Below are 48,160 nucleotides of genomic sequence, written 5' to 3' on the forward strand. Positions count from 1 at the left end.
GGGGGCGTCCGCCGCGGGGGCCGGGGCCGCGGCGCGCGCCGTCACGCCCACCTGGGCCAGCGCCTCGGCCAGCGCCGCCTCGCTGCGCTGCTGGTACGCCTGCATGCCGGCCGCCAGGGCCGGCGTGCCGTACAGGAGCCGCTGGTAGGCGAGGACCGCCGGGTGGTCGCTGAGCCCGGTCACCGGGTCGTGCCGCTCCAGGCCGTCCAGCAGGTGCGCCAGCAGTGCGTCGAGGGGGTCCGCGCCGCGCGCCGCCCCCGCCCGCACCACGCGCGCCGCCTCGTCCTCGTGGTCCGCGAACCGGTGCAGGACCAGGTCCTCCTTCGTGGGGAAGTACCGGAACAGCGTCGGCTTCGAGATGTCGACCGCCGCCGCGATCTCCGCGACGGACACGCCGTCGAAGCCCCGCTCGGTGAACAGCGCGACGGCCGCGTCCGAGATCTCCTGGTGCCGCTTCCGCTTCTTGCGCTCGCGCAATCCGTCCTGCCCCATGCGGGGAAGGGTACGCAGCCCGGGACGCCCCGCCCCGGCGCGGCCCGGGCGCACGCACACGCGGCCGGGTCCGCGCCCGGGCCGGCGTGCTTCTCCGTGTGGCGCCCGCCGTACCGCACCAGCGCCGTACCGCACCACCGCCGGGCCGCCGGATACGGGGCCGCCCGGTCGCCGGACGCGGGGCCGCCCGGTCGCCGGACGACGTGCCGCGCGCCGTCGCGGGGTGCCCTCCGCGCGGCGGCGGAGTGCAGGTCGCGGCGTGTAACCTGAAGGCCTTGCGACTGCCCCGTGGGCCGTCGCGCGGCGGTGGGGCCCGCCGTACCAGAACCGCGGCATCCGCTGCCGCCAACGGTCCCTACTCGTGACCCGGCCCGTCCGTGGCGCCTTCGGCGCACCGGCGGAAGACACACGTGTAGGGAGACGTATGAGTTCCGACAATTCGCTGGCCCAGGCCCCCGAGCCCATGGACCCCGATGTCGGCCTTTCCCACGGCCGGCAGCGCCGTGAGCAGCGGCGCTCGCAGTACGGCCTGCTCGCGGTGATCGCGGCGGGCGGTGCGCTGGGGACGGTCGCCCGCTACGAGGCGTCGCTCATATGGCCCACACCAGTGGGGGCCTTCCCGCTGACGACGTTCGTCGTGAACGTCGTGGGCTGCCTGGTGATCGGCGTCTTCCTGGTCGCCGTCACCGAGATCTTCACCGCCCACCCCCTGCTGCGGCCCTTCTTCGGCACGGGCGTGCTCGGGGGGTTCACCACCTTCTCCACCTTCTGCGTGGACTTCAAGCGCCTCGCCGACAGCGGCCACCCGGCGACAGGGCTCGTCTACATCGTGGCGACCGTCGCGGCCGCCATGGCAGCGGTGACCGCCGGCGCCTGGACCACCCGCCGACTCCTGGCCCATCGGAGGGAATCATGACAGCGCGTACGCAGCAGGCGATGCGCCTGACCGTCCTGGTCGACGACACCGACACCTGGCACCACAGGCCGATCTGCAGCGAGATCGTGCACCGCGCCCACCGGGCGGGGCTGGCGGGCGCCTCGATCTTCCACGGGATGGAGGGCTTCGGGGGCCGGCAGGTCGTCCACACCGCGCGGCTGCTGTCCATGTCGGACGACCTCCCCGTCGCCGTGGTGCTCGTCGACGTCGAGGAGCGCATCCACGCCTTCCTGCCGCAGTTGGAGGAACTCGGCATCGAGGGTCTGATCACCCTGGAGCCCGTGCGGGTCGTCCACTTCGACGGGGCCAGAACTGGCGGGGCAGGCTCCGAGGGGGCGGGGACCGGCGGAGCAGGATCCGAGGGGGCGGGGACCGGCGGGGCGGGGTCCGGCGGGCCGGGGGAGGACGGGCGGTGATCGACCTGGTCCTGGTGATCGTGGGGGGCGCGGTGGGCGCGCCCCTGCGCTACCTCACCGACCGTGCGGTCCAGGCCCGGCACGACACCGTCTTCCCCTGGGGCACCTTCAGCGTCAACGTGGCCGGATCCTTCATCCTGGGCGTGCTCGCCGGCGCGACCATGTCCGGTGCCACCGGCCACCATCTGCAGGTGCTGCTGGGGACCGGCCTGTGCGGCGCCCTCACCACCTATTCGACGTTCTCCTTCGAGACGCTGCGTCTCGCGGAGAGCGGCGCGAGGTTCTTCGCCGCCGCCAATGTCGTCGCCTCCGTCGTGGCGGGACTCGGCGCCGTCTTCGTCGGCTTCACCCTCGCCCAGTCCCTGTAGCCGGGATGCGCCCGCCGCCCGCCGGCCGCTGCCCGCCGGCGCACCGGCGGGCAGCGCGGGCGCCGCGGGTCAGAACATGTCCGGGCACCACGGGCGGCGCGGCGTGTGGAAGAGCGCCTCCGCGCGGGCGAGGGCGCCCGGCCGTTCCTCCGTGAGCACGCCGAGCGCGGCGAGCCGGGTCGGGGTCTCGTCGCCCAGGTAGAGCGAGCCGAGCGCGCCCGCGCCCAGCACGAGGTCGGCGGCGCGGCTCGTCGGGGCGCACGAGGCGCCGTCGGGCGTCGACTCCAGGACGTACCTGCCGGACGCGACGCCCGCGTCGTCGCGCACGTCGAGGACGAGCGTGCCGGGCACCCCGTACGTCCGCGCCTCCAGGGCCCGGACGGTGTCGAGGACACGCACCCACAGGTAGTCCGCGGTACCGACGAGGCGGGCGGCGCGCGGGTCGGGCAGGTAGTACGGGAGCAGGTCGTCGGGCGAGCGCTGCCCCGCGGTGACCTCGACGACCCAGTCGAGGGAGCACAGGAAGCGCCACAGGGCGCCCTCCACCGCGGGCGACGTCGCGGTCAGCCGCCGCACGGAGACGATGTTCGCGGGCTGCTTGCCGTCGTTCCACTTGCCTTCGACCGTGTACGTGGCGAGGCCCTCGACCCGGCCCTCCGGGGAGCGGTACACCGCGTGGAACGGCTCCGTGAACGGGGTGCCCGACTCCTCGGCGCCCGTGTTGACGCGCCACCAGCGCTCGTCGCGGTCGATCGCGCCCGGCTGGAGGACCCGCCACCGGTCGTGGAACTCCGGGCCCTCCTTGCGCAGTTCGGCGCCGTCGATCAGCTCGATCCGGCCGCCCTCCTCGGGCGGCGTCCAGCGCCGCCGGTCGAGCCCGGTGCGCGGCACGTCGATCGTCCACCGCGCGGTGCGGCTGGCCCGCCCGAAGCCGAACCTGCCGTAGATGCCGTACTCGGCGGCGACGAGGTTCGCGACCACCTCGCCGCGGTCCCTGGCCTCGCCGAGGTCCGTGGTGATCATGCGGCGGAGGAGGCCCTGCCCGCGGTGGCTGGGCGTGACCGTGACGGCGGAGACCGCGTCGGCCGCGACGACCGCGCCGCCGGGGACGGTCAGCTCCTGGGAGAAGGAGCGGTACGTCGCGACGCACCGCCCCCCGTCGAACGCGCCCCAGGTGCGCCGGAGATCGGTCCCGGCCAGCCGGGCCGCGACCTCCTCGGGCTTGGGGGGTGCGGAGTTGAGGAAGCCCGTGTTCACGGCGCGCAGCCAGTCGGCGAACTCGGTCTCGGTGGTGGTACGAACCTCGGCGCTCATGGCGTCACGCTAGGCGCTGCACCCGGTGCCGCGCACCGACTTTGTTCGGCGGCGAACCGCAGGCGGGAGGCCTGGCGGCGGCCGGTGCGCACGGCCGCCGCCGCGCGCACCCGGAGTGCCCGGCACCGGCCCCCCACGCCCGGCAGCCGCCGGTTCCCGCGGCCCCCGGCGCCACCGGGCACGCCGCCCGGGTCGCTTTTTTGCGTGGGCGTCAGAACGTGGCCCGGACCCCGCCGACCTCCGCGCCGCCGCCCAGCACCGGCGACTTGGCGATCCGCTCCACCACGTCCGCCTTCACGCCGAGGAGTTCCAGCGCCCGCGCCATGACCGGGCCGACCGCGCGCGCGTTCCCGTCGTCGATCTTGAGGGCCAGCGCCCTGCCGTCCTCCAGCGCCACCGCCTGGACCGCCTCGGCGCCGGTCTTGGACAGCGTGCCCGGGAGGCCCGCCATCAGCCAGGTGTCGGCGCGCCGCGTGCCCGCCACGTACTCGGGGTGCGCGCGCATCGCGTCGGCCACCCGGCGCTCGGGCGTGCCCGGCTCCGCCAGCACGAAGTGGCGGAAGGCGCGTGCGAGGCCGGTGAGGCTGATGGCCATCAGCGGGGCGCCGCAGCCGTCGGTGCCGACCGCCGTGACGGGTTCGCCCGAGGTCTCCTCGATCACCGTCCGCACGAGCTTCTGCAGCGGGTGCTCGGGATCGAGGTACGAGGCCGTGGGCCAGCCGTTGTGGCGGCAGGCGCCGAGCATCGCCGTGTGCTTGCCCGAGCAGTTCATCGCGATCTTGCTGGGCTCCCGGCCGGCGGCCAGGTAGCGGCGGGCCTCCTCCTTGTCGACGGGGAGGTCCGGGGGCGTGCCCAGGTCGGCCTCGGTCAGCCCCTGCTCCGTGAGCATCGTCCGCACGAGATCCAGGTGGAAGTCCTCGCCGGAGTGGCTGGCCGCGGCCAGCGCCAGCCGCTCGCCGCTGAGGTCCAGACCGGCCCGCAGCACCGCCGCGGCCTGCATCGGCTTGTTGCTGGAGCGGGGGAAGACCGGCACGTCCGGGTCGCCGAGCGTGAACTCGACGCTGCCGTCGGCCGCGAGCAGCACCAGCGAGCCGCGGTGGTGGCCCTCCACGAACCCGGACCGTACGACCTCCGCGAGGACCGGCACAACGGACGCGGGGCCCCCGTGCGGTGCGTTCGGTGCGGACGGCGCCGGGGAGGGCGCGGGGGCTCCGGGTTCGTTGGTCATCTCGTCGGCCTTTCCACGTCGAGGCGCCTGCGGCAGGGCGCGGCCGAGGGCCTCGTGGGCCCGCGTCGGCCGCGTACCGCATGCGCCGGTACCGCTCAGGTGAGCAGGTCGTCCACCTGCGCTTCCCCCTCACGGTACCTGCGGGCGATCTCGGCGCTGCAGCCGTCCACCGTGCGTTGCAGCTGGTGGCGCCGCCGCGAGATCTGCTGCTCGTTGCGGACGAATCGGCGCATGGCCGCATGCAGTTCGTCGTCCGTGCGGGCGGCCAGGTCGGACAGTTCGACCTCGGCCAGCGTCTCGGCGGCCAGCCGGCGGCACTCGGCGCCCCGCGGGGTCGACAGCGTGACGTGCCGGGCCGAGGTGCGGTGCCGCGACGGGGCGTCGGAGAGGATCTCCGCCAGCCGCCCGACCATGGACGCGGTGGCGGGACCGCCGGGGTGCGCGCGGCCCGGCGTGAGGGGCTCGGCTCCGGTCGGGGTCCCCGCGTCGGCGGCGGCCTTGTCCACAGGCTGTGGACAGTCTTCCGCCGCCGCCGCGGGATCGGCGCCGGCCGCGGCTCCCGGGCCGTGCCCGCCGCGGCGCGACAACTCGTCCCGCAGGATGTCGATGCGGCCCTGGAGCAGCCGCCGCAGGTAGCTCAGGTCCGCCTCGTCGCGCTGCGAGTCCCGGCGCAGGGCGCGCAGTTCGGGCAGGAGCAGCCGGGTGAGGTCGTAGGGCCGCTGCCCCGGCAGCGCCGGCCCGGGGTCGGGACCGGGATCCGGGGCCGCCGTCTCCCCGGCCGCCAGGCCGGTGCCGCTCGTCGTGCGGGCGGCGGGCACGGCCGCCGGCCCGGGTGGCGCCCCGCCCGGCCCGGTCCGTCCGCTCCGCCCGGACCGTACGCCCCGCCCGGCGTCCCCGGCCTGCCCGGCCCGGTCGCCCCCTCCGGTCCGGTCGGCCTGCCCGGTCCGGTCGGCTCCAGATGTGCTCATTGCGCGTGCTGCCCCTCACTCAGCCCGGGGGAACCCCCATGCGAGACCCCCCGTCCCTCGACCGGTCACGTACCGTCGCCTCCTCGGCGCGGTGCGCGACCGCCTGTCTGCATGGTGCCATCCCTGCCACCGGCCGTGCGGGCGATCTGCACCCGTTCGGCCCCCGGTAGGTTGGTGCGCATGCGAGCGGTGGTGCAGCGGGTCGACGGTGCGAGCGTGTCCGTGGTGTCCGGGGTGTCCGGATCCGAGCCGGAGACGGTCGGGGAGATCACGGGTGAGGGACTGTGCGTGCTGGTGGGGGTGACCCACGACGACACGAAGGAGAAGGCGGCCCGGCTGGCCGCGAAGCTCTGGTCGATCCGCATGCTCGACGGCGAGAAGTCCTGCTCGGAGACGGACGCGCCGCTCCTGGTGATCTCGCAGTTCACCCTGTACGGCGACGCCCGCAAGGGGCGGCGCCCCACCTGGAACGCCGCCGCGCCCGGCCCCGTCGCCGAGCCGCTCGTCGACGAGGTCGTCTCGCGGCTGCGGGCCCTGGGTGCGACGGTGCACACGGGCAGCTTCGGCGCGCACATGCGGGTCTCGCTGACGAACGACGGCCCGTTCACGGTGCTGCTCGACATCTGAGCCCGGGACCGTACGTTCGGCCCCGGGGCCCTGCCCTCGTTGCCCTCGTTCCGACCTGTGCACTCCGGCTTCGGCCTGTCTCCCGGCCCACCCGGTCCGCCGGATCCGGGTCCGGTCGGCTCAGGGCTCGACGACGGTCTCCTGGGCCGCCGCGGTGTCCCCGGCCAGCAGCGGCGCGTCCACGGGCACGTTGCGCTTCACCAGGGCGAGGGCGATGGGCCCCAGCTCGTGGTGGCGGGCCGACGTCGTGACGAAGCCGACCTGCCGGCCCTCCGCCCCGTCCGGGCCCGGCGCCAGGCGCACGGGCGTCCCGTGCGGCGGCAGGTGCACCTCGCTGCCGTCGAGGTGCAGGAAGACGAGGCGGCGCGGGGGCTTGCCCAGGTTCTGGACGCGGGCGACGGTCTCCTGCCCGCGGTAGCAGCCCTTGTCGAGGTGGACGGCGCTGCCGATCCAGCCGACCTCGTGCGGGATGGTCCGGTGGTCGGTCTCGAAGCCCAGCCGCGGCCGGTGCTCCTCGACCCGCAGGGCCTCGTACGCGAGCACGCCCGCGAGGGGGCCGTGCGCCGCGGCGTACGACTCCAGGTCGCCGCGCGGCAGGAACACGTCCCGCCCGTACGGGGTCTCCCGGACGGCCGCGTCCGCGGGGGGTTCCGCGATGGAGCCCGCCGGCAGGTGCACCAGGGCGATGTCGGCGGTGCGGTCGGCGACCTCGACGCGGTAGAAGAACTTCATGGACTCCAGGTACGCGATCAACTCGCCCTGCGTACCGGGCTCCACGTGGATCCACGTCGTCGAGCCGTCGTCCACCAGGTACAGCGCGTGCTCGACGTGCCCGTGCGCGGACAGGACGAGCGCCTCCGTCGCGCGGTGCGCGGGCAGCTCGCTGACGTGCTGGCTCAGCAGCAGATGCAGCCAGGCGAGCCGGTCGCCGCCGGTGACGGTGACCACGCCGCGGTGCGACAGGTCCACCAGGCCGCTGCCGTCCGCGAGGGCGCGCTGCTCCCGGAACAGGTCGCCGTAGTGGGCGGCGACCTGCTCGTCGGCCCCCTCTCCGGCGACGGCGCCCGGCGTGGCGAGCAGCGGGCTCACGGGCGCCGGGGCCGCGCCACCGGGCGCCGCCGAGGCGTCGGGGGAGGGGGCGGAGGACGGGGAGGACTGGCTGCCGGAAGCGGCTGCGGCGGACGTCGAAGGCTCCATACGTTTCAGCGTACGACCCTCAGGGGGCGTGCCCGGCGCCGCGTGCCACCCGTGGACTCCCGCGCGGTGCGCCGGGACTCCCGCACGGCGCGCCGGACTCCCGCACGGCGCGCCGGACTCCCGCACGTTGCGTCCGGCGGCGGGCAGGGCGCCGCCGGTGATCAGGAGGCGCCGGTGCCGGCGTCCGCGGCGTCCGCGGCGGACCGGGTGCAGTCCTGGCACCGGCCGAAGATCGCGAAGTGCTTCATGTCGGTCGTGAAGCCGAAGCGGTCCTGGAGCGCGGCGGCGAAGTCCCCGGCGATCTCGACGTCGGTCTCGATCACGTTCTTGCAGTCGCGGCAGACCAGATGGATGTGGTGGTCGCGGCCCGCCAGGTGGTACTTGGGGGCGCCGTGCCCGATGTGGGCGTGCGAGACGAGCCCCAGCTCCTCCAGCAGCTCCAGCGTCCGGTACACGGTGGAGATGTTCACGCCGGACGCGGTCCTGCGCACCTCGCAGAGGATGTCCTCGGGCGTCGCGTGCTCCAGCGCGTCGACGGCCTCCAGCACGAGCTGCCGCTGTGGCGTCAGCCGGTAGCCGCGCCGGCGCAGGTCGCTCTTCCAGTCGGTGCTCACCACGCACCCAGTGTAGGCACCGCGGCGACGGACGGAACGCCCGCGGACGCGGCGGTGCTCTCCGCGAAGGACCGTGGATCCCGCCCGGGCAGGCACGGCCCCGGCCTCAGGGCCCGGTGGCCTGCGCGAAGAGTGCCGCGGGCCGGGGCGGAGAGCCGTGCCGGTGCCGCGCGGGCCCCTTGCGGGTGCCGTCCGGGAACGGGTGCGGAGCGCGCGGTTGACGAAGCGGGCGCCGGGCCTGCTCGACGAAGCGGAGGCGGGGCCCGCTCGAAGCAGCGGACGAGGGGCCTACTTGAAGAAGGTGATGCCGTCGTCAGGCAGGTCGCCCAGGTCCTTCGCCCAGTCCTCCACCTGCTCGGGGGTGACCGTGACGGAGGACGCGACCTTCTTCAGGTGCGCGGACATGTACGGGCGCAGCGGCACGTCCGGCGTGGACTTCTCGCCGACCCACATCAGGTCGCCCTTCACGTACCCGTACAGCCGCTTGCCGCCGCTGTACGGCCCGGAGGCGGCGGTGCGCGCGACGGCGTCCGTGGCCAGGTCGATCTGCGGCTTCTGGTCGGCGAGCTCCCCGTACCAGACCTCGACGATGCCCTGGTCGCGGACCATCACGACCTCGACCTTGCGGTCCTTGCCGATGCGCCAGAAACCGGACTCGGTCTCGATGGGGCGGGTCTTGTTGCCCTCGGTGTCGAGCGCCCACGTGTGCGAGACGTACTCGATGAAGTCCCTGCCGTCGTGCGTGAAGACGGCTTCCTGCCCGAAGTTGGCCTTCTCGTCGCCGGGGAAGTCGAAGACTCCGGCGCCTTCCCAGCGGCCGAGCAGAAAGGCCAGGGGGACCAGGTCCGGGTGGAGGTCGGACGGGATCTCGATCATGAGCGACTCAGCGTTCCTCGGGGGCGTGCGTGAACGTGCCGGTGGCCTGGGGCCGACGGCCTCAGCGCTGGCCCTGGTAGAGCTTCTTGACGGTGAGCGCGACGAAGGCGAGCACCGCGACGCAGACCAGGGCGAGCAGGGAGGTGAAGAAGTCCTCAAGCACGGGGTGCTCCTCGGATGAGCGGAACGACGAAGGTGGCGTGGGCCGACCCCCAGCCTAGTGGGTGGCGCCCGGCCGTTCCTCCCGAGGTCCCGCGGGAGCGGCGTCCGGGGGAGCGGCGTCCGGGGGAGGAACGGCCGGGCTCCGGGGGAGCGGCACCGGGGAGCGGCGTCCGGGGGAGCGGCGTCCGCGAGGGCACGCCTCCGCCGCGGCCCCGGTCCGGCCGTCGTCCCCCCTGCGCCGCCTCAGCCCAGCAGTTGCTGCTGGAGGATCACCGTCTGGTGGAACGGCACCTCCGGCGCGTCCGCGCCCTTGCGCCGCTCCACGACGAGGGCCAGGGTGTCCCCGGCCTCGATGTAGGCCATCCGGGCGTGCGTGCCGGTGTACGGCGGCTCCTGCCGGTAGACGTCCGTGCGGGTGCCGCTGATCGTGATGTTGCCCGGCCAGCGCTCGTCGAGCGCGGTCGTGGTGACCCCGTCGGGTGCGAGTCCGGCGTCCAGCCCGGGGCCCAGCTCGTCCTGGAGGAACGCCAGCATGTTCCCGGCGGACTGGAACTGCGCCGCGTAGATCTGCAGCGACGTCCCGTCGGGCGCGGTCCAGCCGCGGGCGGCGACGTGCCGCAGTCCGTCGTCCGCCAGGTGCTCCAGCAGCGTCGAGCGTTCCTCGGACGGGTACTGGGCGGCGAAGCGGTCCGCGGGGACCCAGCCGCCGTCCAGGGACCGGTCCCCGGTGACGCCCGCGGGGGCCGGCAGGACGAGGCGGCGCAGATCGGCGAAGTGGATCTCGCCGGGGTTGTCCGCCGTTCCCGTCCACGAGCCGAAGGGCCGCGGCTTCCCCGCGGGCAGGGCGGGCAGCGACAGCGCGGGGAAGTCCCAGCGCCCGTCGGAGCGCGTCGCGAGGCCCGGCACCCGGTCGCGCGGGACGGACGTGACCCCGTACGCGGTCCCGGCACCGAGCCCGAGGAACACGGCCGCGGCCACGCCCCAGCGCACGGCGCGCCGCCAGCCGCGGGGGGCCCATGGGCCGGGGGTGTTCCCGGGGCCCGCGGCGGCCACGGAGTCGTCCGGGGCCATGGAGGCCGCGGCGCCCGGGGGTGCCGCCGGGACGGCCGGGGCCGGCGTGGCCGCTGAGGTGACCGGGTCCGGCGGGGTGGCCGGGTCCGCCGGGGTGGCCGAGGCCGCCGGGGTGGCCGGGTCCGGCGGAGTCGCGGCAGCCACCGGCTCCCGTCCGTCGGGCGCGCTCGGGGTCGTGCCTTCCGTGCTCATGCGGCCTTCCCGGTGGTGGAGAGTCGATCGAGTTGCTGGGCGAACAGGGAGGCGGCGCCCGAGGGGTCGCTGTCGCCCGGCGCGACGTCGACGAGGCTGACGGTCAGGTCGCCGTGGAGGGACGTGCAGAAGACCCGCAGGAGCCCGCTGTCCTCGAAGTTGTCGCCCGAGTCGCCCGAGTCGCCGAAGTCGCCCGAGTCGCCCGCGTCGTCGGAGGATGCGTCGCCCGGACCCGTTTCGCGCGCGCTCGCGCAGACCGCTCCGCTCGGGTGGTGGGGGATCTTGACGTGGTCGTCCCCCGCCTCCTCCGCGAAGAGCCGGTCCGCCGAGGAGGCGGTGCGCGCCGCGGTGGTGTTCGCGTACTGGACGATCCGCATCTGCAGGATGCCGCCGTAGAGGTCGTTGTACGAGCGCAGCGCCATCGACTCGATGCCCGTGTCGTCGACCCGGGCGCCGCGGCCACCACCGGGCAGGGACGCGGTGATGTGGTCGAGGTAGGCCGTGGCCTGGCGCTTGTTCAGGACGGCGTCGTTGCCCAGGCCGGGGATGTCGGGGCCGAGGACCCAGTCGCCGGGCACCGGCAGGAGCGCCTTGGCCAGCGGGGAGTCGTCGCGCCCGCCGCCGGTCCCGGCGGCGGGGTCGGGGGCGCCCGCCTTCGTGGGGGCCTTCCACACGACGGTGGGCACCGTGCGGTCCGCGTGGGACGCGACATGCCCGGCGTAGCCCGCGGCGCCGCCCGCCAGGGCGAGAACCAGCACGCCCGGCAGCACCGTCCGCCACAGGGACACCGTGCCCCGCGGCCGTCCCACTTCGGATCCTTGCGAGCCCGCGCCTTCGGGTCTCTCCGCTCCGGCGCCCCGGGCGGGCTCGTCGTTCACAGCCGTCACAACCGCTCCATCTGTTCGGTGGCCAGCGCCTGGACGTCCGCGGTGCTGATCGTCTTCGGGTCGTACAGGTGCATCTCGGCGACCGTGTCGCCGCGCGACTCCACGACCGCGACGTGGTGCAGATCCGGATGGCCCGGGTCCGCCGGTATGTCGCTGCGGATGAAGAAGCCGTTCGTGCTGCCTGCGACGGGGACGGAGCCCGCCCACGAGTCCCGGCCCCCGTTGAGGTCGTCGACGATCTCGGCCGCGTACTGGTCCGTCCCGGGCTGCACCTGTATGAGGACCACGTCGACGGCCCGGCGGCCCTGCGTCCAGTGCTCGTCCACGGCACGGCGGAAGTGGTACTTCGACAGGGTGCTCTGCACGTTCCCGGAGGCGTCGTACAGGCTCGCGTAGCCGTCCAGCGACAGCCATCCGTCGACGTCCGGGGCAACGCGGTGCGCCCTCGCCCCCTTGGGGACCGGCACCAGCACCTTGCGCAGGTCGCCCGCGGTCGGCACGCCCGCGTCCTCGGCGACCGGCAGCGGCACGGCGGGGCCGGCCGACCTGCCGGAGGCCGTGAGCCCGGCCTGGGCCAGCGTCCCGACCGGTACGGGCGGACGCCGTGCCTGGACGCCGTAGCCGACGGCCGTGCCGCCCGCGATGCCCAGCACGGCGGCACACGCGACGACGAACAGCGTGCGCCGCCGACGCGCGCGCCGGGCAGCCGCCTCGGCCCCGGCCAGGGACGCCCGCTCCCCGTCGGGCCCGGACTCAGACTCCCCGTCGGGCCCGGACGCCCGCTCTTCGTCGGGCTCGGACTCCGGCTCCCCGTCGGGCCCGGACGCCCCCTCTTCGTCGGGTCCGGTGCCGGCGGCCCGTTCCCCGTCGGGCCCGGTGCCGGGGACGGGAGCCGGCAGCTCGGGCGCCGCCCCGGCTGCCGCTGCCGCGGATGGCGCGGGCGGTGCGGCGGGCGTTCCCGCTGTCGTCCCGTCCGGTCGCCCGGGCGCTGCGTCCGGCGTTTCGGGCGGTGTGCCCGCGGCTTCGGGCGGTGTGCCCGGTGCCGGATCGGGCACGTCGTTCACGGATTCCACGGGAGCGGTTCCTCCAGAGGTCCCGGACCTGCCCGGGAGGCGCAGCGCGGGCATCGAATATCCGCGCGCACGGGTGACCAGCGGGCGGCACCGGAGGTTGCACGGGCCTTGATTACAGTTCGGACATGCAATCGGCGAAGAAGCTCGTGATCAAGGTGACCGCCGGCGCGGACGCGCCCGAACGGTGCTCGCAGGCGTTCACGGTGGCCGCGGTCGCCGCGGCGAGCGGGGTCGAGGTCTCGCTGTGGCTGACCGGGGAGTCCGCCTGGTTCGCGCTGCCGGGGCGGGCCGCCGAGTTCGAACTCCCGCACGCGGCACCGCTGCCCGACCTGATCGAGTCGGTGCTGGCCACGGGCCGGATCACCCTGTGCACGCAGTGCGCGGCCCGCCGGGACATCGGCGAGGGCGACGTCCTGGAGGGCGTGGTGATCGCGGGCTCCCAGCTCTTCGTCAGCGAGATCATGGCCGACGGCGTCCAGGCGCTGGTGTACTGACGGCCCCGGGCCCCGCCCGCCGGCGCGCGCGGCAGCGGACCTAGGCTCCGGTCCCCGCCTCGCCGGCAGCAGCCGCCGGCTCCGGGGACTCGGCGAGCGCGGATTCCGCGTCCGTGAACTCGGCGTCCGTGAAATCGGCGTGCGCGGACGCGGCATGCGCGGCCTCCGCGAGCGCTGGTCCGGTCGCCGCGACCGGCGCCGCCGCGCACTCGGCCCGCGCGACGGGGGCGGCCGGGGCCGGCGAACCCGTACCCGCGAGCGACTTCCGCGCGAGCAGCCCGCCCGCCGCCACCCCGTCCTCCTGCGGCAGCCCGCGCATCAGGAGCCAGTAGCCGAGCGCGGCGAGCGTCCCCAGGACCGCGCACGCGCCCCACAGCCACCTGGCGCCCCACCGGTCCAGGACCGTCCCGGACATGAGCGGCGCGACGAGTGCGGCCACGGACCACGACATCGAGTACATGCCCTGGTAGCGACCCCGGCCCTGGACGGGGGACAGCCGTACGACCAGCCCGGTCTGGGTCGGCGCGTTCACGATCTCGGCCAGCGTCCACACGACCACCGTCAGGACGTACACCCCGAGCGATCCTGCGAACATCGTCAGGCCGAAGCCGTACCCCGCCAGCAGCGACGAGACCACCAGGAGCCGGCGCGGGTCCCGGTGCTGGATGAAGCGCGTCACTGGGATCTGCAGGGCGACGATCAGCAGGCCGTTGGCCGCCATGGCGGTGCCGAACTCGGCGCTGGTGAAGCCCGCCTCGCCCATGGCCACCGGCAGGCCGACCGAACCCTGCTGGAAGATCAGCGCCACCACGAACGACAGCGCGACCACGCTCATGAAGCGCCCGTCCCGCACCACGCTCAGCATGCTGACCGGCGCCTCACCGCCCGCCCGGACGCCCCCGCCGTCGCCTCCGCTCCTGCTCCTGTCCGTACCTGCGCGTCCGTCGCGGGCCCGGGCGCCGGAGCCCGGGCCCGAACCGTCGCCCGGCCTCGACTCGGGGAGCTTGGTGTACACCACCACCGCGCACAGCAGCGTCATCGCCGCCTCGCCGAAGAACCCGGCACGGTAGCTGTACTGGGCGACGAAGCCCGCGAGCGCCGAGGACACCGCGAAGCCCAGGTTGATCGCCCAGTAGTTCAAGGAGAAGGCCCGCACGCGGTCCTCGGGCCGGACGATGTCCGCCATCATCGCCTGCACCGCGGGGCGCGAGGCGCTGGACGCCATCCCGACGAGACACGCCACGGCGGCGATCGCCACCGGGTTCGCCATCAGCCCGAGCAACGCGACCGAGGCGGCCGTCGCGCACTGGGCGACGAGCATGGTCGGACGCCTGCCGAGCCGGTCGGCGAGCACACCGCCGCCGAGCGACGCGATGACGCCGCCGAGCCCGTAGAGCGAGGCGACGAGACCCGCGTACGACGCGGAGTAGCCGCGCTCCACCGTCAGGTAGAGCGCCATGAACGTGGCCACGAACGCGCCGAGGCGGTTGACCAGGGTGCTCGTCCACAGCCACCAGAAGGCGCGCGGCAGGCCCGCGACGCTCTCCCGGACGGCCCGACCGGCACCGGCGGTGGACAGGCTGAACGGCATGGACGGTTCCCCCCGGGGTGTGCGCGTGGTGCGGCGGCGGCGCCCGGACGGCCGTCCGCCGGCCACCCCGCGCCCAGCAGCTGTGTAAGCGGCCTGTGTAAGTGGCCGATGCGTCAAGCGCATGTTACGTACCGGGCTCCGGTGCCCGCCACCCAATTCCCGGCCGGGCCCGCCGTCACCCCCTGGTCACCGGGTGTCCACCGGCCGGTGGGCCGGGCCCTGTGCGGCCGCCCCGCAGCCGTGCGCGGGCCCCGGCCGCCCCGGAGGGCGCGCGGAGGCGTCGATTAGGCTCGGGGCCATGGCCGACGCACCGTACAAGCTGATCCTCCTCCGCCACGGCGAGAGCGAGTGGAACGAGAAGAACCTGTTCACCGGCTGGGTGGACGTCAACCTCAACGCGAAGGGCGAGAAGGAGGCGGTCCGCGGCGGTGAGCTGATCAAGGACGCGGGCCTGACCCCCGACGTGCTGCACACCTCCGTGCTCAAGCGCGCCATCCGCACCTCGCAGCTCGCCCTGGAGGCCATGGACCGCCACTGGCTGCCGGTCCGGCGCTCGTGGCGCCTCAACGAGCGCCACTACGGGGCGCTCCAGGGCAAGGACAAGGCGCAGACGCTCGCCGAGTTCGGCGAGGAGCAGTTCATGCTGTGGCGCCGCTCGTACGACACCCCGCCGCCGGTCCTCGAGGACGGCACCGAGTTCTCGCAGAGCGACGACCCGCGCTACGCCACGCTCCCGACCGAGCTGCGCCCGCGCACGGAGTGCCTCAAGGACGTCGTCGTCCGCATGCTGCCGTACTGGTACGACTCGATCATCCCGGACCTGCTGGCCGGCCACACCGTGCTCGTCGCCGCCCACGGCAACAGCCTGCGCGCCCTGGTCAAGCACCTCGACGGCGTCTCCGACGCCGACATCGCGGCGCTCAACATCCCGACGGGCATCCCGCTGGTCTACGACCTGGACAGCGACTTCCGCCCCGTCACCCCGGGCGGCACCTACCTCGACCCGTCGGCCGCCGCCGCGGCGATCGAGGCCGTGAAGAACCAGGGCAAGAAGTAGCACCGGCCCACGCACGAGCCCCCTGCCCGCGGTTTCTCCCTGGGCGGGGGGCTTTTTGCCGGGGCGGGCCCTCTCCGGGCCTGGGGCGTCCACCCTCCCGGAGCGAGCAGCGATCCCCGCGGGCCGAGGCGCCCCGCTGCGCACGTACCTGCCCGACCGCCGAGGCGTTCGTGGCGCCCGAGTCGTGCAGGGCATCGGAACTGATCGCTCCCCGCCGGCGTCACAGCGTTCATGACACAGGGCGGGAGCACGATGGGCGCGGAGCCGACGTGGCCGGAGCTGCTGCTCGACTTCTTCGTCATGGCGGCCGTTCCCACCGTCGTCGGAGGAGCAGCGGTCCTGACCCTCGTCGGACTGACGATGTGGATGACGGCACCGCTGCGAAGGCGCAGGCGGCAACGGAAGCGAACCGGCGCCCGGACTGCGGCCGGTTGAGGCCGACGCTCGCCGCAGTGCGGCGGCTGGGGCCAAGCGCGTCCTGGATGAGGCGTGGTGGTGCACGGAAGAGGGGTTGCGTCACGCGGGAGTTCGGGACGGAGCCGTTCAGCTGGCGAGGCTCATGTGACGCGCAAGTGGTCCGTGTCCGTCTGTCTCCCCCGGCTGCTCATCGGCCGGCAGGCGACGGCTACGACCAGCGGCGAGCGTTCTCGTCGGTGGTGAAGCCATCCGATGGCGGTCACGTCGGACTTCCCCGGCAGTGTTCATCCGGCTGCGGTGCCGCTGATCCAGTCGGCGAGCGCTGAGAAGTCGGCATCCGTGAGGCCCTTGGCGGGGTCGACGCGATGAAGCAGCGACGGTCCTGTGCGGGTGGCATCGACCCAGAAGCGGTCGATGGCGGTGATCTCGTCGTCGACCCAGATGAACGGTCGGCCGTCCGCCCACTCGACCACGCGGCGGGTCTTCCAGTGCAGGCCGCGTGGGCCTTCGTCGATGTCGGAGTCGGGCCCGTCCAGCACGGGCAGGCTCGGCAGTCCGACGCGTGGAGCGACGAGGTCGTTCGCAGCGCCCATCCAGGTCGTGGCCCACACGAGACGGCATCGCAAGGCCATGAGACGGGGGCCCATGGCGGGGTCGAGCCGCGTAAGCAGCGGATTGCCGCGGTCGACGGGTGCCGGGACTTCGGTTACTGCGGCTTGCGGATGATCGGTCGACGACCCGAACGGAATCAGCGGACCGTCGACGTCGAGGAAGAGGAAAGGGCGCTCCACGCTTGCCACGGCGGCACGATAGCCCGTCGGCTTGCGACGACGCGTGAACGCCCCCGGTCCGCGCGAGGGCGGATCGGGGGCGCCTCGCCCGGTGGACGCGTGCCCCGGCCGGGCGGGAGGTGCCGAGCCCGCGCGGGCGGGAACATCCCGGCCCGCGCCGTGGGACTCAGCTCCTGGCGAAGGCCAGCAGGTCCTCGTTGAACCTGTCCTTGAACGGGTCCACCAGGGACATGCCGTGAGGCGCACCCTCGTACACCTTGAAGGTGTTGTCCTTGACGATCTTCGACGACTTGTTGCCGGCGGCCACGATGGGCACGATCTGGTCGTCGTCGCCGTGGATGATGAGCGTCGGGACGTCGAACGCCTTGAGGTCCTCGGTCAGGTCGGTCTCCGAGAACGCCTTCACGCACTCGTAGGAGCCCTGGATGCCCACCTGCATGCTCCACATCCAGAAGGCGTCGCGGACGCCCCGGGAGACCTTGTTGCCGTCGCGGTTGGCGCCGAAGAACGGGGCGCTGAGGTCCTCGTAGAACTGGGCCCTGTCCCCGGCGACCCCGGCCCGGATCTCGTCGAAGACCTCGATCGGCAGGCCGTCCGGATTCGCCTCCGTCTTGAGCATCAGCGGAGGGATGGCGCTGAGCAGCACGGCCTTCGCGACGCGGGAGGTGCCGTGGTTGCCGATGTAGCGCGCGACCTCGCCGCCGCCCGTCGAGTGCCCGACCATGATGGCGTCCCGCAGGTCGAGGGCCTCGAACAGCTGCGCCAGGTCGTCGGCGTACGTGGTGAGGTCGTTGCCGCCCCACGTCTGGCTCGACCGTCCGTGGCCGCGCCGGTCGTGCACGACGGCGCGGAAGCCGTTGTCGGCCATCAACTTGGCCTGTGCGTCCCACGCGTCGCCGTTCAGGGGCCAGCCGTGGCTGAAGACCACGGGCTGCCCGCTGCCCCAGTCTTTGTAGAAGATGTCCGTCTTGTCGCGGGTCGTGAAGATGGCCATGATCGGATCCCTTCGGTCGTGTCCCGTCCGCGTCGCGTCCGGTGTCGTGCGGGCATCGGGTGGTGTGCCGGTGGTGGCCCAGGCGGTTCGTCCAGCCGTCGAGTCGTTCGCGTCCGGGCGTCGTGCGCGGTCCGCCGGCGGGGCCCCGGGGCAGCGGAGTCCTTGCGGCCCGGTCCCTCGTGCGCGGCCGGCGCCCGGCGGGTGGTGCTGGCCGTCGCCCCGCAGGGGCATCGCCGACTTCCGCCGGAGGCAGGCCTGTTGAGTTGTGCCGGCCGGAATTCCTGCCGCGCCGCCGCGGGTTACGGCCGGGTCCCGTCGACCCTGTGCCGAGTCCTGCCCGGAGCCGGCCCGGCCTCAGAAGCCGAACGCACTGAGGCTCGGGAAGTCGGACGGGCGCGGGCCGGAGCGGTCCCAGTCGAAGGCGCGCTCCGAGGTGGTGATCGGGACGTCGTTGATGCACGCGTGCCGTGTCCTCATCAGACCGTCGTCGGCGAACTCCCAGTTCTCGTTGCCGTACGCGCGAAACCAGTCGCCGGTGGCGGTGTGGTACTCGTACGCGAACCGCACCGCGATGCGGTTGCCGCCGTACGCCCACAACTCCTTGATCAGGCGGTACTCCAGCTCGGCCTGCCACTTGCGGGTGAGGAAGGCGACGATCTCGTCGCGCCCGTCGATGAACAGGGAGCGGTTCCGCCAGTGGCTGTCCTCGGTGTACCCCAACGCCACGTGCCCGGGGTCGCGGGTGTTCCACGCGTCCTCGGCGTCCCTGACCTTCTGCACCGCCGTCTCGTCGTCGAACGGCGGCAACGGGGGTTTGCCGGTCGCCATGTATGACTCTCCTGACTCCCGTCCGTGCCCGACCGTTCCAGTCTCACCGCGGCCGCCGGGTCTCGCATCCGCGACGGCCGCCACCGCGCATTCCACCGGCCGGGGCACGGCGGCACCGCACGGGACGCGGGCCGCGGGCCGCGCCGTGCCGGCGGTGCGCGCGATCACCGGCTTCGCGAGATCCGGAGCCTGCCGTCATCGTCCGGGACCTGGCTGTCCGCCGCGGTCCCGGACAGCCAGGCCCGCCAGTGGGGCACGACGAGCGCGGCCAACTCGTCGTATCCGGCCGCGCCCGGGTGCGCGCCGTCGCCGGTGCGTACCTCCCGGCTCCACGCGGCACTGTCGCGCAGTGGCCGGTGGACGGGGACGTAGGGGACGGACGCCTCGCGGCAGACGCGGGCGAACCGTTCGTCGAGCCGCGCGGTCCGGGCGTTGTGCTCCGCGTCGTCGACGGGCGGAGGGGCGACCACCAGGACGCCCCAGCCCCGGCCCGCCGCCTGTTCGAGCATGCGGGACAGGTTGGCCTCCGAGACGTCCGGGTCCACGCGCGGCCGGCCGTCCTCGTGGGTGGTGTCGTTGACGCCGAAGGACAGGACGACTCGCAGGTCCGTGCCGTCCCGCAGCCGCCGGTCGCACTCGCCGAGCCAGCGGGCGAGGACGTCGGTCGACGTCTCGCGGCGCACGCCGAGGTTGTAGGCGGTCAGCGGCTGCCCACCCGTGACGGCGCGGGCGGCCAGACGCCCCGCCCAGCCGAGACACAGCGGGTCGCCGACGCCCGCGACGAAGGAGTCCCCGACGAAGCAGACGCGCAGATCACTGTCCATGCACCGATCCTGGCACTGGCAGTGGCACTGGCACCGATCCTGGCACTGGCACTGGCACTGGCACTGCGACTGGCACTGCGACTGGGACTGGGGCTGAGGCTGGGACTGGCGCTGGGATCGGCATCGGCGTGGGCACTGAGACGAGTACCGGCAACGCATCCGCCCGCGCGCCCGCCCGATCGGCCGCCCCGCACCCGGCACCCCAACCCTCGGCGTCAGGCGCCCGGACCGCCGTTCTTCCTCCAGTCGGCCGCCAGCAGGCCGAAAAGCAGCTCGTCCGTCCACTCGCCCTTCATCCACGCCGCCTCGCGGCGGTGTCCCTCCTGCGTGAATCCGAGCCGGCGCAGCAGCGCGGCGGACCGCTCGTTGCGCGCGTCGCACTCGGCGGAGACGCGGTGCAGGCCCCGGGGCCCGAAGAGGTCGGCGAGCACCGCGCCCACCGCCTCGGTGGCGTAGCCGAGTCCCTGGTGGCGCGGTGCGAACGTGTAGCCGAGGTGCGCCTGCATCAGGTCGTCGTGCAGGCACACCCCGATGTCGCCGACGAGTTCGCTCCCTGCCCCGAGCGTCACCGCGTACTGGAACCAGCCGGGCCGCTCCGGCGAACCCGCCGCGAAGGCCCGCGCGAGGCCGCGCGCGGCATCGGGCGGTACGGGCGCCGACCAGCCCTGGTAGCGGGCGACGTCCGGGTCGGAGCGGTACGCCGCGAGGGCGGCCGCGTCGTCGGTGCGAAAGCGCCGCAGGATCAGTCTGGGCGTCGTGAGGAGCATGTCCGCGGGGGGCGTGGCGAGGCGGTGCGGCGCGTCCGCCTCCGGCCGCCGCGTGCGGGCCGGTGCGCCGGGGCCGTCGTCCGGGCGGCCGGCCGGGCCGGGGGCGGTCATGCCCGCACCGCCGCGTCGAGGAGCGGACCGAGCTCGGCGGCGGCAGTCGTGAGGGCGCGCGTGTCCCGTTCCGCCCGGGCCAGGAGGATCGCGCCCTCCAAGGTGCTGATCATGAGAGTGGACAGGGGCCGGGACCGCTCCTGGGGCACGCCCATGCCGACGAGGGCCTCCCCGACCGCGCGGGTCCAGGCTCCGAAGGCGTCGGACGCGGCCTCACGGGTGGAGGCCGTCGAGTCCGCGTGGTCGACCGTGGCGGCGGCCACCGGGCAGCCGGCCGCGAAGCCCTCGGCGCCGTACTCGACGGTCCACTGCTCCACCATGGCCGCGAACAGGGCACTCGGCACCGGCTCGGGCAGCGCTGCGACGAACCGGGCGACCCGGCGGGACGCGTACCGGCCGGCCCAGCCGACGGCCTCCGCGACGAGCTGGTCCTTGCCGCCGGGGAAGTAGTGCTGGAGCGAGCCGCGCGGCGCCTCGGCCCGTACCGCGACGTCCCGCATGCCCGCGGCCGCCACCCCTCCGCGCCGCATCAGCTGGGCCGCGCTGAAGACCATCCGCTCGCGCGGGCCCCGCTCGGACACCGCCATCCCGATCTCCTCGCCTTCGTCGCCGTCGCAGTCAGCCGACGCTGCCGTCACCCCGCCGCCCCGTCGCCGTCAGCCGTCGCTGCCGCCATCGCCATCACCTGGCCGGTCCTCCAGCCTATGACGACGGTCATGGAGCTGACTATTATGACGCCCGTCATGGAACGTGACCGCGGGCGACCGCCCCGGCGCGTGCGGTGGGAACGGTGGTGCGTCGTGGGGTACGTGGGCTTCGTCGGCCTCGGAGTCATGGGCCGGCCCATGGCGCTCAACCTCGCCCGGGCGGGTACCCCGCTCGTCGTCTGGAACCGCACACCCGCCCGCTCCGCGCCGCTGCGGGAGGCCGGGGCCGAGGTGGCGGCCTCCCCGGCGGAGGTGTTCGACCGCGCGTCGACCGTGCTGCTGATGCTGTACGACGGCGCCGCCGTGGACGCGGTCCTCGGCCGCGGGACGCCGGAGTTCGCCGCGCGTGTCGCGGGACGCACGGTGGTGCACATGGGGACGACTTCGCCGGAGTATTCGGCCGGTCTGCGCGACGACGTGGCCGCCGCGGGCGGCACGTACGTCGAGGCGCCGGTCTCCGGCTCCCGCGTCCCCGCCGAGCAGGGCCGGCTGGTGGGGATGGTCGCGGGGGACGAGGACGCCGTGGCCGCCGTGCGCGCCCTGCTCGCGCCCGTGTGCGGCGAGACGTTCGCCTGCGGGCCGGCGCCGGGGGCGCTCCTGATGAAGCTGTCGGTGAACCTGTTCCTGATCACTCAGGTGACCGGTCTGACCGAGGCCTTCCACTTCGCCGAACTGCACGGACTGGACCGGAGCCTGCTGCTGGACGTCCTCGACGCGGGCCCGATGGCCAGCGCCGTGTCCCGGATGAAGGCGCCGAAGCTGCTCGCGCGCGACTTCTCCGTGCAGGCGGGCGCCGTCGACGTCCTCAAGAACAACCGGCTCATCGCCGACGCGGCGCGGCAGGCGGGACTCGCCTCTCCGCTCCTCGACGCGTGCCACGCCCTGTTCGAGGAGACGGTGGCGCTCGGCCACGGCGGCGAGGACATGGTCGCGGTGCTGCACGCGATCGAGGCCCGCACCCGGGACGTGAGCAGCCGGGACGAGGACGCCCGGGGCGAAATCATCCGCGACGAGAACGCCCGCGACGCTCGCACCAGGGACGTACGGGACGGGGCGGGCACGGCGGGCGCCTGACGCGCGGAGCACACCCGCGTGCCGGGCGGCCAGGACCCGGCAAGGCTCCCGGCGCCCGCGCCCAGCCGGAACCTCGGTCCCTACGCGGCTGCCGCGACAGTCGCGCAGGGCGCGGCACGATGTCCGGCGCGGCGGGCGCGATCAGCAGCTGCCGCCGCACTGGCACGGGGAGCCCGACTGGCAGCCGCAGCCGCAGCCCGAGCCGCAGCCGCAGGCGCCGAGGACGGGCAGGTGCGGGCGTCCCGAGGCAGCGGCGCGCGAGGTGTCGGTGCCGGTCGTGGTGGTCGTACGGGGGGCGGGCGACGCGGAAGGTTCGGCCATGACGATCTCTCCTCCAGGGACTCCGGGGGCAGGCACGGCCCGTTCCCCATTGGACGTCCGGCACGGGCCGTTCCTCAACGGCGCATGACCGGCGCATCACCGGCGCACGCGCGCAGGACACGCGCAGACCGGGGGCCCGCACCACGCCGTGCGCCCCGCCCACCACCGGCGTGCGGGGTGGGCGGGGCGCAAGAGGCCTACGAGACACGGACCCGGCGGCCCGGCGGCCCGGTCGCCGATCGCGGCGGGCGCGGGCCGCACCCGCCCACCGCCGCGGAAGCGAGCCTCACCCGGCGTCCGCCCGGGTCCGTGCATATGCCGTCGGACGGTCAGACGGCGTCCGGCTGGATCTCGTCCGCGTGCTCACCCGTGACCAGGTAGACGACGCGCTTGGCCACCGACACCGCGTGGTCGGCGAACCGCTCGTAGTAGCGGCCCAGCAGCGTGACGTCGACGGCGGTCTCGATGCCGTGCTTCCAGCGGTCGTCCATCAGGTGCTGGAAGAGGGTGCGGTGCAGCAGGTCCATCTCGTCGTCGTCCTGCTCCAGCTGCATGGCCAGGTCGATGTCCTTGGTGATGATGACCTCGGCGGCCTTCGCCATCAGACGCTGCGCGAGCTGCCCCATCTCCAGCAGGGTGGCGTGCAGATCGACCGGAACCGGGGATTCCGGGTAGCGCAGCCGTGTCAGCTTCGCCACGTGCTGGGCCAGGTCTCCGGCGCGCTCCAGGTCGGCGCTCATGCGCAGCGAGGTGACGACGATGCGCAGGTCGGTGGCCACGGGCTGCTGCTGGGCGAGCAGCGCGATGGCGCGTGCCTCCAGGTCGTGCTGGGTCTGGTCGACCTTCGCGTCGGCGGCGATCACGCTCTCCGCGAGCTTCAGGTCACCGTCGAGCATGGAGGTCGTGGCGCGCCCGATGGCGGAGCCGACCTGCCGTGCCATGCCGACGAGGTCGTCACTGATCGAGTCAAGTTCCTCGTGGTACGCGTCCCGCATGGGTGTGTCCCTCTCCAGCGCTCCCGCGCTTGACGTTCGTGACCGGGCCCGACCGGGCCTGACCAGATCCTTCCTGGTCCTTCCTGGTCCTTACTGGCCCTTTCCGGGGGTGTCCGGCCGGCGGGCGGCAGGCGCTCGCCCCCACGCTGCCACGGTGGCCGGAACACGCGTCCGGAGCTTCCCGGACAAGTGAACCGTCCCTGTCCCCTCGGTGAACTCTGGGCGACGAGTGTTCGAGGACGCACTCGGACGGCTGGGAGAGTGCCCGTCGGCCCGCTTAATCTGAACGCATGGACGTGAACGCGGCGGTCGCCGCATCGGCAGCGATCGCCGGCGTGTGCACCGGCGTGATCGCCATGCTGGCGTTCCGCTGGAGCGAGCGCGACCAGCACCGGCCCACGCGCACCTCGCTGCACACGGACGCGGTCCTGCCGCCGGGAGTCGACACCGTACTCTCCGTGCTGCGCTCCTCGGCCGTCGTGCTCGACGAGAGCGACGCCGTCGTCAAGGCCAGCTCCGCCGCGTACGCGCTGGGCCTGGTCCGCGGCGGCAAGCTGGCGGTCGAGCCGATGATGCACATGGCGCGCGAGACCCGCAGGGACGGCGAGATACGCCAGATCGAGCTGGACCTCCCGCGCCGGGGCACCGGCCGCGGTGAGGCCCTGGCCGTCTCCGCGCGCGTCGCCCCCCTCGGCTCCCGCCTGGTGCTGCTCCTCGTGGAGGACCTGACGGAGGCCCGCCGCATAGAAGCGGTACGGCGCGACTTCGTCGCGAACGTCAGCCACGAACTGAAGACCCCGGTCGGCGCGCTCTCCCTCCTCTCGGAGGCCGTCATGGACGCCTCCGACGACCCCGAGGCCGTCGACCGCTTCGCCGGGCGCATGCAGATCGAGGCGACCCGGCTGACCAACCTCGTGCAGGAGCTCATCGACCTCTCCCGGGTGCAGAACGACGACCCGCTGGAGGACGCCGAGCCCGTGCGCGTGGACGAGCTGGTCGCCGAGGCCGTCGACCGCTCCCGGCACCCGGCGTCCACGAAGCAGATCACCATGGCGGCCCGCGGCGAGGAGGACCTCTTCGTCTGGGGCAACCGCGGCCAGCTGGCCGCGGCGCTCGGCAACCTCGTGGAGAACGCCGTCAACTACTCGCCGGCGCGCACCAGGGTCGGCATCGCCGTGGCCCGTACGGCCGTGGCCGGCGGCACGGTCGTCGAGATAGCCGTCACCGACCAGGGGATAGGCATCTCGGAGAAGGACCGGGAGCGCATCTTCGAGCGCTTCTACCGCGTCGATCCCGCGCGCTCGCGCGCGACCGGCGGCACGGGCCTCGGCCTCGCCATCGTCAAGCACGTGGCGGCCTCGCACGGCGGGGACGTCACGGTGTGGAGTTCGGAGGGCCAGGGATCGACGTTCACCCTGCGCCTGCCCGAGGCGGGCATCGCCCGGGAGCGGTCGGGGGCGCCCGAGGCCGCGGAGCCGGACGACGACGCGTTCTACGACGTGGACGCGTCCGACCCGGCCGATCTGCCCCACGCGCCCGATCTGCCCGACGCGCCTGACGCGCCCGGTCCGGCCGCCGGTGCCCCGGACTCGCCGTCCCCTTCTCCGGCCGCCCCCTCGACCTCTCCGGCCGCCCCCTCGACCTCTCCGGCCGCCCCCTCGACCTCGGCCGCGGCCTCCGCCCCGGCCCTCCTTCCCCCCTCCGCGTCCGGGCCCACCGCCGTTCCCGGCGCGGACACCGTCCCCCACCCCAGCGACCCCGACACCGGCGATGCCGCCCGCGATCCTCGCGGTGCGGTGCCCGGCGGCCGGCGCGCATTCGGCGCCGGCCGTGACCGCAACGACCCCAGCCCCCCGGAACCTCGCGGGACGGCCCGCAGCCTGGTGCTGGATACTCCGACCGTGATTCCTGCCCCGGAGGTCCTTCCGTGACCCGAGTGCTCGTCGTCGAGGATGAGGAATCCTTCAGCGACGCCCTTTCCTACATGCTCCGCAAGGAGGGTTTCGAGGTCGCCATCGCGACCACCGGGCCCGCGGGGCTCGACGAGTTCGAGCGCAACGGCGCCGACCTCGTCCTCCTCGACCTCATGCTGCCCGGCCTGCCGGGCACCGAGGTCTGCCGCCAGCTGCGCGGCAGGTCCAACGTTCCGGTGATCATGGTCACCGCGAAGGACAGCGAGATCGACAAGGTCGTCGGCCTGGAGATAGGGGCCGACGACTACGTGACCAAGCCGTTCTCCTCGCGCGAGCTCGTCGCCCGTATCCGCGCGGTGCTGCGCAGGCGCGGCGAGCCGGAGGAGGTCACCCCGGCCGCCTTGGAGGCGGGTCCGGTACGGATGGACGTCGACCGGCACGTGGTGACGGTCGGCGGCGGCAAGGTCGACCTGCCCCTCAAGGAGTTCGACCTGCTGGAGATGCTGCTGCGCAACGCGGGCCGGGTGCTGACCCGCATGCAGCTCATCGACCGGGTCTGGGGCGCCGACTACGTCGGCGACACCAAGACGCTCGACGTCCACGTCAAGCGGCTGCGCGCGAAGATCGAGCCGGACCCGGGAGCGCCGCGCTACCTGGTGACGGTGCGCGGCCTGGGCTACAAGTTCGAGCCGTAGACCGCACGCCGCGGGCCGTGCGTTGCGAGACGTGCACCACGGCCCTGACGCGCGGGCCGTGGCTCGCGGGCCGCGCACCAGGGCGGCATCGCACGGCCCGCGTGAGTGCACCCGCACACGCGAGCGCACGCGAACAAGAGGGAGGCGCCCCGCTTCCGGCTCAGGCCGGGCGGGGCGCCTCCCTCTGCGTATGACGGCCCTGGGCCGGTCGTCAGCCGGTGATGCCGGTGCCGCCGCCCTGCGGGGAGCCCGAGGGGGAGCCGGACGTCGAGCCCGAGGGCGACCCGGAGTCGGAGGGGGTGCCCGAGCCGGAGGGGGTGCCGGACGGCGAGGCGGGGGCGCTCGGGGCCGCGGTCGGGCCGACGGAGCCGAAGTAGCTCGCCGCCGGGACGACGAGGGCGTTCACGCCGATGTCGCCGGTCGTGCTGAGCGTGAAGACGACCTTCTCGGCGTTGCCGTTCTTGGTGGTCGGCAGGCCGGTGATCACGGCGGAGGCGTTGCCCTTGCCGCCGAGCTGGAGCGAGCCCAGCGCGGGTACGGTCAGCGGCCCGGAGCCCTTGGCCGGCTTCAGCTGCACCGTGGCGCTGGTGCCCGGCAGCTTGATCGACTGGAGGGTCTGCGCGCTGTTGCCGCCGTTGAAGACCTTGCCGGTGACGGCGGCGGGGCCGTCCGCGCCGGCCTTCGGCGTGACGAGGTTGACGTTCTGGACCTTGATGTCACCCACGGAGGTGGCAGCGCTGTCCGGCTTGACCTCGTCGGTCTGCGCGGTGTTGCCCGCGCCGCACGCGGCCAGCGTGGCGAGTGGGAACACGAGGGCAGTCGCGGCGAGGGCGCCGCGTCGAAGGCTGCTGCTCACGGCGGCGGCATCTCCTTGGACTCGTACGAGGAATGGTGCGTGCGGTGGTGCGGTGTCGCGTGTTTCGGGTCGTGCGGTGCTGCGAATCCTGCGGTGTTTCGGGTCCTGCGGTGTTTCGGGTTCTGCGGTGTTCCGGGTCGTGCGGTGTCGGCGGTGGCCGATCCCGCACGCGACCTGTGGTGCGCGGCCGTCGTGCGTTCCCGTGCTCCGAGGACGAGGCCCCCGGTGGCGCGGGCTGTGCTGCGCGGTCGTGCCGCACGGAACGGGTACGGACCGCGCCGGGACGGGCCGCCCCCGCTCATGCGTAAGCACGGGCTAAAACCGTCTCAGCGGCCTCAGGTTACCGACCCGTTGATTAGGGTCCGCACCCGACCCGCCCCGCGGGGTGAGCGGGTGCCGCGTTCCCGTCCCGGTCGCCTCCCTTCCGCCGGGCGTTCACATAATCCGGATGATCGATTTCCCGGCGCGGCGGGATTCCCGCGCATTCGCGTCGAATAGCGGACCGCGGGACGCGTGCTGCGGCAATTGCGCGGAAGCCCTGCGGGAATGCTCCGGCGCCTTCCGGAACGTTCGTGTGCTTCCCGCCCGCGAGCCGGGATGTTCCCGGCTCGCCGGCGCGGTGATGTTCTCCGGGCGGTTTTCCGGTCTTCTCCGGGCGATCACCCGGACGCGCTTCCGGCGCGGCGGTGACGGGCCCTTCGCGGATCTTCCCGGGGGAACGGGGCGGGTCTCCCGGACATCTGCTCTCCCGTCACGCACGTCACTCCTTGCACATGCGCCACGAAGTGGCCGGATGTGATCTCCGTCAGGGTCCGTATCCACCCGGTTTCCCACTCGGATGGATCATCGGAAACCGAACACACTGTGGAAATTTTGCCGTCACGAAACGGACAAATAGGGACGTTCGGTCAGTTTGGAGGGTCTCGCGCGGGGGGTGTCCGGCGCGTTTCCGTGCGCCCGCGCAGCGTCGGTGACCTGCGAATACCCGCCCCGGTGAGCCGGGTGCAGCACGTTCGCATGGCTGTTGTCAAGCCCCGAGATGCGGCCTGACCTGCGAAAACGCCATTCAGATGAAGGCATTCTCGTGTTACCCTGGATAGCCACGGAAGGGGTACCTGTCACATGACGTTCAAGGTTGGCGACACCGTGGTCTATCCCCATCACGGGGCCGCGCTGATCGAGGCTATCGAAACTCGCCAGATCAAAGGCGTGGACAAGACCTACTTGGTGCTCAAGGTCGCCCAGGGCGACTTGACGGTGCGTGTACCGGCGGACAATGCGGAGTTCGTCGGCGTGCGCGATGTGGTCGGTCAGGATGGGCTGGACCGGGTCTTCGAGGTGCTCCGGGCACCGTACGCAGAGGAGCCGACGAACTGGTCCCGTCGCTACAAGGCAAATCTTGAGAAGCTCGCCTCCGGCGATGTCATCAAGGTCGCCGAAGTCGTGCGTGACCTGTGGCGTCGGGAGCGGGAGCGTGGACTCTCCGCGGGCGAGAAGCGCATGCTCGCCAAGGCGCGGCAGATCCTGGTGAGTGAACTCGCCCTCGCGGAAAACACCAACGAAGACAAGGCCGAGGCCCTGCTCGACGAGGTTCTCGCGTCCTGAATCCCCATGCGGCGCCGTCTGCCCGGCGGTGCGCGCGTCATGCACGCGAAAGCATCCGGGTCCGACGTAGCGCCCGCAGCCTTTCCAGTGCGGCTTCACGCGTGAAGTGCGCCTGGTCACAGCAGTGACGCAGTAGCAGTAGTTGTGCCGTGGTGCCCGTTGACCGGCGGGCCGGCGAACCGTTCTCCCGTCCCGGGACCGCTCCTCGAAGCGGCCGGTGGGGCGGTGGGCGCGTCCCGCGTGGATGCGCCGACGCCGAGAGCGCCGCCGCTCGTCGTGTCGTCGGGCGCCGCGGCATGTCCGTACACCCGAATCCCGTCCGACGCCCGGTGTACATCCCCCGTTCCCCAGCCCGATCGCCTCATGGCACAAAGCTGGCGCGGCAGCCGCTGACCATGGTCACGGAAAGGGTCCGGTCAGTGCGCCGCGCCCGGCACGTATCGGCCATACCCAGGTCGGGCGCGGATACAAACCTGCCGGAGTTCACCCGATGCCAGACGAAGCCAGTCCGCACCGCACAGCGGCCGTCATCCCCGCCGCGGGCCGCGGTGTGCGACTCGGTCCCGGCGCCCCCAAGGCGCTCCGTGCGCTGGGCGGCGCACCCATGCTCATCCACGCGGTGCGGGCCATGGCCGCCTCCCGCGCCGTCGAACTGGTCGTCGTCGTGGCGCCCGCCGACGGCGCGAGCGAGGTCAAGAACCTGATCGCCGCGCACGTCCTGCCGGAACGCACCGACTACGTCGTCGTGCCCGGCGGCGAGACCCGGCAGGAATCCGTCGCACTGGGCCTCAAGGCCCTGCCGGACGCCATCACCACGGTCCTCGTCCACGACGCGGCGCGCCCGCTCGTCCCCGTGGACACCGTCGACGCGGTGGTCGAGACGGTACGGGCCGGAGCCCCGGCCGTCGTGCCGGCCCTGCCGCTGGCCGACACGGTCAAGCAGGTCGAGCCGGGCACCGGCGGCGCGCCGGAACCGGTGGTCGCCACCCCCGACCGCGCCACCCTGCGCGCCGTCCAGACGCCCCAGGGCTTCGAGCGCGGCATCCTGCAACTCGCGCACGACACCGTGGGCGGTGTCGGCGACGGCGCCACGGACTGCGCGGGCATGGTCGAGCGGCTCGGTTCGCCGGTCGTCGTCGTGCCCGGCCACGAGGAGGCGTTCAAGGTCACGAGGCCGCTGGACCTGGTCCTGGCGGAGGCCGTGCTGGCGAGGAGGCGGGCGAAGGATGAGTTCTGACAGCACGGGCGAGCGGGCGCCCCGCCCGGTCGCGCCGCCGGTCCTGCCGCAGGTCGGCATCGGCACGGACATCCACGCCTTCGAGGAGGGCCGCCCGCTGTGGTGCGCCGGCCTGCTCTGGGAGGGGGAGGGCTCCGGGCTCGCGGGGCACTCCGACGCGGACGTCGTCGCGCACGCCGCCTGCAACGCCCTCTTCTCCGCAGCCGGCCTCGGCGACCTCGGCGCGCACTTCGGCACCGGCCGGCCCGAGTGGTCGGGCGCGTCGGGGGTCGCGCTGCTGACGGAGGCCGCGCGCATCGTGCGCGAGGCGGGCTTCACCGTCGGCAACGTGGCGGTGCAGGTCGTCGGCCCCCGCCCGAAGATCGGCAAGCGCCGCGACGAGGCGCAGAAGGTCCTGGGCGAGGCGGTCGGCGCGCCGGTGTCGGTCTCGGCCGCCACCTCGGACGCCCTCGGGTTCACGGGCCGCGGCGAGGGCCTCGCGGCGATCGCGACCGCGCTGGTCGTGCGTACCCCCTGAGGCCCCCTGAGGCGCCCTGAGGTGCGACGGGCCGGGTCGCGGGGGTGCGCCCCCGCGACCCGGCCCGTACGGGTGACGGCCGGCCCGGCGTCCACGCCGGCCGCACGCGCGGGCGGAACCCCGCGACCGGGCCGCCGCGCCGTCGCCGCGCGGGCCCGCGCCGTGTCACGGACAGGCTTCCGTGCCGTCACCGGGCTCCGGGCACGCCCGTGCGCGCACTACTCTGAACCCGTGACTATTCGGCTGTACGACACCGGCGCCCGGCAGATCCGTGACTTCTCCCCGATCACCCCGGGCTGCGTCTCGATCTACCTGTGCGGTGCCACCGTGCAGTCCGCCCCGCACATCGGGCACATCAGGTCGGGCCTCAACTTCGACATCCTGCGCCGCTGGTTCGAGTACCGCGGCTACGACGTGACGTTCGTCCGCAACGTGACCGACATCGACGACAAGATCATCTCGAAGTCGGCGGAGCAGGAGCGCCCCTGGTGGGCGATCGGCTACGAGAACGAGCGCGCGTTCAACGCGGGTTACGACGCCCTCGGCTGCCTGCCGCCCACCTACGAGCCGCGCGCGACCGGGCACATCCCGGAGATGACGGCGATGATGCGCGGGCTGATCGACAGCGGCAACGCGTACGCGGCGGACGGCAACGTGTACTTCGACGTGCGCTCGTTCCCGGACTACCTGGAGCTCTCGAACCAGGACCTGGACGACCTGCGCCAGCCCTCCGGGGAGGGCGAGACCGGCAAGCGCGACCCGCGCGACTTCGCCCTGTGGAAGGCCGCCAAGCCCGGCGAGCCGTTCTGGGAGACGCCCTGGGGCCCGGGCCGGCCCGGCTGGCACCTGGAGTGCTCGGCGATGGCCCACAAGTACCTGGGCCCGGTCTTCGACATCCACGGCGGCGGCCTCGACCTGATCTTCCCGCACCACGAGAACGAGATCGCGCAGGCCAAGGCGTACGGGGACGCGTTCGCCCAGTACTGGCTGCACAACGCGTGGGTCACCATGAGCGGCGAGAAGATGTCGAAGTCGCTCGGCAACAGCGTGCTCGTCTCCGAGATGGTCAAGCGCTGGCGGCCCATCGTGCTGCGCTACTACCTGGGCACACCGCACTACCGCTCGATGATCGAGTACAGCGAGGAGGCCCTGCGCGAGGCCGAGTCGGCGTTCGCGCGCATCGAGGGCTTCGTGCAGCGCGTGGTCGAGAAGGCCGGGGGAGTGGTGGAGCCGGCGGCCGAGGTGCCGCCCGCGTTCGCCGCGGCGATGGACGACGACCTGGGCGTGCCCGGCGCGCTGGCGATCGTCCACACCACGGTCCGGCAGGGCAACTCCGCACTGGCCGCCGACGACAAGGAAGCGGCCGTCGCGCGGCTCGCGGAGGTCCGGGCCATGCTCGGCGTCCTCGGCCTCGACCCGCTGGACGCGCAGTGGGCCGGCGAGGGCGACCGGGGCGCCGACCTGCACGGCGCGGTGGACACGCTCGTACGGCTGGTGCTCGACCAGCGCGAGGCCGCCCGCGCGCGCAAGGACTGGGCGACGGCGGACGCGATCCGCGACCAGCTCCAGCAGTCGGGCCTGGTGATCGAGGACAGCCCCTCGGGGCCGCGCTGGTCGCTCGGGGCACGCTGAGGCGCCCGGGGGACCGGTCCCCGCGGCACGGGCCGCCGGCCCCGTACGCCCCCCACCGGGGGTTTCGTACGGGGTTCGGCGCGAGCCCGCCCCGTTCCGTACTCTGGTACGGGCACCAGGTCGGCGCGCAGCGCACGACAACCCACCACCATCCACGAATCAGGTAGGCACACACACCATGGCCGGGAACAGCCAGCCCAGGAACCGACGCGCGTCAGGGAAGAAGGGCGCGCAGGTCGGCAGCGGCGGCAATCGGCGCCGCGGCCTCGAGGGCAAGGGCCCCACGCCGCCCGCGTCCGCCCGCAAGGGCCATGTGAAGAACCGCATCGCCAACGCCAAGGCCCGGCAGCAGGCGGGCCGGACCCAGCGCCCGCGCCGCGGCGGCAAGGGCTCGGCGGACATGGTCGTGGGCCGCAACCCGGTGTTCGAGGCGCTGCGGGACGGTGTGCCGGCGACGCAGCTGCTCGTGCAGCAGTACATCGACAACGACGACCGCGTGCGCGACGCCCTCAAGCTGGCGGCCGACCGCGGCGGCATCCACCTGATGGAGGCGCCCAAGGCGGAGCTCGACCGGCTCACCGGCGGGCTGAACCACCAGGGCCTGGTCCTGCAGATCCCCGCGTACGAGTACGCGCACCCCGACGACCTCGCGGCGGCGGCCTTCGACGACGGCGAGCAGCCGCTGATCGTCGCGCTGGACGGCGTGACCGACCCGCGCAACCTCGGCGCGATCGTCCGCTCGGTCTCCGCGTTCGGCGGCCACGGCGTGGTCGTCCCGGAGCGCCGCGCGGCCGGCATGACGGCGGGCGCGTGGAAGTCCTCGGCCGGCACGGCGGCCCGCACCCCGGTGGCCCGCTGCACGAACCTGACGCGCACGCTGGAGGCGTACAAGAAGGCGGGCCTCACCGTCGTCGGCCTGGCGGCGGACGGCGACATGGAGATCGCGGACGTGGCCGCACTCGACGGCCCGCTCGTGATCGTCATGGGCAGCGAGGGCAAGGGCCTCTCACGCCTGGTCGGCGAGACGTGCGACCTGCGGGTGCGCATCCCGATGCCGGGCGGCGCGGAATCCCTCAACGCGGGCGTGGCGACGGGCATCGTCCTGTACGAGACGGCGCGGCGCCGGGCGGCCTGAGCACGTCGGCGCGATCGCGCGTCCCCGGCCGGAGCCGGCGCGCGCGCATCACGCCACCCGGGCGTCCGCCGGCCGGGCGCCGGCGGAACGCGCGTACCCCGACAGCGTGAACCAGACCGCCTTGCGGTCGATGCCCGCGCCGTGGTGCCCGGCGTTCTAGAGCGTGACGCCCCACGCGTGCACCAGGTGCTGGAGCAGCAACAGGCCCCGTCCGTCGCACTGTTCCAGGGCCTTCTCGCCGGCTCTCGGGGCCGGGAGCATCAGCGGCCGGTCGTCCGTGACGAATACGGTGGACCGGCCGCGCCCCACGACCGCGTCGACGTGGATCACCGCTGTCCGGGTGTGGCGGTGGGCGTTGGCGACCAACTCCGTGACGCACAGGCGCCCGTCGTCCGCCAGGTCGGCGTGGTCGCTGTCGCGCAGCAGCCCGGCGACGAAGTCGCGGGCGAGACGGGCGGCGCCGGGCGTGCTGGGCACGGCGAGCCGGTAGAGGTCTCCTCCGTGTGCCGGGGGCGGGCCCTGGCCGACGGCGAGTTGGGGTGCGAAGCCGGCTGTCGTGGAACTCATGGCGTCTCCTTCTCCTCAGGTTGCGGTCGTGTTCTCGTCGCTGCGTGGCATCGGCCGTGCTGACAAATCCGCTGGAGGGCGTGCGAACGGCTGCACTTCGTAGTCGACTGGTGACTCCTTGCTGTGAGACGACGATAGCGGGTGCGTATCAAGTTTGGTACCCGATCGGTCAACTGGTTGGATTTGTCGACCCTTGGGTGCGCCAGCCCCGACACTGGGAGCCGAGAGAAGGAGAGAGGATGCCGCCACGCAAGGCACCCACGGTCCGTCAGCGGCGGCTGGGAGCGGAGTTGCGAAGGCTCAGGGAGCGGGCCGGTCTCGGTCTCACGGACGCCGCGCCGCTCCTGGGGACGGACCGCACCACCATCAGCAACACGGAGTCCGGCCGGTTCGGAGTGAGCGCGGAGCGGGTGAGGGCGTGGGCCGCCCATTACGGCGCTTCGGACCATCCGTACGTGGAAGCTCTCGCCGCGATGGCGGGGGAGCGGTCGAACGGTTGGTGGGAGGACTACCGCGGGGAATTGCCCGCGGCCGCTCTCGACCTCGCGGAACTCGAACATCACGCGGTTGCGATCAGGGCTGTGCAGATCATGCATCTCCCCGGACTGCTTCAGACCGAGGACTACGTGAGAGCCGTCTTCGCCCAGGCGGTTCCCCCGCCGGAGGCGTCGTTGGCCCGGCGGCAGCTGTCCTACCGGTTGCGGCGCAGAGACGTACTCGGGCGCCCGCAGCCGCCGATGTGCACGTTCATGATCCATGAGGCTGCTCTGCGCATGGTGTACGGGGAGCGTGCCACCTCGCTCGCCCAGCTCTCGTACCTCCTCGATGAGTCCGAGCGAGACAACGTGCACGTGCGGATCATCCCGTTCGCCGCGGGTGGCTTTCCGAACGCCGGAAGCTCGACGCACTACCTGTCCGGCCCGGTGACACAACTGGACACTGTGCAGATGGAGACGGCCACGGGGTCGGCCTTCGTGGACGCGGAGACGCCGCTCGGCAACTATCGAGCTGTCCTGGATCGCACCCAGGAGCGCTCGCTGGGGCTGCGAGAATCCAGGGACTTCGTCAGGAAAATCGCACAGGACATCTAGGGCGTGAGAAGCATGGAGATCCAGTGGCGCAAGTCGTCGAAGTCCTCCGACGCAGCGAGCAGCAACTGTCTCGAACTCGCCGAACTCGACGGCGAGATACTCCTGCGGGAGAGCGACGACCCGGGTGTCGTCGTGCGGACGTCCCGGGCGAAGCTGCGGGCGTTCCTCGCGGGCGTCAAGGAAGGCGAGTTCGACGACCTGGTGTGAGGGCGGCGGGCGGCCGGGGCCCGGACGGCCGGGGGACGCCGCCCCGATCCGTCACGCGAGCAGGTCGCGCAGGAACCTGAGCTGCTCCACGTCCTGGAAGTGGCCGCCGCCCTCGTGGCGGTTCCAGGGCCACACCGTGATGTCCTTGGGGCCCGACCAGTGGTTGTACGCGGCGAAGACGGTCGACGGCGGGCAGATGTCGTCCATCAGGGCCACCGCGAACAGCGCGGGCGCCGTGGCACGCGCGGCGAAGTTCACGCCGTCGAAGTACGACAGGGTCCTGAACACCTGCTCGGCGGACTCGCGATGGGTGCGCAGGTAGGTCCAGATCTCGCGGTAGGCGTTGCCCTCCACGACGTCGAGCGCGCGCCGGTAGTGGGTCAGTGAGGGCTGGTTGACGAGGGCGGCCGTGACGTCGCCGGCCAGCGCCGCGGCGGCCAGGGCGATGCCGCCGCCCTGGCTGCCGCCGGAGACGACGATCCGGTCCGGGTCGACGGACGGGTGCGCGCGGGCGGCGTCGACCGCGCGCACGGCGTCGGTGAACACGCGCCGGTAGTAGTAGTCCGCCGGGTCCTCGATGCCCCGGGTCACCATGCCGGGGGAGGACGATCCGGCGCTGCCGTGCGGGTCGCCCGTCGCGCCGGGCTGGAGCGAACCGCCCTGGCCGCGCGTGTCCATCAGCAGGTGCGCGTATCCGGCCGCGGGCCAGGTCAGCCACTCGTACGGGAAGCCCCGGCCGCCGCCGTAGCCGAGGTAGCCGACGACGCACGGCAGCGGGGCCCGCGCCGAGGCCGGCACCAGGAGCCAGCCGGCCACCGGGTCGCCGGCGAAACCGGGGAAGCGGACGTCGTACACGTCGACCTCGGTCAGGCACGCGTCGTACGGGATGAACGCGGCGGGCCGGTCGTGGCGGGCCTCGGCGAGCGTGGCCGACCAGAACGCGTCGAAGTCCTCGGGCTCCTCGCGCTCGGGCCGGTAGCTGCGCAGTTCGTCGAGGGGCAGGTCCATCAGCGGCATGGTGCGGGTCCTCGTTCTCCGGGGGCTTCCGGGTCTCCGGGGGTCTCCGGGTCTTCCGGGGTTACGGTGTCGTCAGGTGTCGTCAGGTGTCGTCAGGTGTCGTCAGGTGTCGTCAGGTGTCGTCAGGTGTCGTCAGGTGTCCTCAGGGGGCCGACCGGTGACGTCCGGTCCCCTGGGGTGTCGTGCGGTGCCTTCCCGTCAGGCTCCGGGCCCCATGCGGTCCGCGCCCCGCACCGCGAGGCCCGCCGGGGCGTCCACGTGCGCGCGGCCGGCGGCGTCCACCCGCACCGCGAGCGGCTCGCCCGCCACGCGCAGACCGGTCAGATCCAGCGGACCGAGGGCGTCGGCCGCGCGCGGGTCGAGGCGCAACGTGCCGCCGGGGACGTCGGCTTCGAGGCCGAGGGCGGCCGTCAGCAGCAGGACGGCGGACGCGGCGGACCAGGCCTGCGGGCGGCAGGCGGCGGGGTAGGGGGCGGGCGCGGTGTCGTGGGCGCTGCCGTGGCCGGCGAAGAGTTCCGGCAGCCGGCCCTCGAAGACCTCCGACGCGGCGACGAGTCCCCGCGCCAGGGAGGCGGCCTCCGCGGGGAAGCCCGCGCGGACCAGGCCGTGGACCGCGATGGCCGTGTCGTGGGGCCACACCGATCCGATGTGGTAGCCGAGGGGATTGAAGCCGACGGAGTCGGTGCTCAACGTGCGCAGGCCGAAGCCCGAGTTGAGCCGGGGGCCCGCGAGGCGCCCGGCGAGCAGCGCGCTCTCCTCCTCGTCGAGCAGTCCCGTGCCGAGGAGGTGCCCGAAGCCGGAGGTGACCGAGTCGACGGGGCGCTTGTCCGCGTCGAGGGCGACGGCGGGGAAGCGGCCGGAGGCGTCCTCGGTCCAGAAGCTCTCCCGGAAGCGGCGGCGCAGCCGCTCGGCCCACCGCTCCCAGCGTTCGGCGCCCGGCCGGCCGAAGGCGCGCAGCAGGCGGGCTCCCGCGACGGCGGCCTCGTACCCGTACGCCTGGACCTCGCACAGGGCGATGGGGGCCCGCGCGAGGCGGCCGTCCTGCCAGCGTATGGAGTCGCCGGAGTCCTTCCAGCCCTGGTTGGCGAGGCCCTTGCCGGTCGTGTCGACGTATTCGAGCAGGCCGTCGCCGTCCGCGTCGCCGTACGACGCGAGCCATTCCAGGGCCGCCTCGGCGTGCGGCAGCAGCGCGCGCACCTCGTCCGGGGCCAGGCCCCAGCGCCAGGCGTCGTGCAGCAGGATCACCCACAGCGGTGTGGCGTCGACGGTGCCGTAGTACAGCGGGGGCAGCGCGGCGCCGCCCACGCTCTCGCGGCGGACCTCGTGCAGGATCTTCCCGGGCTGCTCCTCCGTTTCGGGGACGACCCGGCTGCCCTGGCGACGGGCCAGGACGCGCAGCGTGCCGGCCGCGAGGTCGGTGCCCAGCGGCAGCGTCATGCGCGCGGCCCACAGCGCGTCGCGCCCGAAGAGGGTGAGGAACCAGGGGGAGCCGGCGGCGAGGAAACGGTCGTCCGGTCGCCGCCCGTCCGCCAGCAGCAGCCGCTCCAGATCGCCCAGCGACCGGGCGAGCAGCCGGTCGAACCCCCGGTCGGCGCTGCGTGAGACGGCCCGCGACCAGGGCACGGCGGCGGGCGCGACGGGGAGGAACGCGTCCGGCTCGGAGTCCGTCACGGCGCATTCGAAGGCGGCCCGCCAGACACTGCCCGGGGGCAGTTCCACGGCATGGCGCAGGGCGCCTTCGGCGGGGACGACCTCGACGGGGCCCGCGTCGGCGGCGCTCCGCCCGGCGTCCACGTCGGCCGGCAGGCCGTCGCGAGCGCCCGGCGCGCCGTGCGCCGAACGACCCTCGTGCGCGGGGGCGTTCACGTCGCCGTCCACCGGGGCCCCGGGCCCGGGCACGGCCACGGGTCCGGATGCGCGCACGGGTCCGGATGCGCGCACGGGTCCGGACACGGGCACGGGCCGCAGGGCGGTCCGTGTGCCGCCCTCCTGCCACACGAGCCCGCCGTCCTCGGCGCGGGCGGCGAGGGGGGCCCGGCCGCGGCCCGCCTTGACCTCGCCCATCGGGGCGAGATCGGTGCCGGCGAGCACCGCGACGGACAGACTCACGTGCCGCACCCCCGCGTTGACGATCTCCAGCTCCTCGCGCAGGACGCCGGGCGCCAGCGAGCGCACGCGGCGCAGCGTCACGGCCGGGTCGGCGGTGTGCTCCCCGACGCCGCGCAGGACGGATCGGAACGCCGTCCGGTCCGCCGCGAGCAGCGCCCTGCCCACCGGCGCGAGCGGCACGCCCTCGACGGACACGCGCAGGGTCGCCAGTGCTCGGCGGTCCCCGTGGAAGAAGCCGTCGGCGCCCTGCGTCATGTCGCCGTCGGGCCGGGAGAGCGCGATGCTCGGCGCGTAGAGCGTGGTGCAGGTGTCGTGCAGGAAGGGCTGCAGGCCCTCGGTGACGGTGTCCGCGGAAGAGGGGTCCCGCGGCGAGTGTCCCTGGACGGCCGTGTTCACTGGGCGGCGCCTTCCTCGGCTGGTGTGGATGGTGGCGACCGCTGCCGGGGCGGGGGGTGCGCGGCACGCGCACGGATCCCGGCCGGGACGGTCGAACTTTTTTGGATCGATCAAAATTCACCCTAGCTCTTGTCAACCAGCCACGAAAGAGAGTTTTATCGATCCACAGCAGCTACGGCGCCGCATTTCGGGCGGGCCGTACCCGGACGACGGAGGCCCTCGGTGGCACGGACGACCCCAGCGGGCGGGCCCAGGAAGAGACCCGTGACCCTCGCGCTGGTCGCGCAACGGGCCGGGGTGTCCGTGCAGACGGTCTCCAACGCGCTCAACTCGCCCGACCTGCTGGCGCCGCGCACGCTGGCCCGGGTCAACGAGGCGCTGAGCGAGCTGGACTACCGTCCCCACCAGGCGGCCCGCTCGCTGCGCACCCGGTCGAGCAGGCTCATCGGCTACGGCGTGCAGCCGATGCCCGCCGGGGTCTCCACGCCCGTGCACGACGACTTCCTGCACGCGCTGTCGGACTCCGCGGACCGGGCCGGATACCGGATCCTGCTGTTCGCCGCGTCCGCGGACGGTGAGGCCGACCGCTACGACGAGCTGCTGCGCGAGCACTCCGTCGACGCGTTCGTCCTCAGCAACACCAACCGCGGCGACAAGCGGCCCGCCTGGCTCCTCAAACGCGACGTCCCGTTCGTCGCGTTCGGCCGGTCCTGGTCGGCGCGCGAGCACGGCGACTGGGTCGACGTGGACGGCGCGCACGGCACGGCGGCCGCGGTCGGGCACCTGGTCGCGGCGGGTCACCGGCGCATCGCCTTCCTCGGCTGGCCGCGGGGCTCGGGCGTCGGCGACGACCGTGCGCGCGGCTGGCGCGAGGCCATGCGAGAGCACGCCCTGCCGACCAGGGACCTGCGGGTCTCGTCGGTGAACGACGTGGACGCGGCGCGCGAGGCGGTGGCGCCCGTGCTCGCGCGGGCCACCGCGGTCGTCGCCGCGAGCGACACCCTCGCGCTCGGCTGCTACCGGGCCCTGCGCGACCGGGATTTGAGCCCCGGCCGGGACGTCGCGGTCGTCGGCTTCGACGACTCACCCGCCGCGGCGCTGCTCGCGCCGGCGCTCAGCAGCGTCCGCCAGCCGCTGCGCGAGGTCGGCCGGGCGTGCATCGGGCTGCTCATGGACCGCATCTCCGCTCCCGGCGGCGCGGCGCAGCACGTGCTGCTGCCACCGGAACTCGTCGTGCGCGAGAGCTCGGTGCCACTCCCGCCGGCCTGACCCGAAGGCCGCGGGGCCACCGGCCCCGCACCGGCCCCCCGTACGGCCCGTCCCCGCATCCGCGCCGGCCGCCGCACCCACCACCACAGACCCCCACATCCGCAGCCGAACCGCCCGGCCGTCCGGCGGTCGGCACCCCACGCCCGGAGGCACACCATGACACTTCGCAGAGCCGCCACGGCAGCCGCCGCGGGCGGGGCGCTCCTCCTCGCCGCCGGATGCTCGTCGTCGAGCTTCGGCAGCAACAAGACCGAGAGCCAGGACAGCGGCGGCAAGCAGAGCCTGACCGTCATGATCGGCTCGTCCGGCGACAACGAGACCGACGCCGTCAAGAAGGCGACCGCCGCCTGGGCGCACAAGACCGGCAACACCGTCAAGGTCGTAGCCGCCCAGAACCTCGACCAGCAGCTCGGCCAGGCCCTCGCGGGAGGCAAACCGCCGGACGTCTTCTACGTCGGCTCCGGAGTCTTCGCCAACTACGCCAAGGGCGGCTCCCTCTACGCGTACGGCGACCAGCTGCCCGACCGCGACGACTTCTCCCCGTCGCTGCGCACGGCCTTCACCTACGGCAAGAAGTTCACCTGCGCGCCCAAGGACAGCTCCACCCTGGCGCTCGCCGTCAACACCGCCCTGTGGAAGAAGGCCGGGCTGACGCCCGCCGACTACCCCAAGACGTGGGACGACCTGGAGAAGGTCGCCAGGAAGCTCACGACGAAGAAGGTCGCGGGCCTGGTCGTCGACTCCTCGTACAACGAACTCGGCCCGTTCCTCAAGCAGTCGGGCGGCTGGATCACCGACCCCGGGCAGACAGCGGTCACCGCGGACAGCGCCGCGAACGTACGGGCGCTGACCTTCGTGAAGAAGATGCTCTCCGAGGGGACCCTGAAGTACCCCAAGCAGGTCGACACGGGCTGGGGCGGCGAGGCGCTCGGCACGCGGAAGGCCGCCATGACCATCGAGGGCAACTGGCTGACGGGCGCGATGGCCTCGGACTACCCGTCCGTCGGGTACAAGGTCGTCCCGCTGCCGCAGGGCCCCGCCGGCAAGGGGACGCTGTCCTTCAGCACCTGCTGGGGCATCGCCAACAAGAGCGCCCACCACAAGGCGGCCGTCTCCCTCGTCGAGTCGCTGACCACCGTGGACCAGCAGCTGTCCTTCTCGGACGCCATCGGCGTGCTGCCGTCGCGGGACAGCGCGATCTCCGCGTTCCGCGCGAAGCACCCGGGCAGCGCGGCCTTCGCCGACGGCACCGCGTACGCCCAGGGGCCGGTGACCGTGCCGGGCTTCACCAAGGTGCTCACCCAGTTCGACTCGGAACTGTCGCAACTGGCGACGTCCGACCCGAAGAAGGTCCTGACCGACCTGCAGACCAACGGGGACCAGGTCCTCAAGAACGGCGGCTGAGCGGGCCGGGACGAGCGAGAGCACGGGAGGCGAGAGATGGAACGGGACGGCAGCGGCCCCCCGGCCGCGGTGCGCGACCGGACCGCCGGAGCGCCGGGCCCCCTCGGCGACGGGGCCGGGGCCCGGCCGGGACGCGGCGGACGCGGGCGCACGGCGGCGGCCGGGCGCCGGGGCAGGGGCGTCCGGGACCACCAGGGCCGGTGGGGCTGGCTGTTCGCCACGCCGATGGTCGTGATCCTCGGCCTGTTCCTGGTGCTGCCGATCGGGATGGCGGCCTGGGTGAGCCTGCTGAAGTGGGACGGCCAGTCCAACCCGTTCAGCGGCGCCGCGGACTTCGTCGGGGTGCGCAACTACGCGGACCTGCTGACCGGCCCGGGGCAGGACCGGCAGCTGTTCATGACGTCGATCCGCAACAACCTGTACTACGTGCTGCTCGTGGTGCCGCTCCAGACGGTGCTCTCGCTCGGGCTGGCTCTGGCCGTCCACCACAGACGCGTCAAGGGAAAAGGTTTCTTCAGGACGGTCTTCTACTTCCCGTCCGTCACCAGCTCCATCGCGATCTCCACCGTCTTCCTCTTCCTCTTCCAGGGCAGCGGCGCCGTCAACGCCCTGCTGAAGTGGGTCGGGATCACCGGGCCGCGCTGGTTCACGGACGCCCACGGCCTGGTGTGGAGCGTGCTCGGCCTGCTCGGGGTCGTCGACCCGGACAAGCCCGTCCCCGCGCTGGCGGCCCACGGTTTCCTCGGACTGTCGTGGTGGGACTGGCTGTCCGGCCCGTCCATCGCCATGTGCACGCTGATCGTGCTGGCCGTGTGGACCACGTCCGGCACGTACATGCTCATGTTCCTCGCGGCGCTCCAGGACGTGCCCGTGGAACTGGAGGAGGCGGCGCTGCTCGACGGCGCGAACCGGTGGCAGTCCTTCCGCAACGTCACGCTGCCCGCCATCCGGCCCGTCGTCTTCCTGGTCGCGACGCTCGGGCTCATCGGCACCTGGCAGGTCTTCGACGCGGTGTACGTGATGAGCCAGGGCGCCCCCGCCAACACCACGCTGACGCCCGCCTACCTGTCGTACACCGCGGGCTTCCAGGACGCCGACTACGGGCGCGCGGCCGCCATCGGCTTCGTCCTGCTGGCGATCATCCTCGTGATGACCCTGATCCAGCGCCTGCTGCTGCGCGAGCGCGGCGGGGGCCGGACGGCCCGTCGCCCCGGTGCCCGGGGCCTGTTCCTTCGCGGGAGGAGCTCATGAACGCGCGGAGCACGAGCACCGGAACCCCGGCGGCGCGCCTCCCGGCGGGCGGCGGCCCGGCGGCCGGCCGTCGCACGGACGCGGACCCGCCCGCAGGCGGCGGCCCGGCAGGCCGGCTGCGGCGCCCCCGGGGCACCCGGACCGGGAGCCCCTACCTGCGGACGGTCCTGTACCTGCTGCTCGCCGGGGTGGCCCTGCTCTACCTGCTGCCCTTCGCCGTCCAGATCGCCACGTCGCTGAAGACCGACCCGGACGCTGCGGCCCACCCGCTCTCGCTGCTGCCCGACCCGTTCTCGGTGGACACCTACCGCCGCCTGTTCGGCCTCGGCGGGGCGGGCGAGGACGCGGTGCCCTTCAGCCGCTGGCTCGCCAACTCCGTGCTGGTGACCGTGTTCATCACGGCGGGCCGGGTCTTCTTCGACTCGCTGGCCGGATACGCGCTGGCCCGCCTCGACTTCCGCGGGCGCGCGTTCCTGTACCAGGGCGTCCTCGTGGTCATGTCGGTGCCGGGGGTGGTGCTGCTGATCCCGAAGTTCCTCGTCCTGAACGAACTGGGGATCTTCGACACGTACGCCGGAATGATCATTCCGCTGCTGGTCGACGCGGCCGGTGTGTTCATCATGCGGCAGTTCTTCGTCTCCATCCCCAAGGAGGTGGAGGAGGCTGCGAAGATCGACGGCGCGAGCGTGTTCCGCACGTTCCGCTCCGTGGTCCTGCCGATGGCGCGGCCCGCGCTGATCACGCTGACGATCCTGTCGTTCCAGGGCTCGTGGAACGAGTTCACGCACTTCCTCGTGGCGACGCAGTCCCCGCAGTACGAGACGCTCACCACGGGGCTGGCCCACCTCGTGTCCGGGAGCCTGAGCGCGGGTACGCAGTACCCGCTCAAGCTGACGGCCGCGCTGCTGTCGACGATCCCGGTGGCCGCGCTGTTCTTCTTCTTCCAGCGCCACTTCGTGCGCAGCGCCAACTCGGGGGCGGTCAAGCAGTGACCAGCCGTCCCGGGCGCGGGCGGAGGCGCCGGCGCCCGGGACGGCGGGTACCCGGGACCGGCGGGCGCTCCTCCTGACGGGGGCGCCCGCCACCCGCGTACCGCGCTGTCACCGGCCCCGGGAGGCGGGTGCGCGGTGCCGGCCGGTGCCGGCCGGTCCCGGCCACGGACGTGCCCGGGGCCGGGCCTGGAGTGGCCGTGCGCGTGTCGTCAGGCGGACGTCTGGAGGGTGAGGCCGTAGTGGCTCAGGATCGGGTTGATCGGCTGGAAGAACGACTGGCCGCCGCTCGTGCAGTCGCCCGAGCCGCCGGACGTGACGCCCTGCGCCTGGTCGCCGCTGATGTAGGAGCCGCCCGAGTCGCCGCCCTCGACGCAGACGCTGGTCTGCGTCATCGAGTAGACCGCGCCCTGGGCGTAGTTGACGGTGACGTTTGTGGCCTGCACGTTGCCGCAGTGCCAGTGCGAGGTGGAGCCGGAGCGGCAGATGGCCGCGCCGACCGGCGCCGCCGCCGAGCCGCGCACCAGCTGGTCGGAGACGGTCCCCCAGCCGAGGACCACCGGCACCGTCCACCAGCCGCTGCCGACGTTGACCCACGCGTAGTCGTTGCCGGGGAACGTCGAGCCCTGGATGTTGCCGATGTACGAGCCGTCCCAGCCGGTCACCGAGCCGCCGGGCTGCCCGCAGTGCCCGGCGGTGACGAAGCCCCCGTTGACGGAGAAGCCGATCGAGCAGCGGATGTTGCCCGTGTACCAGGGGTCGCCGCCGACCGTGCCGGCCGCCTTGGTGCCGGGCCGCGCGGCGACCTCGTCGACCGCGACCGGCCCGGCCTTCTCCGCCTGCGCGACGAAGGCGCGGACATCGTTGTCATCCTTGTGGGAGGCGACGACGTCCACGACGACCCGGTTGGTCGCCGGGTCGACCCGCCAACTGCTCACCCCGGCCGGGGCGGACGCCGTGGCCGAACCGGACGCCCCGGCGGACGCCGCTCCGTCCGTGGCCGCGCCGGACGGCACCGCGCCGCCCGCGGCCAGCCTGTCGATGCGGTCCTTGACCGCGTTCAGCCGGCCGGCGCTGTAGCGCACCAGTTCGACCCGCGCGCCCGTGGCGCGCACGGCCCCGGCCCTCCTCGCGTCGGCGACGGCGACGGTGAGCGCGCCGCTCTTCGCGTCGATCCAGGAGCCGCCGTACGCGGAGCCTGCCGCGCCACGGGCCTTCCCGGCGATCGCCGTGGCCTTCTTGTCGGCGGCGATGCGGGCCGTGGCCTGGCTCTCCGTCAGGCCGAGGTCCCTGCGCATCGCGGAGACGAGGCCGGCGGAGGCGGGGGCTTCGGCCGCGGGGGCCGTGGTCCCGGTGGGGGCGGGTGCGGCCGCGGCCGAGGGCAGCGCTCCGGTCGCGGCCCAGGTGCCGGCGAGCAGGAGCGTGGTGAGTCCCGTGCGTATCAGTGCTGAGCGTCCCATAAAGGGTGGCCCTTCCGTGTTCCTGACTGTGGGGGTGGAACAACTGGCGCCCAAGTGTCGCTTTTTGAGGGCGACTTGACCGGATCGTAACCAAGGAATGAGGTCAGGTCCATACCGCAGGGAGCGCTCTCAGGAAGGGCGAGGCCGCGCGCCGGGCGCGCGGGAGGGGAGCGCGACCGCCCCGCCCGGGCGGGGGTGCGGTGCCCGTGGCGTCGGGCTGCGTGACCCGGGCGCGAGGCCGGTCGGGGGCGGGCCGTACGCGGCTAGCCGCGGGCGCCGCCGCCGGTGAGCCGGCGGGCGCGGCGCTTCACGCGGACCAGGAACGGCGTGGCCGTGCCCTTCCTGAGCTGCGGCGGGGCCCCGTCGCTGGCGATGGTCAGGGACACCGGGAGCTCCGTGTCCTGCTGCCAGCCGCAACTGGAGACACGGGCCTTGAGCTCCCAGCGGCCCGCGTTGCGACCCGAGTTCAGCGTGTCGGGTGCCAGCGTCGCGACGGTGCGGTGACGCACGCGGAAGCCGCCGTCCGGCGTCGGCACGCGGAGCGCGGTCGTCTCGCCCGGCACGAAGAACTCCTCGCCGCCGCCCCCGCGCCGCCGGGCCACGAGGTCGATCCGGGCCGAGCCGAGCCGGTCGGTGACGTCGAGGGCCTGCGCCGGGAGGCCCGAGACCGGGGGCGTGAGCACGTCCTTGCCGTCCACCGTGCGGAACGTCAGCGGGGCGCCGCCGGGCGCGGTCAGCTCGCCCTCCACCGTGATCTCCGCCGGGCCCGTCACCCGGGCCGTCGCCCTCGCGCGGACGCCCGACTCCCAGAGCGCGAGCCTGCGCACGTCGTCGAAGCGGTCCGCCGCCACCAGCGCCACCAGGGCCCGCTGCGGCGCCGGCAGGCCCGCCGCTACGCCCGGCGCGAAGCGCTCCAGCAGTACCGCCCGCACCTCGCGGAAGAACGCCCCGCGCCACTCCTCCGGCGCCGCGAGGTGGCGCGGGGCCGTCAGCCGGCCCAGCATCTCCACGCGCAGCCAGCGCCGGTGCAGGCGGTCCCGGAAGGCTCCCGGCCCGGTGTGCGCGTCCACGATGTCCAGGGCCTCGCGGAGGTTGCCGAAGTAGCCGGCGGGGTCGAAGCGCCGGAAGCCGGCGTTCGAGGAGTCGGCGAGAGCCACGTGGATGTAGCACACGTAGTCCGACAGGACGGAGATCCGGCCGGCGGCGAAGTACGCCGCGGTCACGAACACGTGGTCCTCCAGGCGCCGCCGGCCTTCGGGAAACAGCAGCCCCTCGCGGCGCAGGAACTCCCGCCGGAACATCTTGTGCGGGGTGAGGCTGTCGATCAGCGGGTCCTTCGCGAGCGTGGCGTCCGGCCGGTTGCGGCGGAACAGCTCACGGGGCACGCTGCGGCCGCGGCCCGCCATCTTGCCGACGACGACGTCGGCGCCGTTCTCCCGCGCGTACGCGTACAGGCGCTGGAGCGCCTCGTCCCCGAACCAGTCGTCGTGGTCGGCGAACTGCACGTACTCGCCGCGCGCCAGCCCGATGCCGACGTTGCGGGGCCGCGAGGGCCAGCCGGAGTTCGGGATGTGCTCGACCCGGAAGCGGTCCGGGTACCGGGCGGCCAGCTCGTCCAGGCGCGCGCCCGAGCCGTCCGTCGACCCGTCGTCGACGAAGACCGCCTCCCACTCGCCCGGCGGCATCGACTGGCGCAGGAGCGAGCCGATGAGCTCGTCGATCGCGGAGCCCGGGTTGTAGACGGGCACCACCACGGACACCTTCACCCGGGAGGGTGATCCCGGCGCGCTGCCGTCGACGGCGGGGTCCGGAGTCGTTCCGCCGGAGCCCGGATCGGCTCCGCCGGGGTCCCGTTCGGCCCTGGGTTCGGTGCCGGTCGTGTTGTGGGTACCGGGTGCGGTGCCGGGTTCGGTTCCGGGCGTGATGCCGGCCGTGTCGTCGGTTCCGGGCGTGGTGCCGGCCGTCTCGTCGTGACTGCTCAACATGCGTATCCCCAGCGGCGCGTGACCTCCCTCAAGGAATCCGGCACCTCCTCGGGCGTGGGCAGTTCACGCGCCCGCTGGATCCTGCCCGATTTGATGTTGTCGCTCCAGTCGCCGACGTAGGCCTGGAACGGGCCGTGTTCCTGTCGCCCGTAGTCCAGCATGCCCTCGCTCCACTCCACGCCGAGAAACGCGCAGATCTCCCGGGTGATCTCGTCGGGCCGCTCCGTGAGCTCCTCGTAGCGGACCGTCAGCCCGGGCAGCCGGCTGCGGGCCTCGTCCACGGCGTCCACGTACCGCTTCACCTCCGCGACCGTCTGCCGCGGGTCCCGGTCGGGGCGCCCGTTCATCAGCGAGCTGACCATCGACGCCGGATGGCGCAGCAGGAAGACGTAGCGCGCCTCGGGCCACGCCTCGCGCAGCCGGGGCCAGATCAGGGCGTTGCCGGGGGTCTTGTCGACGATCTGCTCCTTGCCGCTGTGCGCCAGCTCGCGGTGGAGGACCCGGTCCCACAGCAGGTGCTCCAGCTCCCGGCCGTCGAGGCCGAGCTGCTTCATCGCCTTCTCGGTGTAGTCCTTGGTCTGCCGGACCTCCAGCGTCCGCAGGTGCATCTCGTGCGGTGCGCGGATCTGCGGGTGGCTGTTGAGTATCACGCGCAGGAGTGTGGAGCCCGAACGCACGGACGAGATCACGAACACGGGAGACGGTACGAGCCGCTGCCCCTTCGGCGCCGGGGCCGCCGCGGCGGGGCGGCCCGCCGCCCGCGCTCTCGCCCGGCCCAGGACGCGGCGGGCCTTGCGGGCGACGGCCCGCATTCGGGAGCGGCTGGCAGGCATGGTGCGCACATCCTTCGTCGGCACGGTCGCGCGGGGGAGCGCGCGCCCCCGCCCCCGGCGCCGCCGGTCGCGGGGCGAACGTCCCGCCGCCTCAAGGGTTTTCTAGGTGCGCAATCTGAGAGAGGGCTCACGAGCGCCCGGAGGGCCGATGAGAAACGCGTGAGAACGCGGCGCGCCGGGCAACCGATCGGGCGCGAACACCATCGCTGTGCGGGCGCTGTGCGCCGGCCGTACGCGCGCTCACGGACCGTCGGGCCCGGCCCTCCCCGGCTCCGGCCGCCGCTCGGCGGTCCGTGGCCGGGGCCCGTGCCGCCCGCGCCGGATGATCTTGACGGGTCTCGGACATTTCCCGCTTGTCAAGGCAGTGTCCTAAACACAAGTCACTCGGTTAGATGAGTGTGGACACCAGAACGCCCCGGTCCGGGTTCGACGAACAGCCGCCCCTGAGCATGCTCAAGGTGGACAGCGATCCCGCACAGGTCATCGTGAACCACGCGAGCTTCCGCGTGAAGCTGGCGACGCCCAGCCGGCCGGCCCCGCGCCGCGCCGGCGTGCAGCGCGGCGCCGGGGCGGGGGCAGCCGAGACCGCGCGCATCCCC

47 protein-coding genes and 1 pseudogene are annotated in these 48,160 nt (G+C 73.7%); 22 read left to right on the plus strand and 26 right to left on the minus strand.

Going from position 1 to position 48,160, the window contains the following annotated elements; genetic code table 11:
- A partial coding sequence (locus L1885_RS02170) for a TetR/AcrR family transcriptional regulator (RefSeq protein WP_235795214.1) occupies positions 1-492 on the minus strand: 492 nt, incomplete at its 3' end.
- Between the two features lie 424 nt (positions 493-916).
- Between L1885_RS02170 and L1885_RS02175 the strand changes: the two genes are divergently transcribed.
- From L1885_RS02175 to crcB, 3 genes are read left to right on the plus strand one after another with little or no spacing between them, the layout of a single operon-like run.
- Complete coding sequence (locus L1885_RS02175; protein WP_235795215.1) at positions 917-1,408, plus strand: fluoride efflux transporter FluC; 492 nt, start codon at positions 917-919, stop codon at positions 1,406-1,408.
- A complete protein-coding gene (locus L1885_RS02180; RefSeq protein WP_235795216.1) occupies positions 1,405-1,845 on the plus strand; it encodes a DUF190 domain-containing protein in 441 nt (146 codons plus the stop codon). The genes L1885_RS02175 and L1885_RS02180 overlap by 4 nt, the downstream gene beginning before the upstream one ends.
- Positions 1,845-2,213: a fluoride efflux transporter CrcB gene (gene crcB, locus L1885_RS02185; RefSeq protein WP_235795252.1), complete on the plus strand. Its 369-nt coding sequence runs from the start codon at positions 1,845-1,847 to the stop codon at positions 2,211-2,213. The genes L1885_RS02180 and crcB overlap by 1 nt, the downstream gene beginning before the upstream one ends.
- Positions 2,214-2,282: 69 nt before the next feature.
- Here crcB and L1885_RS02190 read toward each other — a convergent pair whose 3' ends face one another.
- The 3 genes from L1885_RS02190 to L1885_RS02200 all read right to left on the minus strand — a co-directional run bounded on the left by L1885_RS02190 (position 2,283) and on the right by L1885_RS02200 (position 5,573).
- Entirely contained in the window at positions 2,283-3,527 is a 1,245-nt protein-coding gene (locus L1885_RS02190) for a GNAT family N-acetyltransferase (protein ID WP_235795217.1), read from the minus strand.
- 211 nt (positions 3,528-3,738) lie between these two features.
- A complete protein-coding gene (locus tag L1885_RS02195; protein ID WP_235795218.1) occupies positions 3,739-4,755 on the minus strand; it encodes an asparaginase in 1,017 nt (338 codons plus the stop codon).
- Positions 4,756-4,850: 95 nt separating this feature from the next.
- Positions 4,851-5,573, minus strand: a complete 723-nt coding sequence (locus L1885_RS02200; protein WP_372481841.1) for an RsiG family protein — start codon at positions 5,571-5,573, stop codon at positions 4,851-4,853.
- Between the two features lie 330 nt (positions 5,574-5,903).
- On the opposite strand from L1885_RS02200, the gene dtd reads away from it, so the two are divergent.
- A complete protein-coding gene (dtd, locus tag L1885_RS02205) occupies positions 5,904-6,350 on the plus strand; it encodes a D-aminoacyl-tRNA deacylase (protein WP_235795219.1) in 447 nt (148 codons plus the stop codon).
- Positions 6,351-6,470: 120 nt separating this feature from the next.
- Here the strand turns inward: dtd and ygfZ are convergent, their stop codons facing one another.
- The 6 genes from ygfZ to L1885_RS02235 all read right to left on the minus strand — a co-directional run bounded on the left by ygfZ (position 6,471) and on the right by L1885_RS02235 (position 12,002).
- Positions 6,471-7,430, minus strand: a complete 960-nt coding sequence (ygfZ, locus tag L1885_RS02210) for a CAF17-like 4Fe-4S cluster assembly/insertion protein YgfZ (protein ID WP_235795254.1) — start codon at positions 7,428-7,430, stop codon at positions 6,471-6,473.
- A 278-nt stretch (positions 7,431-7,708) separates the two neighbouring features.
- Positions 7,709-8,164 carry a Fur family transcriptional regulator gene (locus tag L1885_RS02215; RefSeq protein ID WP_235795220.1) on the minus strand — a complete coding sequence of 152 codons (456 nt, stop codon included), beginning with the start codon at positions 8,162-8,164 and terminating at the stop codon, positions 7,709-7,711.
- A gap of 285 nt (positions 8,165-8,449) precedes the next feature.
- A complete protein-coding gene (locus tag L1885_RS02220; protein ID WP_235795221.1) occupies positions 8,450-9,037 on the minus strand; it encodes a heme-binding beta-barrel domain-containing protein in 588 nt (195 codons plus the stop codon).
- 405 nt (positions 9,038-9,442) lie between these two features.
- Entirely contained in the window at positions 9,443-10,462 is a 1,020-nt protein-coding gene (locus L1885_RS02225; RefSeq protein WP_235795222.1) for a hypothetical protein, read from the minus strand.
- Entirely contained in the window at positions 10,459-11,271 is an 813-nt protein-coding gene (locus L1885_RS02230) for a hypothetical protein (protein WP_235795223.1), read from the minus strand. The genes L1885_RS02225 and L1885_RS02230 overlap by 4 nt, the downstream gene beginning before the upstream one ends.
- Positions 11,272-11,345: 74 nt before the next feature.
- Positions 11,346-12,002: a hypothetical protein gene (locus tag L1885_RS02235; RefSeq protein ID WP_235795224.1), complete on the minus strand. Its 657-nt coding sequence runs from the start codon at positions 12,000-12,002 to the stop codon at positions 11,346-11,348.
- A gap of 545 nt (positions 12,003-12,547) precedes the next feature.
- Between L1885_RS02235 and L1885_RS02240 the strand changes: the two genes are divergently transcribed.
- Complete coding sequence (locus L1885_RS02240) at positions 12,548-12,916, plus strand: DsrE family protein (protein ID WP_235795225.1); 369 nt, start codon at positions 12,548-12,550, stop codon at positions 12,914-12,916.
- 40 nt (positions 12,917-12,956) lie between these two features.
- Here the strand turns inward: L1885_RS02240 and L1885_RS02245 are convergent, their stop codons facing one another.
- Positions 12,957-14,495 (minus strand): MDR family MFS transporter, encoded by a 1,539-nt coding sequence (locus L1885_RS02245; protein WP_235795255.1) that lies wholly within the window; start codon positions 14,493-14,495, stop codon positions 12,957-12,959.
- 310 nt (positions 14,496-14,805) lie between these two features.
- Between L1885_RS02245 and L1885_RS02250 the strand changes: the two genes are divergently transcribed.
- Together L1885_RS02250 and L1885_RS02255 are read left to right on the plus strand one after the other, a co-directional pair.
- Positions 14,806-15,564, plus strand: coding sequence for a phosphoglyceromutase (locus L1885_RS02250; protein ID WP_235795226.1), 759 nt, complete (start codon positions 14,806-14,808; stop codon positions 15,562-15,564).
- Between the two features lie 231 nt (positions 15,565-15,795).
- On the plus strand, positions 15,796-15,999 hold the full coding sequence (locus L1885_RS02255) for a hypothetical protein (RefSeq protein ID WP_235795227.1): 204 nt from the start codon (positions 15,796-15,798) through the stop codon (positions 15,997-15,999).
- Positions 16,000-16,265: 266 nt separating this feature from the next.
- Here the strand turns inward: L1885_RS02255 and L1885_RS02260 are convergent, their stop codons facing one another.
- The 6 genes from L1885_RS02260 to L1885_RS02285 form a co-directional block, all read right to left on the minus strand.
- Positions 16,266-16,781: an HAD domain-containing protein gene (locus L1885_RS02260; protein WP_235795228.1), complete on the minus strand. Its 516-nt coding sequence runs from the start codon at positions 16,779-16,781 to the stop codon at positions 16,266-16,268.
- Between the two features lie 157 nt (positions 16,782-16,938).
- Positions 16,939-17,766 carry an alpha/beta fold hydrolase gene (locus L1885_RS02265; RefSeq protein WP_235795229.1) on the minus strand — a complete coding sequence of 276 codons (828 nt, stop codon included), beginning with the start codon at positions 17,764-17,766 and terminating at the stop codon, positions 16,939-16,941.
- A gap of 354 nt (positions 17,767-18,120) precedes the next feature.
- Positions 18,121-18,594, minus strand: a complete 474-nt coding sequence (locus L1885_RS02270; protein WP_235795230.1) for a nuclear transport factor 2 family protein — start codon at positions 18,592-18,594, stop codon at positions 18,121-18,123.
- A 164-nt stretch (positions 18,595-18,758) separates the two neighbouring features.
- Positions 18,759-19,418 (minus strand): DUF459 domain-containing protein, encoded by a 660-nt coding sequence (locus tag L1885_RS02275; protein ID WP_235795231.1) that lies wholly within the window; start codon positions 19,416-19,418, stop codon positions 18,759-18,761.
- 215 nt (positions 19,419-19,633) lie between these two features.
- A complete protein-coding gene (locus L1885_RS02280; RefSeq protein ID WP_235795232.1) occupies positions 19,634-20,296 on the minus strand; it encodes a GNAT family N-acetyltransferase in 663 nt (220 codons plus the stop codon).
- Positions 20,293-20,883 carry an LmrA/YxaF family transcription factor gene (locus L1885_RS02285; protein ID WP_235795233.1) on the minus strand — a complete coding sequence of 197 codons (591 nt, stop codon included), beginning with the start codon at positions 20,881-20,883 and terminating at the stop codon, positions 20,293-20,295. Before L1885_RS02285 ends, L1885_RS02280 begins: the two co-directional genes overlap by 4 nt.
- 213 nt (positions 20,884-21,096) lie before the next feature.
- On the opposite strand from L1885_RS02285, the gene L1885_RS02290 reads away from it, so the two are divergent.
- A complete protein-coding gene (locus L1885_RS02290) occupies positions 21,097-22,077 on the plus strand; it encodes an NAD(P)-dependent oxidoreductase (RefSeq protein ID WP_308117266.1) in 981 nt (326 codons plus the stop codon).
- 141 nt (positions 22,078-22,218) lie between these two features.
- Here L1885_RS02290 and L1885_RS02295 read toward each other — a convergent pair whose 3' ends face one another.
- The gene (locus L1885_RS02295; protein ID WP_235795234.1) at positions 22,219-22,398 is read right to left on the minus strand and encodes a hypothetical protein; all 180 of its coding nucleotides are present in this window, start codon (positions 22,396-22,398) and stop codon (positions 22,219-22,221) included.
- A 329-nt stretch (positions 22,399-22,727) separates the two neighbouring features.
- Positions 22,728-23,393, minus strand: coding sequence for a phosphate signaling complex protein PhoU (phoU, locus tag L1885_RS02300; protein ID WP_235795235.1), 666 nt, complete (start codon positions 23,391-23,393; stop codon positions 22,728-22,730).
- Positions 23,394-23,683: 290 nt separating this feature from the next.
- On the opposite strand from phoU, the gene L1885_RS02305 reads away from it, so the two are divergent.
- Both L1885_RS02305 and phoP read left to right on the plus strand, forming a co-directional pair.
- The gene (locus L1885_RS02305) at positions 23,684-25,324 is read left to right on the plus strand and encodes a sensor histidine kinase (protein WP_308117264.1); all 1,641 of its coding nucleotides are present in this window, start codon (positions 23,684-23,686) and stop codon (positions 25,322-25,324) included.
- Positions 25,321-26,001 (plus strand): two-component system response regulator PhoP, encoded by a 681-nt coding sequence (gene phoP / locus L1885_RS02310; protein WP_235795236.1) that lies wholly within the window; start codon positions 25,321-25,323, stop codon positions 25,999-26,001. Before L1885_RS02305 ends, phoP begins: the two co-directional genes overlap by 4 nt.
- Positions 26,002-26,212: 211 nt before the next feature.
- On the opposite strand, the gene L1885_RS02315 is transcribed toward phoP, so the two are convergent.
- A complete protein-coding gene (locus L1885_RS02315) occupies positions 26,213-26,857 on the minus strand; it encodes a DUF461 domain-containing protein (protein ID WP_235795237.1) in 645 nt (214 codons plus the stop codon).
- Positions 26,858-27,979: 1,122 nt separating this feature from the next.
- On the opposite strand from L1885_RS02315, the gene L1885_RS02320 reads away from it, so the two are divergent.
- From L1885_RS02320 to rlmB, 5 genes are all read left to right on the plus strand, one after another.
- Entirely contained in the window at positions 27,980-28,462 is a 483-nt protein-coding gene (locus tag L1885_RS02320; RefSeq protein ID WP_003953493.1) for a CarD family transcriptional regulator, read from the plus strand.
- 490 nt (positions 28,463-28,952) lie between these two features.
- Positions 28,953-29,699: a 2-C-methyl-D-erythritol 4-phosphate cytidylyltransferase gene (ispD, locus tag L1885_RS02325; protein ID WP_235795238.1), complete on the plus strand. Its 747-nt coding sequence runs from the start codon at positions 28,953-28,955 to the stop codon at positions 29,697-29,699.
- On the plus strand, positions 29,689-30,216 hold the full coding sequence (gene ispF, locus L1885_RS02330) for a 2-C-methyl-D-erythritol 2,4-cyclodiphosphate synthase (protein WP_235795239.1): 528 nt from the start codon (positions 29,689-29,691) through the stop codon (positions 30,214-30,216). Before ispD ends, ispF begins: the two co-directional genes overlap by 11 nt.
- Before the next feature lie 231 nt (positions 30,217-30,447).
- Positions 30,448-31,848, plus strand: coding sequence for a cysteine--tRNA ligase (gene cysS / locus L1885_RS02335; protein WP_235795240.1), 1,401 nt, complete (start codon positions 30,448-30,450; stop codon positions 31,846-31,848).
- A 178-nt stretch (positions 31,849-32,026) separates the two neighbouring features.
- Entirely contained in the window at positions 32,027-32,983 is a 957-nt protein-coding gene (rlmB, locus tag L1885_RS02340; protein ID WP_235795241.1) for a 23S rRNA (guanosine(2251)-2'-O)-methyltransferase RlmB, read from the plus strand.
- Between the two features lie 156 nt (positions 32,984-33,139).
- Here the strand turns inward: rlmB and L1885_RS02345 are convergent, their stop codons facing one another.
- On the minus strand, positions 33,140-33,550 hold the full coding sequence (locus tag L1885_RS02345) for an ATP-binding protein (RefSeq protein WP_235795242.1): 411 nt from the start codon (positions 33,548-33,550) through the stop codon (positions 33,140-33,142).
- Positions 33,551-33,789: 239 nt separating this feature from the next.
- On the opposite strand from L1885_RS02345, the gene L1885_RS02350 reads away from it, so the two are divergent.
- Both L1885_RS02350 and L1885_RS02355 read left to right on the plus strand, forming a co-directional pair.
- Complete coding sequence (locus L1885_RS02350) at positions 33,790-34,641, plus strand: helix-turn-helix domain-containing protein (protein ID WP_235795243.1); 852 nt, start codon at positions 33,790-33,792, stop codon at positions 34,639-34,641.
- A gap of 12 nt (positions 34,642-34,653) precedes the next feature.
- Entirely contained in the window at positions 34,654-34,848 is a 195-nt protein-coding gene (locus L1885_RS02355; RefSeq protein WP_235795257.1) for a DUF397 domain-containing protein, read from the plus strand.
- A 51-nt stretch (positions 34,849-34,899) separates the two neighbouring features.
- On the opposite strand, the gene L1885_RS02360 is transcribed toward L1885_RS02355, so the two are convergent.
- Together L1885_RS02360 and L1885_RS02365 are read right to left on the minus strand one after the other, a co-directional pair.
- The gene (locus tag L1885_RS02360) at positions 34,900-35,865 is read right to left on the minus strand and encodes an acetylxylan esterase (RefSeq protein WP_235795244.1); all 966 of its coding nucleotides are present in this window, start codon (positions 35,863-35,865) and stop codon (positions 34,900-34,902) included.
- Positions 35,866-36,063: 198 nt separating this feature from the next.
- The gene (locus L1885_RS02365; RefSeq protein ID WP_308117265.1) at positions 36,064-38,370 is read right to left on the minus strand and encodes a glycogen debranching N-terminal domain-containing protein; all 2,307 of its coding nucleotides are present in this window, start codon (positions 38,368-38,370) and stop codon (positions 36,064-36,066) included.
- A gap of 264 nt (positions 38,371-38,634) precedes the next feature.
- Here L1885_RS02365 and L1885_RS02370 point away from each other — a divergent pair, with 264 nt between their 5' ends.
- The 4 genes from L1885_RS02370 to L1885_RS02385 all read left to right on the plus strand — a co-directional run bounded on the left by L1885_RS02370 (position 38,635) and on the right by L1885_RS02385 (position 43,286).
- Positions 38,635-39,639 (plus strand): LacI family DNA-binding transcriptional regulator, encoded by a 1,005-nt coding sequence (locus tag L1885_RS02370; RefSeq protein ID WP_235795245.1) that lies wholly within the window; start codon positions 38,635-38,637, stop codon positions 39,637-39,639.
- A 156-nt stretch (positions 39,640-39,795) separates the two neighbouring features.
- The gene (locus L1885_RS02375) at positions 39,796-41,043 is read left to right on the plus strand and encodes a sugar ABC transporter substrate-binding protein (protein ID WP_235795246.1); all 1,248 of its coding nucleotides are present in this window, start codon (positions 39,796-39,798) and stop codon (positions 41,041-41,043) included.
- 36 nt (positions 41,044-41,079) lie between these two features.
- Complete coding sequence (locus L1885_RS02380) at positions 41,080-42,294, plus strand: carbohydrate ABC transporter permease (RefSeq protein WP_235795247.1); 1,215 nt, start codon at positions 41,080-41,082, stop codon at positions 42,292-42,294.
- Complete coding sequence (locus tag L1885_RS02385) at positions 42,291-43,286, plus strand: carbohydrate ABC transporter permease (RefSeq protein ID WP_235795248.1); 996 nt, start codon at positions 42,291-42,293, stop codon at positions 43,284-43,286. The genes L1885_RS02380 and L1885_RS02385 overlap by 4 nt, the downstream gene beginning before the upstream one ends.
- Before the next feature lie 209 nt (positions 43,287-43,495).
- Here the strand turns inward: L1885_RS02385 and L1885_RS02390 are convergent, their stop codons facing one another.
- From L1885_RS02390 to L1885_RS02400, 3 genes are all read right to left on the minus strand, one after another.
- Entirely contained in the window at positions 43,496-44,743 is a 1,248-nt protein-coding gene (locus L1885_RS02390; RefSeq protein WP_235795249.1) for a S1 family peptidase, read from the minus strand.
- A 263-nt stretch (positions 44,744-45,006) separates the two neighbouring features.
- A complete protein-coding gene (locus tag L1885_RS02395; RefSeq protein WP_235795250.1) occupies positions 45,007-46,728 on the minus strand; it encodes a glycosyltransferase family A protein in 1,722 nt (573 codons plus the stop codon).
- On the minus strand, positions 46,722-47,561 hold the full coding sequence (locus L1885_RS02400) for a sulfotransferase family protein (RefSeq protein WP_235795251.1): 840 nt from the start codon (positions 47,559-47,561) through the stop codon (positions 46,722-46,724). Before L1885_RS02400 ends, L1885_RS02395 begins: the two co-directional genes overlap by 7 nt.
- Positions 47,562-47,953: 392 nt before the next feature.
- On the opposite strand from L1885_RS02400, the pseudogene L1885_RS02405 reads away from it, so the two are divergent.
- Positions 47,954-48,160: pseudogene (locus L1885_RS02405) on the plus strand (hypothetical protein); the annotation flags it as partial.

The organism is Streptomyces fuscigenes, assembly GCF_021556455.1.
Taxonomy (GTDB): domain Bacteria; phylum Actinomycetota; class Actinomycetes; order Streptomycetales; family Streptomycetaceae; genus Streptomyces; species Streptomyces fuscigenes.

What these genes read in the sequence shown, in the direction of transcription:
- L1885_RS02385 (WP_235795248.1), top strand. Translation starts at nt 42,291, where the DNA reads ATGAACGCGCGGAGCACGAGCACCGGAACCCCGGCGGCGCGCCTCCCG.
- L1885_RS02285 (WP_235795233.1), bottom strand. Translation starts at nt 20,883, where the DNA reads ATGGCGGTGTCCGAGCGGGGCCCGCGCGAGCGGATGGTCTTCAGCGCG.
- L1885_RS02220 (WP_235795221.1), bottom strand. Translation starts at nt 9,037, where the DNA reads ATGATCGAGATCCCGTCCGACCTCCACCCGGACCTGGTCCCCCTGGCC.
- L1885_RS02270 (WP_235795230.1), bottom strand. Translation starts at nt 18,594, where the DNA reads ATGGCGACCGGCAAACCCCCGTTGCCGCCGTTCGACGACGAGACGGCG.
- L1885_RS02380 (WP_235795247.1), top strand. Translation starts at nt 41,080, where the DNA reads ATGGAACGGGACGGCAGCGGCCCCCCGGCCGCGGTGCGCGACCGGACC.
- L1885_RS02250 (WP_235795226.1), top strand. Translation starts at nt 14,806, where the DNA reads ATGGCCGACGCACCGTACAAGCTGATCCTCCTCCGCCACGGCGAGAGC.
- L1885_RS02360 (WP_235795244.1), bottom strand. Translation starts at nt 35,865, where the DNA reads ATGCCGCTGATGGACCTGCCCCTCGACGAACTGCGCAGCTACCGGCCC.
- L1885_RS02395 (WP_235795250.1), bottom strand. Translation starts at nt 46,728, where the DNA reads ATGTTGAGCAGTCACGACGAGACGGCCGGCACCACGCCCGGAACCGAC.
- L1885_RS02175 (WP_235795215.1), top strand. Translation starts at nt 917, where the DNA reads ATGAGTTCCGACAATTCGCTGGCCCAGGCCCCCGAGCCCATGGACCCC.
- L1885_RS02375 (WP_235795246.1), top strand. Translation starts at nt 39,796, where the DNA reads ATGACACTTCGCAGAGCCGCCACGGCAGCCGCCGCGGGCGGGGCGCTC.
- L1885_RS02355 (WP_235795257.1), top strand. Translation starts at nt 34,654, where the DNA reads ATGGAGATCCAGTGGCGCAAGTCGTCGAAGTCCTCCGACGCAGCGAGC.
- L1885_RS02320 (WP_003953493.1), top strand. Translation starts at nt 27,980, where the DNA reads ATGACGTTCAAGGTTGGCGACACCGTGGTCTATCCCCATCACGGGGCC.
- L1885_RS02255 (WP_235795227.1), top strand. Translation starts at nt 15,796, where the DNA reads ATGACACAGGGCGGGAGCACGATGGGCGCGGAGCCGACGTGGCCGGAG.
- L1885_RS02345 (WP_235795242.1), bottom strand. Translation starts at nt 33,550, where the DNA reads ATGAGTTCCACGACAGCCGGCTTCGCACCCCAACTCGCCGTCGGCCAG.
- L1885_RS02265 (WP_235795229.1), bottom strand. Translation starts at nt 17,766, where the DNA reads ATGGCCATCTTCACGACCCGCGACAAGACGGACATCTTCTACAAAGAC.
- ispD (WP_235795238.1), top strand. Translation starts at nt 28,953, where the DNA reads ATGCCAGACGAAGCCAGTCCGCACCGCACAGCGGCCGTCATCCCCGCC.
- L1885_RS02225 (WP_235795222.1), bottom strand. Translation starts at nt 10,462, where the DNA reads ATGAGCACGGAAGGCACGACCCCGAGCGCGCCCGACGGACGGGAGCCG.
- L1885_RS02180 (WP_235795216.1), top strand. Translation starts at nt 1,405, where the DNA reads ATGACAGCGCGTACGCAGCAGGCGATGCGCCTGACCGTCCTGGTCGAC.
- L1885_RS02280 (WP_235795232.1), bottom strand. Translation starts at nt 20,296, where the DNA reads ATGACCGCCCCCGGCCCGGCCGGCCGCCCGGACGACGGCCCCGGCGCA.
- L1885_RS02275 (WP_235795231.1), bottom strand. Translation starts at nt 19,418, where the DNA reads ATGGACAGTGATCTGCGCGTCTGCTTCGTCGGGGACTCCTTCGTCGCG.
- L1885_RS02400 (WP_235795251.1), bottom strand. Translation starts at nt 47,561, where the DNA reads ATGCCTGCCAGCCGCTCCCGAATGCGGGCCGTCGCCCGCAAGGCCCGC.
- rlmB (WP_235795241.1), top strand. Translation starts at nt 32,027, where the DNA reads ATGGCCGGGAACAGCCAGCCCAGGAACCGACGCGCGTCAGGGAAGAAG.
- L1885_RS02295 (WP_235795234.1), bottom strand. Translation starts at nt 22,398, where the DNA reads ATGGCCGAACCTTCCGCGTCGCCCGCCCCCCGTACGACCACCACGACC.
- phoU (WP_235795235.1), bottom strand. Translation starts at nt 23,393, where the DNA reads ATGCGGGACGCGTACCACGAGGAACTTGACTCGATCAGTGACGACCTC.
- L1885_RS02195 (WP_235795218.1), bottom strand. Translation starts at nt 4,755, where the DNA reads ATGACCAACGAACCCGGAGCCCCCGCGCCCTCCCCGGCGCCGTCCGCA.
- L1885_RS02240 (WP_235795225.1), top strand. Translation starts at nt 12,548, where the DNA reads ATGCAATCGGCGAAGAAGCTCGTGATCAAGGTGACCGCCGGCGCGGAC.
- L1885_RS02350 (WP_235795243.1), top strand. Translation starts at nt 33,790, where the DNA reads ATGCCGCCACGCAAGGCACCCACGGTCCGTCAGCGGCGGCTGGGAGCG.
- ispF (WP_235795239.1), top strand. Translation starts at nt 29,689, where the DNA reads ATGAGTTCTGACAGCACGGGCGAGCGGGCGCCCCGCCCGGTCGCGCCG.
- L1885_RS02390 (WP_235795249.1), bottom strand. Translation starts at nt 44,743, where the DNA reads ATGGGACGCTCAGCACTGATACGCACGGGACTCACCACGCTCCTGCTC.
- L1885_RS02190 (WP_235795217.1), bottom strand. Translation starts at nt 3,527, where the DNA reads ATGAGCGCCGAGGTTCGTACCACCACCGAGACCGAGTTCGCCGACTGG.
- dtd (WP_235795219.1), top strand. Translation starts at nt 5,904, where the DNA reads ATGCGAGCGGTGGTGCAGCGGGTCGACGGTGCGAGCGTGTCCGTGGTG.
- L1885_RS02305 (WP_308117264.1), top strand. Translation starts at nt 23,684, where the DNA reads ATGGACGTGAACGCGGCGGTCGCCGCATCGGCAGCGATCGCCGGCGTG.